The organism is Klebsiella sp. JN_Kp121 (assembly GCF_040062145.1).
Lineage (GTDB): Bacteria > Pseudomonadota > Gammaproteobacteria > Enterobacterales > Enterobacteriaceae > Klebsiella > Klebsiella aerogenes.
In genome coordinates this window covers 1-57,671 of record NZ_JBEAHX010000010.1, presented here as the reverse complement: position 1 = coordinate 57,671, position 57,671 = coordinate 1, and the positions used below count along the sequence as shown (strand labels likewise).

The window sequence follows — 57,671 nt, the reverse complement described above, 5'->3', positions numbered from 1 at the left end:
AGCAAAGTCCATTTTGGGCATCAGGCTGCGATGGACTCCATGCCCTTTCAGCTCGATCCCACGCGCATGGCACTGGCACAGCCGCGCCAGCGGATATTAATTGCTGATGCGGTAGGGCTGGGTAAAACGCTGGAAGCTGGTATCCTGGTTTCAGAGCTGATTCGCCGTGGACGTGGCAAACGCATTCTAGTGCTGGCGGTTAAATCCATGCTCACGCAATTCCAGAAAGAGTTCTGGAGCCGTTTTGCTATTCCGTTGACGCGACTTGACTCCGCTGGTTTACAAAAGGTGCGTAACCGCATCCCAACCAACCACAACCCGTTCCACTATTTCGATAAGACCATTATCTCCATCGATACTCTGAAACAAGACATCGAATATCGCCACCACCTGGAAAACGCCTGGTGGGATATTATTGTTATCGATGAAGCACATAACGTCGCTCAACGTGGGACCAGTTCCTTACGCAGCAAACTGGCAAAATTGCTCTCCGGGCGTAGCGATACGCTGATTATGCTCTCGGCCACGCCGCATGACGGTAAGGCTGAAAGTTTTGCTAGCCTGATGAACATGCTCGACCCGACGGCCATTGCTAATCCTAAAGAGTATGAATACGCCGATTTTGCCGATAAAAATCTGGTTGTGCGTCGCTTCAAAAAAGACGTAAAAGATCAGATGGCTGGTGAGTTTCCGGAACGTAATATCGTCAAATTGATGCGCCCGGCAACCGGAGCTGAAGAGGAAGCCTACCGCCGATTGGTTGAGAGTCAGTTCCGTGACGATGATGATGAAGACTCGCTGTCAAATAAAGGCCACCTGTTCAAAATTACGCTCGAAAAAGCGTTGTTCTCCAGTCCAATGGCATGTGCCAGCGTGGTGGCTAACCGCCTGAAGCGGCTTGAGAACCGCAAAGAAATAAACAGTCAGAGCCAGATTAACGAATTAGAGTCACTGCTGCTGGCGCTCAATAATATTGATGCCAGCCAGTTCAGCAAGTATCAGTTGTTGCTGGAGACCATCCGTAACGATCTCTGCTGGAAAGCGAATAACACGGAAGATCGTCTGGTGATCTTTACCGAGGGTATCAAAACGCTCGAGTTCCTTGAGCAGCAACTGCGCTCCGATCTCAAGCTGAAAGACGATCAAATTGCCACGTTGCGAGGCGATCAGGGCGATACAGTTCTGATGGAAACCGTCGAAGCGTTTGGCAAAACCCAGTCTCCGCTACGCCTGCTCATCTGCTCGGATGTGGCGTCTGAAGGTATCAACCTGCATCACCTCAGCCATAAAATGATTCACTTCGATATTCCGTGGTCGCTGATGGTATTCCAGCAGCGTAACGGACGTATTGACCGCTATGGGCAAAAACACCAACCACAGATCCGCTACTTGCTGACTGAAGCCAGCGAACCGCAGATCAATGGTGATATGCGTGTGCTGGAAGTGCTGATCAATAAAGACGAACAGGCACAGAAGAATATTGGCGACAGTTCCGAATTTACCGGCAAATTTACCCAAGAAGAGGAAGAGGAGCAGGTTGCTGAATTCATGATGCAGGACGATGGCGCCAGCCTGTTCGACGACCTGTTGAATAGCAATGTCACTGAAAATTCTGAACACGACCTGTTTGGCGAAATCTGCAGCGCAGTGTCCAGCGATGCTTCGATCGTGACCGAAAGCGACATTAGTCTGTTTGATAATGAGCAGGCATACTGCGAAAAAGCGCTAGGCTATCTGAAGGCCTGCGGCCAGACCGTGCAATACAATACCTTGCCTGATAACACCTTATCGCTGGTCGCACCGGAGGAGTTACGCCGTCGCTTTAACCAGTTACCGCCGGAAATTGCGCCGGAAAACTGGCAGCTTTATCTAAGCCAGGACAAAACCGTTATCACGGAAGCCATTTCGCGTGCGCGCGGTGAGCAACATGCCTGGCCCGATGTGCAGTATCTCTGGCAAATTAACCCGGTCGTGCAGTGGTTAGACGACAAAATTCAGTCTGCCTTTGGTCGCCACCAGGCTCCGGTGATGCGCCTGCCGCACCTGTTTGAACCTGATGAGGATCATTTCATCCTTTCCGGGTTGTTCCCGAACCGTAAGTCGCACCCGATGGTGAACCCGTGGCTGGTGGTGAGCTTTAACCGCGAAACGTTAAGCGGTAGCCTGCCTTTTGCTGAGTTCCTGAAACGACATCCGCAACTGAGAAGCAAACTGACTAACAGTGGTGGTAAAGATCGTAACCACCAGCGCCAGCAGGATCTGCTGGAAGCGGCAATCTCCCATGCGCGGGATGTGTTTGTTCACGATCGAAATGCTTTTGAGGAGCATATCAATCAGCAGCTCAATGAACATCTACAAAAGCTGGAGGTTCTGCGTGGGCGTCAGCTGAGTCAACTGGAGCTGGATTTTGCCGATAATAAACAGCTGCTTTCAGTGAAACAGAACCGCAAAGAACAACGTCAGCGCGAAATCGAACACAATTTTGACAGCTATATCCAATGGATTGAGGACACCATGACCACCGAAAAAGAGCCCTACATCCAGGTTATTGCAGTAATCACCGGAGCGGAGGGCTAATTATGGCGCTGGTCGGTATTAATAACGAAAACGAATTTTACTCTAACCACTATTTGGGCGAAGTCTTTACCAGCGATATTCGCGATGTCCTGGAATCCTGGATTGAGCAGGAAAATGCCGCTCGTGAAGCTGAACGCGCTGCCCGTGAACAGGGCAAAGAGGTTGAGGCGGGCTACCGCGCGCCGTGGAACCAGCTTAACAGCCTGGCGACAGAGTTTTTCCGCAAACTCACTGATCATGAAAAACAGCGCCAGATCCCGCAGCGTCTTGCCGATCAGCGCACTCGCTGGCAGCCGCTGTTAAAGGCATTGGGTTATGAACTCAATCCGCACATTCAGATGCTGGATGACGATACGCCTTTGCCGGTACTGGCTCGTTACAACAGTACCGACGGCAGCCCGTGGCTGTGGATTGTTGAAGCACATGATCAGGATGAAGGAACGCTGGATCCGCTGGCGCTGTCGCTGCTGACCGCGCAGTTCCCGGCAGATACCGATAAACATAAGCGCGACAGTCTGCGTAAAAAAGCGAACGGCGAATACCGTAGCTGGCAGGATCTGCTCTCCACGGTGGTCTTCACGCAAAATGAACCGCCGCGTTTTGTACTGCTGCTTGGCAATCGCCAGCTGTTATTGCTGGATCGTACTAAGTGGGCGCAAAACCGTCTGCTGCGTTTTGATTTTGAAGAAATTTTAAGCCGTCGTGAAACGGATACGTTGAAAGCGACGTCGGTGTTGTTACACAAAGACTCGCTGTTACCCGGCAGCGGTGCGCCATATCTCGATTCGCTGGATGACAATTCGCACAAACATGCGTTTGGCGTGTCGGAAGATCTGAAATATGCCCTGCGTGAGAGCATTGAGCTGTTGGGCAATGAAGCGATGCGTTATCTCATCAACAACGAGCTGGCCTATTACACCGGGAAACGAGCTATTAACCCGGATGAGTTGAGCCGCGAATGCCTGCGGTATATGTATCGTCTGTTGTTCCTGTTCTATATCGAAGCGCGCCCGGAGCTGGGCTATGCGCCGATGACCGCCAAAACCTATCTGCAGGGCTACAGTCTGGAAACGCTGCGCGATCTTGAGATGATTCCGCTGACCAGCGAAGAAGATCGTAACGGGCGCTACTTCCACGATAGCCTGAATATGCTGTTCAAGCTGGTACGTGACGGCTATAGCGGAGGCGTGAAAATGCAGAGCGACCTGGAGAGCGGCGACCGGATCACTATTCACAGCCATCAGTTCAGCGTGCCGCGTCTGGAAAGCCATCTGTTTGACGCGAATAACACCCGCATTCTTAACCGCGTGGTGTTTCGCAACGAAACCCTGCAACAAATTATTCAGGCGATGTCGTTAAGCCGCCCGGGTAAAGGACGTTTTAACCGTCGGGGGCGTATATCCTATCGCCAGCTGGGTATTAACCAGTTAGGTGCAGTGTATGAAGCGCTGCTCTCTTATCGAGGTTTCTTTGCCAGTCATGACCTCTACGAGGTGAAAAAAGCTGGAGAAGAGTTTAACGAGCTGGAGACGGGCTATTTCGTCAGCAAAGACGAGATCGGTAAATACCACGACGACGAGAAGGTCTACGAAAAAGACGGCAGCCTGCGTATTCACCGTAAAGGCAGTTTTATCTATCGCATGGCCGGGCGCGACCGCGAAAAATCCGCCTCTTACTACACCCCGGAAGTGTTGACTCGCTCATTAGTCAAATATGCCCTGAAAGAGCTGTTTAAAGAGCAGATTGATCCGATTACCGATCTGCACGCCAAAGCCGACGCAATATTAAACCTCACCGTGTGCGAACCGGCGATGGGCAGCGCAGCGTTCCTTAACGAAGCCATCAACCAGCTGGCGGAAGCTTACCTGTTCCACAAACAGCAGGCGGAAGGTCGCCGCATTCCTCAGGATCGCTACACCCAGGAGCTGCAACGGGTGAAAATGTACATTGCCGACAACAACGTATTCGGCGTGGACTTAAACCCCGTGGCGGTGGAGCTGGCGGAAGTGTCGCTGTGGCTGAACGCCATCAGTGGCGATGCATTTGTACCGTGGTTTGGCTACCAGCTGCACTGCGGCAACTCGCTGGTTGGCGCACGTCGTCAGGTGTTCAACAAGAGCGAGCTGACCTACAAAAAAGCGAAAGATCCGAGCTGGCTTAACAGCGAACCGGCCGAGCTGGCGATGAATATTCCACGCGAAGATAAGCAGATTTTCCACTTCCTGCTCCCGGACAGCGGCATGGCCAACTACAGCGACAAAACCGTTAAGCAGCGCTATCCGGATGATTTCAAAGCGTTGGACAGCTGGCGCAAAGAGTTTACCAAAAGCTTTGCACCGCATGAGATTGTTGATGTGCAGCGCATCAGCGGCAAAGTGGAAGCGCTCTGGAACACATTCCGTCAGCAGCTGAAAGCCGAGCGCCAGAAAACCGCCGACAATTATCCGGTTTGGCCTGCGGAAAATACGACCCAAGCCCGCTCTTCTTTAAGCAGTAAAGATGAAACCTTCAGCGGCCGCCTCGAAGATAACAGTACCTATCAGAAACTGCGCTGGGTGATGGACTACTGGTGTGCGCTATGGTTCTGGCCAATCGACAAAGTGGATGAACTGCCGGATCGCGGTATGTGGCTGATGGAGATGGAGACTCTGCTCGATGGTATTGTCGTCACGGAAAGAGTCACTGAAGTTGCAGAGCAGGCCACCGGCAATCTGTTTGCCGACGAGGATATTGTGCGTGAAGAATCTTCGCTGTTTTCCGGTGCAGGCCGCCTGAAAACTGAAGTACTGTTCCGTCATTTGCCGCGTTTGGCGATTGTTGATGCGCTGAAGAAGCAACATCGTTTCTTCCATTGGGATCTGGAGTTTTGTGATTTGTTTGCCGAACGCGGCGGCTTTGACCTGATGCTCGGAAACCCGCCGTGGCTGAAAGTTGAATGGCAGGAAGCGGGCGTGCTGGGCGACTATGAGCCGGAGTTTGTTCTAGGCCGATTGAGTGCTTCGAAGTTGGCGACATTGCGTCATGAAACCTTCAATCGAATTCCGCTGCTCGAAAATGCTTGGCGCAGCGAGTATGAAGGCTGTGAGGGGATGCAGAACTTCCTGAATGCGCAGCAGAACTACCCTGTACTGCGCGGTGTGCAGACTAATCTGTATAAATGCTTCCTGCCGCAGGCATGGCGCTTAGGGGCGCAGAAAGGTGTGGCAGGTTTCCTGCATCCGGAGGGTATCTATGACGATCCTAAAGGCGGGCAGTTGCGTGCGTCGGTGTATCCGAGGTTGAGGGCGCATTTTCAGTTTGCGAATGCTTATTTATTATTCAATGAAGTACATGATCAAACTCGGTTTGGTATAAATGTTTATGGGCCTTACCAACAAAGTATTAGCTTTGTTTCGATGGCTAATGTGTTTCTTCCTCAAACTATAGATGCATCATTTGCGCACAAAAATTACTCTGAGCAGGTTCCGGGGATTAAGTTTGATAGCGCTCTTGAGGCAGGCTCATCGGTTCTATGGAATAATAATGGCCATAATTCTAGACTTATAAATGTTGGTTCGAAAGAACTTACGTTATTTGCTCGTCTGTATGACAGCGAAGGAACTCCTGCATGGCGGGCTCGTTTACCAGCTTTGCACGCAGAACAGCTTGTTGCTGTGCTGGAAAAGTTTGCTAATCAGCCGAAGAGATTGGGTGATTTACAGGGGCAATATTTATCCCTGGAAATGTGGCATGAAACAAACCAGCAGAAAGACGGCACTATTGAACGTAAGACACAGTTCCCTGAGGATGCATCACAATGGGTATTGTCTGGCCCGCACTTCTTTGTTGGAACACCGTTCTACAAGACGCCACGCCAAAACTGTACGTTAAACAGCGATTATGACTGCCTGGACCTGCTAACATTGCCCGACGATTACCTGCCGCGTACTAACTATATGCCAGCATGTGATGTGCAGGAGTATGCCAAACGTACTCCACGAGTGACTTGGACTGAACCAGGTGAAGACGAGCCGAGGAAGGTGACGGATTATTATCGTTACGTTGCCAGAAAAATGCTGAGCCAGTCTGGTGAAAGAACTCTAATTCCAACGCTTATACCACCTGCAGTAGGGCATATAGACGGTTGTTTCTCGGCGGTTTTCAGCGATGCTCATCGCCTGACATTATTTACAACGGCATCACTGTCCATCGCATTTGATTTTTGGGTTAAAAGTACAGGTAAATCAAACTTTAGAGATGAACTACTAAAACTGATGCCTTTGGTTTGCGAAGCTGAAAGGCAATTAGTCGCACGCGGCTTAACATTGATGGGTGTAGGTACCGCTTATACTAATCTCTGGAAATCTTGTTATAACCCAGATTTCAACACCCAGCGCTGGAGCCGCAATCTCCCGCAACTTCCACAAGATTTCTTCGCCAATCTGACCCCTGAGTGGCAGCGTGATTGCGCCTTACGCTCTGACTACAGTCGCCGTCAGGCGCTGGTGGAAATCGACGTGCTGGTAGCACAGGCGCTGGGTTTAACCCTCGAAGAGCTGCTGACTTTATATCGCGTCCAGTTCCCGGTAATGCGTCAGTACGAAGCCGATACCTGGTACGATCAAAACGGCCGCATTATTTTTACCCCAAGCAAAGGGCTGGTGGGCGTCGGCCTGCCGCGTACCGCGCGTAAAGCGGACCTGAAAAACGGTTTTGTCTTTGATGTCGACAGCCCTGAATGGACCAGCGGCGACTGCACCGATCAAGCCATCGGCTGGGATGATGTCAAGCATCTGCAAACCGGTACCGTTAGCGTCACTTTTGATGACTATACCCGAAGCGACGAAGGCGAGCGCCGAACCGTCACTTGGCAGGCTCCGTTTATCAAACCCGACCGCGAAGATGATTACAAAGTGGCCTGGGCATTTTTTGCACAAGATAAGGAGAGCGCCTGATGCTGCCTTCTGTTGTCAGTCGGCAGGTTGCCGACAGCGTTGCTTCCTTTTTACGGGCAGCCTTCCCGCTTAACAGCCCACTGTTTAATGGTGAAGAAAACAATAACGTCTCGATGCTGGAGCAATTTCTGGCCCAGCCGGAAACGCTGCTGAAAGGGCCGTATCTTTCCGCTCAGCTGCCGTTTCGCAAAAGTGACTTACCGCTGAACTTCTTCCCTAACCTGACGCTGCCGTTCCCACCGCACGCTCATCAGGCACAGGCGTTCCAGCGCCTGGGTATCGAGGTGCCTCTGCCGACGCTGGTGGCGACCGGGACGGGTTCCGGTAAAACGGAATGTTTCATGTTCCCGCTGCTTAACCATTGTGCTGGGGCATCAGAGGCCGGTGTTAAAGCGATCATCATTTATCCAATGAACGCCTTGGCAACCGATCAGGCCAGCCGTTTCGCTAAAACCATCTCCAGCGATCCGCAACTACATGGCAAAGTGACTGTCGGCCTGTTTGTCGGCGACAGTGAAATTGAGCCCAGCAAAAAGATGTCTGCAGATAAAGTCATCACCTGCAAACATACCCTGCGTGAGAACCCGCCGGATATCCTGCTGACCAACTATAAGATGCTGGATTACCTGCTGATGCGCCCCGGCGATCAAAAGCTCTGGCGCTACAACCAGCTAGGGTCGCTACGTTATCTGGTGGTGGATGAACTGCATACGTTTGATGGTGCGCAGGGGTCGGATCTGGCCTGTCTGGTGCGCCGCTTAAAGCATCATATCGGTGTCGATGACAAGCGTTTTGCCTGCGTGGGGACGTCGGCTACCGTAGGTGACGAACTGGGACAACTACTCGATTACGCGAAAACGATCTTTGATCAGCCATTTGGTGATGACGCGGTTATTCGAGAAGATCGCTATACGGCGGCAGAGTATCTGCAAGGTTATACCATCGAGTACAGTCAGTATCCGGGCCAGGAGGCCAGCGCTGTGCTGGATCCGCAAGCGTACGCCAGCCCGGTAGACTATCTGAACGGACAAATTCCGCTGTGGTTCCCGGATAGTTCACTGCAATTACCTGCCGATCTGGACAGCGATCTCGGACGTGAAAAGCGTATTGAGTTGGGCTCATTGTTACGCCGCCACAGCATCCTGCACGTGCTGCTGGAGGATTTGCAGGGCGGTATTTTGTCGGAACAGCAGTGCCTGGAAAATCTCCAGGTGATGCTGGCGGAAAGCGCCGGGCATGCAACCCGCGTGCTGCAAAGCATTCTGGCACTAATTGCCCAGGCACGCCTGGAGGTTCCAGAAAAACAGGAAGATCGGGAAAAGCGCCTACAGGCGAATAAAGCACGTCCCGTTCTGCCCTTTGTGCAACTTCGTTCTCAGCTGTGGTTGCGCGAGATGCGCCGCCTGGTCGCCAGCGTGTCAAAAATACCTGAGCTTGTTTTTGCTGATGATGTCGCGGTGGAAGACCGCGAACATTACCTTCCCGTTATTCACTGTCGTGACTGCCATGCTACCGGTTGGGCGAGCCTGCGCCATGGTCAGAGTGTTCAACTCGAAACCGACCTGGACGGTATTTATCGTCAGTTCTTCGAAAAAGGCCGTTCTATTGTGCTTGCCTTCCCGGATAACAACGATAAACCGGTCAGCGGTGTTCACCAGAAACTGTGCCCTTCCTGTTTAAAGCTCAACAAGCAGACTAACGTACAGTGCGGGCATTGTGGCCATACTGATCTGCTACAAGTACTTATCCCGGATATGCTCAAAGAGCGTAAGGATGAGCTGGAATTTGCTAACGAATGTCCGTACTGCAACAGCAAACAGGGTATTTCGATTCTTGGGTCGCAGGCAGCCAGCTTGTCGGCGGTGATGATCCATCAGCTTTATGGCAGCCAGTTCAACGAACATAAAAAGCTGATTACGTTTTCTGACTCGGTACAGGATGCCGCACACCGCGCCAGTTTCTTTACCGCCCGAACCTGGCCGTTGATGGTACGCGGACAAATCGCCAGCGTGTTGGGTGAAAAAGAAACGTTACCGTTGGATACCTTTGCGGCACGCGTCTGCCGGCAGACGCGTGAGCGTTCACCGGATGATGCTCATTTTGCCGCGAGCTTCATCGCGCCCAACATGCAGTGGATGAACGATTACCAGACGCTGAAGAACGAAGGCCTGCTGGCAGAGAGTTCCGATTTACCGGAGCTGGTTTCTCTTCGTCTCGACTGGGAGGTATACAGCGAATTTACCCTACGCGCACGAATTGGACGTACGCTTGAGGCCACAGGTTACGCAGCTGCAGGAATTGATATTGCGCGTTTCAATTCAGCGATAACGGTGCTTCACCAACAGCTTGTCGAAGAGCTGGGTGATGAAATGGCTGGGGTCAGCGTTGAGCAGGTGGCACACCTGGTGATTGGCGTTCTTTGGCATCAGCGGCAGGCGGGAGCTGTTCTGCATCCGGCGTTCGAAAGTTATCGGCGTGAGGGTAAGACCTTTATGATGACGCAGAAGGAGCGAACTTCACGCTATATGCCGTCTATTGGCCCGAAAACGCGTAAACCGGCCTATGCCTCGTTTGAAAAAATAAATGGCTTCCATCGACTGATTGGTGCGAAATCCAACCCCAGCTGGTATCAGCATTGGATCAACCGAACGCTCAGCAACGGCAATAATCTGTTTATCAGCAGCCTGGCAGAGACGGTTTTACGACGTCTGTTTGCGACACTAAAAATGGCCGGGTTGGTAAAAGACTTTGACACAAAAGGCAAAGAAGCTTGGGGGCTAGTACCTTCAGCGCTGGTAGTGAGCCGAGATGTTGTTCAGCTAAACTGCTCTTGCTGTCGTGAGGTTGTTCGGGCACCGGCCGATCAGGGGTGGCACTGGCGAAACGCGCCATGTCTTTCTCTGCGCTGTGAAGGCCGCTATCAGGAAACTGAAAATACAGTGACCTGGCACTGGGATAATATGGACATCGCTCGTGTTCAGGGGGCAGAGCATACCGGATTACTGAGCCGTGAAGATCGTGAGGCTACGGAACAATCGTTCTACCGCGGTAATCAGCCATGGAATATAAACCTGCTTTCGGCAACACCGACGCTGGAGATGGGTATCGATGTGGGTGACCTTTCTACGGTATTACTCTGTTCTGTTCCACCCGCGCAGGCTAATTACTTACAGCGTATTGGTCGTGCCGGGCGTAAAGACGGCAATGCACTTAACATCACGGTGGCTGAGGGGAACCCGCACGATCAGTTCTTCTTTGAAGAGCCTCTGGAGATGATGCAAGGGCAGGTACAGGCCCCTGGTGTGTTCCTGAACGCAACGGCTATCCTGGAGCGTCAGCTGGCCGCATTCTGCATGGACAACTGGGTGAAAACCGGCGTCCCGGCATCTGCTATCAGCAAAAACGTGAAGCAGATGCTGGACGAGCTGGAGTTTGGACACAAGTCTGGGTTCCCTTATAACTTCCTGCGTTATGTTGAACAACATCATGCGGATATTGCTCAGCAGTTTTCGTCCATCTTCCCGGATCTTACGGAAGACACTCGTCTACAGTTACTGTCATATTTGCAAGGGGCATCAGGGCAGCGTTCTCTGGTTCAACGTATCGAACAAGCATTAAAACTGCTGGTGGAAGATCGCAAATCGTTGCGTTCCCGGATTGATAAACTCAAGCGCAGTATCGACAAGCTGGAGAGCGATCCGCACGATCAAAACTTTGACAGCGATATGCGCGAGTTGACTTCGGAACGTCAGACGCTGATGGCCCTGGTGAACCAGATCAATAACAAGCAAACGCTTAATTTCCTCACCGATGAAGGATTACTTCCCAACTATGCCTTCCCGGAGGCCGGTATTACGCTGCGTTCTGTGCTGTGGCGGCGTAAAGACGGTGGGGAGACGCGTGAGTATCAGAACACGACCTACGAATACGAACGTCCGGCATCAACGGCGCTGGCTGAACTGGCCCCGTTGAATAACTTCTATGCGGGCGGGCATAAAGTTGAAATCGAACAGATTGATCTTAAATTGTCTGAGCCTGAAAACTGGCGTATTTGCAGCCACTGTAACTACAGCGAGAATATCGATCAGACCGGCGATCAGCATAAATACTGCCCTAAATGCGGCACACCAGGTTGGGCTGATGCCGGACAAAAAACGACGTTACTGAAGCTTCGCCAGGTTTATGCCCGCTCAAGCGCCCGGGACAGCCAGATCAGTGATGAGAGCGATAGCCGAGAACCGGCATTCTTCCAGCGACAGCTGCTGGTCAGCTTCGAAAAAGAGGATGTATCGGCCGCTTATGCCATTGATGAAGGAGAAATCCCGTTTGGCTTTGAGTTTTTGAGCAAAGTGACTCTGCGAGATATCAACTTTGGCAAAATGGCGGATGATGCCAATGAACTGATGATCGCAGGAGAGGCAAAGAAACGCACCGGGTTTAAAGTTTGCCTCGGCTGCGGCATGGTGCAGCGCCCTCGCGATCATGAACCTCGTCATGACCTGAGCTGTAAATATCGCGCTGAACCCGAAAAAGCGAAGTTTGAAGATTATCTCTACCTTTATCGCCAACTGGAATCTGAGGCATTGCGTATCCTGCTGCCAGTGACCAGCTACAGCAACGATCGCGTGGTGGAAGCCTCCCTGGGTGCAGCCATTCAGCTTGGGCTTAAACATTACTTCAAAGGTAACGTGGATCATCTGAAAGGCGTGGTGTATCGCGAGCCGGAAAATGAGGGCGAATCCTGGCGTCAGTATCTGGTGATTTACGACACCGTACCAGGGGGGACTGGCTCACTCAAAGAATTGATGCGTACACCTGACAACCTTCTGAAATTACTTGAGCTGGCCTACAAGGCGCTAGTGGAATGCAGCTGCAACCATGATACGCATAAAGACGGCTGCTATCGCTGTGTTTACGCTTACCGTGACCGCGGGCGTATGAAGTATGTATCAAGAGATCAGGCGCGTCTCTTACTGGCGAAAATCCTGAAGGCCAGTGCTTCTATACGCGTTATTGATTCCATCAAAAACATTTCGCTTGATGCCATGATGGGGAGTGAACTGGAAAAACGGTTCATTCACTGCCTGCAGGATAACAAAAATCTTCTCGTGAGCCGGAGTTATGCCCATCAGAATGCAGGCTGGATTATTAATACCCGTACAGAACCGGCGATGAGCTGGCATCTCAAAGCACAGATTGATTTAGGGGTTAAAGAAGGGGTTGGCATCCTTAGCCGACCAGATTATGTGCTCTACCCTCTGATGCAGTCAGAAAAGATAAAACCGGTAGCAATTTTCCTGGATGGTTTTGCTTTTCATAAAGATAGCGTGTCGGATGATGTCCAAAAACGGCAGGCGATTAAAGACAGCGGTAATTTTTGGGTATGGACACTGACCTGGGCTGACCTTCAAGAACAAGGCATTAAACATGTACAGAATGTTATGGGGCTTGGCCATAATCCGGATATGAAACAGCCTAAGTTTTATAACCTGTTCCATGATACAAACTTTGCTACGCTTGAAGGTTCATTCCGGGAGAGAAACAGTTTTGCACTGCTACTCGATTATCTCTCTGATCCCGGTAATAAAACTATGCTATGGCAGAAAATGGCCGCTGCCTTTGCCTGGGTGTGGCTGGATCCTAAAAAGTCGCAGGATACTGGAGCCAAACAAAAGTACGCCTATGAAATGCAGGAGAACGCTCCCGCTTATCGGTTGAATGCACTTTTGCCTGATGAACCTTTTGTATTTGGTGGTTTACTGGATAGCTGTAGTTCATCACAACAGTTCATTGAGCTGGCAGCTGTTGTACCGCAACAAGCCATTAAATCAACGACAAGCATTGAACAAATGCGAAATTGGTTGAGGCTGCATATTTGCTTTGACGATCGTTATTCCCAGGATGATGGCTATGAAGCCGGATTTAACGGTTTCTGGTGGATGGTGAATTTACTGCAGTTCCTGCCAGATATGACATTTACCAGCCGTAAAGCGGTTCATTTACCGCTGGAGGCTGAAACGGTAAAAATGCAGACTTCGGTTGTAGTGGATATTCAGCCTGACGAGAGCTGGGCAGAAATACTTGAGTTTGGCTTATTGGGCGCAGAAGAAATCGCTTTGCTTCAGTCGTTATCACTACCGGCACCGACGGTTGGATATGAATTGCAGGATGACGATGGCGAAATTATTGCAGAAGCCGATCTCGCCTGGCCATTACAAAAGCAAGCCTTGATTATTGATAATCAGGAGTTTACTGCTTTATTCGCAAGTAAGGGTTGGCACGTTGCATTCGGGCCAATTGACGAAAATACATTGCAGCATCTGTCCGGAGGTGACAAATGACGATTCCAACGCCAAAGGTGGCACTTTCTGATGGTTTTCTGGGGGCTTTTGCGCGGATTCCTAAAGCGCAGCAAAAAAAGGTCCAGGAATTCATCTCTAAGTTCCGCCAGGATCCGACGAGTAATGGGCTGAACTACGAAAAGATCCACGATGCACGCAGCAATAATGTGCATTCCGTGCGTATAGACCAAACCTACCGGGGGATCGTCCTGAAACCTGAGCAGGGTGCTCTGTATATGCTGATGTGGGTGGATAAGCACGACGAAGCCTACGACTGGGCGCGGCGACACGAATGTGCGATTCACCCGGTAACCGGTGCGATTCAGGTGATTGATACCAGCTATATCAAACCTACCCCCGAGCCGACTGTTGTCGATAAACCCAAACTCTTTGCTGCGTATACGGCAGAGCAGATCCTCGCGCTGGGTGTTCCTCCTGTGTTTATTGAGCAGGTGATGGCTCTTGTGGATACCACAGGGCTGAATCAGCTGGAAAGCGTGATGCCAGCAGAAGCCTGGGAGCCCCTACACTGGCTGGCAGAAGGTCTGGATTACCAGGAAGTGCTGGAGGAGTTTAACGATCACCGTGATGAGCCTGTTGATACCAACGACTTTATTGAGGCAATTGAGAGAAGTAAACGTCGTTTCCATGTCGTTGAAAATGAACAGGAGCTACTGCAAATGCTCAATGCGCCACTGGAAAAATGGCGTGTATTCCTGCACCCGAGCCAGCGAAAACTGGTGGAGTCTCCGGCAAATGGTCCGGTGCGAGTGTTAGGTGGTGCAGGCACGGGTAAAACAGTTGTTGCGATGCATCGTGCACGTTGGTTATCCCAACGCCTGGCCGATAAACCCGGTAAAAAAGTTCTGTTCACAACCTTCACCCGTAACCTGGCGGCGGATATTCGCGCCAACCTCCAGCGTTTGTGTAGCCGTGAGGAGATGGCGCGTATTGAAGTTGTTAACATTGATGCCTGGATGAGCGAGCAGCTTAAACGCCATGGATATGATTTCCGCGTGGTCTATGATAGCGATGAAGGGCGACGTAAATGCTGGAACTATGCCTTGCAGCAAGTTCCTGCTGAATTGGGATTACCGGATAACTTTTATTCTGAAGAGTGGCAACGTGTTGTTCAGCCGAATGCGGTTTACAGCCGTGAAGAATATCTGAAGGTGAGTCGTATTGGTCGTGGCACGGCGTTATCCCGTATTCAGCGTGCGAAAATCTGGCCTGTGTTCGAAGAGTTCCGGGCACAAATGGCGCGAGCCAAACTGCGAGAGATGGGAGATGCCATGCATGAGGCTATCATTCTGTTTAAAGAAAAACAGGTGCAATTGCCTTATAGCAGTATCGTAGTCGATGAAGCTCAGGATATAGGCGCACCGGCCTTTACCCTTATTCGTAGCCTGGTTCCAGAGTCTCCTAACGATCTCTTTATCGTGGGTGATGGACATCAGCGTATTTACCGCAATAAAGTCGTTCTAGGTCAGTGTGGGATTAACGTTCGTGGGCGCCGTAGTAAAAAACTGAAAATTAACTACCGGACTACAGAAGAGACGCGACAGTTTGCTGTCGGGTTGTTAACCGGCGTTAAGGTTGACAACCTGGATGGTGAAACTGATGCCAGCAACGATTATTTATCATTGCTTCATGGTGAAAAACCCATGATCACTCATGCTTCAGATTTTAAAGAAGAGGCTGCGACGATTATCAAGCAAATTCAGGCGTTGTTAGCCAATGATGTCCGTTCCCAGGATATCTGCATTACCGCTCGTACGAAGCATGCTTACGAGCGTTATGCTTCTGCTCTGAATGATGCTGGAATCGAGACCTATAATTTAGGTCAGGATAGTGGTGATAGTGATCAACGCCCTGGTGTGCGTATGGCAACGATGCACCGCATTAAGGGGTTGGAGTTCCAGTATGTGTTTCTTGCGGGCATCAACGATGGTGTTGTGCCGGAAGTCAAAGCAATTGCATCTGATGACCCTGTAGAACAGCGCGATGCATTATTTAATGAACGAGCGTTGCTCCATGTGGCTGCAACGCGCGCGGTAAAAGGATTGTTTGTTTCGTCTTACGGTAAACCTAGTTTTTTACTGGAGCCTGAAAGCGAGTAATCCAGCCAGATAACCAGAAGCTACAGCTTCTGGTTATCTGCATTTTAGCACTCATCAATATCGGCCACTGATTTGCTGATTTGGTAAGTGCCAGGAAAGAAAGTGGAACATGGAAGGGCTTTCGCAGTGCACTGATTGCGTGTTGTTAGCCCTGTGGGCATAAGCGACTGACGCAACGAAATGTACATCGAGAAATTTCTGACTGAATACGATGACTCGCTAACGGGTGAGTTGAATGTGGATCCGCTTGGGCAATTAGTCATCTGGTCGTCCTGGGGGCAGGACATCTTTCATAGCCGTATTACTTCTATCGCAAATGATGTACGGCAATATACGCTGAATCTGCTGCATCACAGCGTATTGCGCCAGATACTGGTCGATGAAAAGCTGCAAACTTCAGGCGTGATGAAAGGTCTGTATCCCAAAAAGCAATTACATGAGTTTAGAGTTGCCTGTCTGATCCATTTGGAAAATATTTATATCTACTCCATGCTGGCGGCTGAAAAAAGAGGTGTCACTCTCACTGGTGTGCAGGGTATTAATAAAGCCAGATCTAAATGGAACGCTGCAAATAAAAATCCTCAGATATTTTTTGGTCATGAGAAAAGTAGTGAGTTACTGACTAATCAGATCGCTCTTGGTACCAATGGGCGCTATAAATCGCCAATGATGAAAATGCATTTTTTCTCTACTGATTATCGCTATGATCTGCCGGAAAGCAAGCCAGTGTGGCAGGCAGCAGAGGCATTTATTCGGAATGTACCAGAGCTGAAAAAATTACATGCAGCGGCATTGACTTACATGCAATTGAAAATGCAGGCCTCACATAAGCGCGACCTCAACCCATTTTTCGAAGATATTCCTGTCGGCCTAAAAAAGGCGTATGTAAAGGCATTCCGCGACCCGAAAATGGTCGGGGATTATTCGCGAATATTCTGGCTACAAAGAACGGGGTTAGATAAATATGCAGCGGGTGCTATTTATCGGGTACTCAAGCAGGAACGTTTGGACGAGTTAGAGCTTACAGATGCTGAAGTTTTCAAACGTGCCATGCATCAGGCGAAAAGTATGCCTGAAATGAATGAAAGTGACCTCAGGGCGTTACAACATATCAGTCAGGCGGAGCCATTTTTATCCCTGATCGACCTGATGTTTTCAGGCTTACGCCGACAGAGTAGTCAGACTTTGGCAGAATTTCGTCAATTCTGGCAGTCGCGCGGTCTTACGGAACTTGATCTGCCACAAAAGGCGGCTCAGCTTCTGGAAAATGATGTGCTCCTTTCCTCGCTTTCCGGTACGCCCGCCAGACGTTTTCAGCAACTATTAGCACTGGCCTGTATGCCGTCGCTGGAAGATCAGGTTCGAGGCTTGCTGGATTATCATCACAAGATAATGGAGTCAAGGGGGCAGTTCCCGTGGCTCCTGCTTGAAGGTGATGATATTTTGCTGCAGGTACCACCATGTTCGCTACGCGAAGATCGTCAGAATAGCGACTGGGTAAACCGTTATTATCTACCACAGTTCAGACATTTGCTGAACGGTTTATGGGGGCATTCTGCATGAAGCTGTTAGATGTCTTCAAAAAGCAAATTGCTGATATGGGTATGTTGAAACGTGTCTGGCTCACCACCTTTAATCTGGATATCTCTTTTGTTGAAACGTGGGTACTTCCTGCTGTGTTGGGTATGGACCCGCCCGTTAGTCGTATGGATTACGAAGGTCTGCAGCGTGCGCTGAATGAGAGTGGTATTGATTTCCGCATCTACTGCGATCCGCGCATGTTTGCGAAAGAAAAGCCGAAACGTACCTCCATTGCGGTATATCCGGTGTCGGTGCGTAAGCTGGCTCAAAGCGAAGAGTCTTATCTGGATAAAGAGCGCGGGCTGTTTCACCCAAAAGTATTTTATCTCGAAGATCACTACAGAAAGATTATTGTGGGTGCGGGCAGTGCCAACCTTACGCTTAGTGGGTGGGGGCGAAATCAAGAAACTGTGGATTTTCGTTGTGTTGCAAGTAATGCCCAATACCAGCAGGTAAAACGATTTTTTACCACAATTGATAACAGTCTGAATGATGAAGAATTTTTCCCAACCCGTCGCAAGTTTCTCGGTGATGATCCTGATTGGTCATTTATTCACAGTCTGGCTGGTTGCACACTGCTAGATGCATTAAAAAACGGCGGTGAGATTCATACACTCAGTGTTTGGTCGCCTTATCTTGCTGAGGATTTAGCAGGGTTTATCGACAATATTGGGCATGAAGTGCTCGTAGAACTGGTTCCGGATTTGGTTGAGGGACGTTATATCCGCACTCGATGGAGTGACAGTATTCAGGCAATGATTACAAATAAAAAGCTTACCGTGTATCGCTCTCCAGTGCCCAAGGACGATAGGGCATTGATGACCCATGCCAAGCTCTGGCTGGCGAAAAGCAATACCGGTACGCAACTTGCCGTGGGGTCCTGGAATTTCACCAACCCGGGTTGCAGCAGCTTACCTGAGGCAAACTGGAATGTAGAAGCGGGAATTGTGCATCCGGTCTCTCGTAACATCACGATTTGCGGCAAAGAATGGGGTGATGTTAATGAAGAGAATTTCGCCAGTGAAGCATTGTTGGAGGAAGAGGCGCTGGAGCCTGATGAACTTCAACCTTTCGATCTGAGCGTTATTTTTGACTGGACTCGATGTGAGTATCAGATTTCCGGGCAATGGTTCGGTGGTAAGCCTGCGTCAGGTTATCAACTGATATTGCCCGGTATCAACGGGGCAAATGAATTGGTATGGAAAGCTACCGGTATAGGTCTGAAATCGCCCCGGCAATTGACGGTATTAAAAAGCAATGCCGTATTGGATAACCCTTTTTATACCCTTCGTAGAACTGGAATAACCGACTGGCAGGGCATGATCGTTGAAAGCGGTATTGAACACCGGCGTGCGTTGAGCTTTAAGTCGCTAGATGACTTACTTAACAGCTATCTGAATTCAGTGGATCCCGCATTGAGTGATCGCCTTATGCTGCGCTGTGCTGGCGCGCAGGATGAAGAGCAAAGTGAGGGGATGGCGCAAGCCATGAATTTAGATGCCACTAGCTATTTCCGCCTCTTTCAGGCTATCCAACAACGGCGCAACTGGCTAGCAGACGCGGACGATGGCACTCAGCTGTATCGTCGTTTGTTCAGTGAACCAGGTTGCTTACAGGAATTGGCTGAAATAGCCAGGGAGCGTATAAATCAACCGACTCAGCTAGTATTTAACTGGTTTCTGGCCCAAGAAGTTAACACTCTGGCCGCTCTGGCAAGAAAGCGTGTTAAAAGCATACGTCACAAACAAGGGGCTGAAGCCATATCTGTGGCTGTGCACTTGTGGGAGTCTCTACAGGTTGCAATTCCCCCCCTAACTAGCGATGCCACTAGCCTACGTTATCTCGCTGCTATCATGGAAGACTGTAGTTATGGCGAATAAGTTAAAACAGATCATTACCCCGGTTGAGGTTTCAGCCGTGATGAATTTCGATGCAACTGATACGCACTGGCAGTATCAATCCGGTGCTTCCAGCATGGCGGCGAAGCAGGCAGAGGGGGTGGCTGGGTTGTGGAATTTGCTGAATAAACAACGACTGGCACTCCTTGCTGATGAAGTCGGCATGGGGAAAACTTATCAGGCGATGGGAGTAATGTTGTTGTTATGGCAGGCAAAACCTGATGCACGCATTCTGGTTATGGCACCTAACAGGACGCTCTGTGATAACTGGGAGAGAGAATTTAGCATTTTCACAGAGATACACTATCGGGCTGAACATAATGCCTTTACCACTTTAGAGGGTAAGACAAAATATGCCCCACAAATTTATGGCAGACTGGCGGAGCTGGCGGCCGCTGTGGAAAAAAAATCTCACCATTTTTACCTTACTACTATCCATTCACTAAGCGGTCTGGTCCCTCCAGATGAAAAAAAAGATGCTTTAAATGCTGCCGCGTCTTATGGCGTGTTATATCGTCAGCAGATTAAGCAAGCTCTTGGAAAAGGAGGGTTTGACTTAATTATAATCGATGAGGCTCATTACTTTCGTAACCGAAGCGGATCACAGCGTGCCGCCGCCGCTCAGGCCTTCTTTGGTGATGCGCAGGACCGGCTGGGGAGCAATGTACTGTTGTTGACGGCAACTCCAAATCACTCAGCATCGCGAAATGTTTATGACATATTTAGCTACTTCAGTGACATGCCAAAACGTTATGCAGAGGATGATGTCCGTGCGCTGATGAATGATTTTGCCATCCGCCGACTGCGCAAAATGCAGGGCAGAGAGAGCAGCCACAGCAAATATGAATATCGTCATGAGCGCGCTAGCATTTCCAGTTTTACTAATAAGATGGATGCTGAGTTGTTTTTTGCTCTATATCAGAAACAACTCGTGGTTCAACTGGACAAAGAGAAAAAGGCAGGTGGCGGCAGGCGCATGCTATATGGCTATCTTGAAGGGTTTGAATCAACGGGCAGTACCGCAAGTGAGCGGGATAATAGTAGTGATGAAGAGGGGCAAATCCATAATGACTTCAACCACGCGCCGGATTCTGCTCTGCTCAATAGCTTGACCCGGCAGTTTCACGATATCTATAACCGCTTTCCAGATCATCCCAAATACGACACTCTGGTAGAGGCCTGCTTTACCAGTGATCCGTTCAAGCAGTCTCAGCCGCTACATTGTAGTAAGCATTTGGTTTTTGTTCGTCGAATACCATCTGTACGCGAAATTACTCAGCGCATCAACGCACGTTATGATGAAATAATGGCTGAGCGATTGATGAATGTCTGGCAGCTACCTGCAAAGGCGCTGGCAGAATGGCGAGAGTCGGGTTGGTCCCGAGATATTTTTGTTAAGCTTTTATCGGAAAAATCCAATGAAAAGTCCGATTTTGATGAGCATATGCTGGAGGACGGGGAGACAGATGAGCCTGAAACGGATAACGAGCTAAAGCTTTCAAGTAAAATTGCCGAGCTATTTGTTATGAAGAAAACGGGCCTGCGCAGTACCGACTGCGCCAACGTTAGTTTGCGTTTCCGTCGCCCTGAAAGCCTCTTTTCATTATTTCTTGAGCCTGCATTGGATGGTACGACCGGGACCTATCATTATCATTACCGCAAAGAGTCTGGTGAACGTCAACGTGACAGCTATGGTGATGCCGCGAGAGATGCCCGGCTGCAGCAGTCGACAACAGCTCAGAAAATCAAATATATCACTGCTTTGCCCACTGCCTGGGGATTGATGTTTCATGAGCTGCCGCAGCCAGCAAAAGAGCAATTGATTAAGTGGCGTGACCAGCCTAACGGTATGGCAATTATTGAGAACTTTGCCAACTATCTTCGCACGGGTTACCTGTTTGCCAGCCCTGTGATCATTGAGCTCTATTGCTGGTTTACAGAGTTCAACCGTCGACCTCAAACAGGTGAGGTCCAGCAGCGATATCAGCATTTTGTAGAATGGGTCACCCCAAAATTGAATGGATCACTGATGCTACGTTATTTTGTGGCTGCCATTGAAACTTTCGAAACGCTATGTGTGAAAATTGTTGGCCAGAAACTAGATAATACTCAATATACTTGGCGCGAGTTCACTAGCTTGAGTAGTCCAAGTTGGTATGCCAGCGGGCAGTCAAAAAATCGCGAACGTTTAATTCGTGGATTTAATTCACCTTTCTTCCCTAATGTGCTGGTAGCAACCTCTGTGTTGCAGGAAGGCGTGAATCTTCATCTTCAATGCAATCAAGTTCATCATTATGGCATCGCCTGGACTCCTGGTGATAACGAGCAGAGGAATGGACGGGTTGATCGCCTCTTTGGTCGAATCAATACAATGCTTCAAGTCCAGGGGGCGGCTGAGATGATTATCAATTATCCCTACCTTGCAGGTACCTTCGACCAGGATCAGTTGGCATCATTTATACGCCATAAACACAGTGTTGAAGAGAAGTTAGATAGTTGCGAGCTGGAGGATTTTGACAGCGAAATTGATATTCAGGAGGATCCTCAAGGTTGGCAAAAATGGCTACGGCATCCTTGTAAGGATAAAGATAAAGAAGATCCTTACCCAGCCAAGTTTGATCAGTAGTGTTTATCATTTATGCGGTAATAATATATCAGGTGGTTACGAGCAGTTTTTTGCAGGAAACTATTTTAAATAGAAACTGGGGTCACAACACCACAGGTCAGGCAGTATTTTTTTCCATCGCAATCATTTTTACATAAAACGCAGTGCCAGAAAAAACAGTGGTGCAGACACTAGTTCTGCCAGCATAAATCTCAGTTTTCTTTGTCGGCAATTATCCTGACCCTGAGGGGGCCAGAGCGTTATCGTCAAAAGCAATCAAGGAGTTGGCAAAAATAGTATTGGTTCCTACCAGACAATTCGCAGGTCTAACCGTCCCAGCAGGACTGACAGACACCGTGCGGTTGGATGGTTTAAAGGTGTTATGAGGGTGGGAGTAGTGTGGTTCTCACACGATGAGATGCTGGCGTAAAAAATTGCCTTACTTAGAAGACATTCTTACGTGGCCGTCTGCTTGAAGGTCGTTCGGGGACCTCATTGCAACCGAACAGTAACAGCCCATATTTCTGCTGGGTTTTGGTCATATACACCAGTACAAACCGGCTTGCTGTGCCCAGGGATAGGTATTCTGAGTTTTACTACCATCCAGCCAGAACACGACATGAGCATGGTAGTGGTGGTCTTCTGTCCATTCGATAACCCAGAAGAAACCGACCACCGCTTCGAGTTGCATCATACGGTTCATCAGCTTTCGGATATCTCATTCGAGTTGCCGATGATCCCGCAGGAAAAACTTAGCGGTATGATCCTGGTAAAACAGATCTGTTCGGAGTGCCAGCAGGCAGGAATAGCGCTCTATCAGTTTGTCGATATGGTTGTTCAGAAGTGACTGTCGAAACCAGTCTGGCTCCCATCGTTGTTTGTTTTGCATAGGATGAATTTCTTTAGTGCTGGCGAGGGCCAGTCAATGGAATGCACCTGGCCTTAAGGAAGAGCCATGGCTGGGGTAACCGCATGGATCAAGAGGATGGTTGTAAAAAGGGATTGCCTATTAATTATATTAATTAACCTAAATTAATTTTCACTCCCCAATAACCCTCAAATCCCTTGCATGACTATGGATGAAGCCTGATTCAGTGGCTCCGCTGTCGTCCGCCATGCAAAGCAGACATACTCGTCCATCAGACTGGTCAGCGCAGGGTTTTCAGCCTGCCGGTCATTGATCCAGATATCCATCTCCTTGTCTTTTTTGAACCTGAGGTTGTCGGTCCAGTCATCAAGGCAATTACCCAGCATCAAATCGTACCAGCACAGCCAGACCAGCTTCAGACGCAGCTCGCTACCGCCGAACTGGCGGAACAGACTGATGAGCTTATTTGCCAGAGGGCGTTGTTTTAAACGCACGCACTCAGACAGCAAAACCCCCTCCAGCATTGGATGGTGAGCCAGCAGATGCTCCTGGGTAAATAAACTGACACTCAGGTCATCATTAACAGTCAGTGGGGCTGCTGCTCTGCCATAAATAATCCGGTGCAGGCACTGGGGGACAATAGCAATAACCTCTTCCTCTCCCGGAAACTTAAGGCTGCCAATCGTCAGGGTATGATGGTGGTAGATATTCTGGTGACACATACCCGATCTGACCGTCAGTTTCGTAAAATCAGTCAACCAGACCTGATAATATTTATAAAGTTCTTCGTAACGTGGTTTGTAATCTTTCATTGTTCATATTCCTTCTGGCTTTAATGACAGACAGCAGAAAACCTCCGAACGAGTCGGATAGTTATTTTCTTGCCGGGGGTTAGGTCAGAGTGGTGTTATTTATGGGACTGGTTAATGCGTTCCTGAAGCCAGTTTTCTACTTCGCTCTTTAACCAGCGAGAACTGCGCCCCAGTTTGACTGGTTTGGGGAAGTCACCATCTTTAATCAGCTTATAGAACCATTTATCCGTAAGTCCCGTTAGCTTCGTGAGGAACCGCATATCCACCAGTTGGTCATCAAGCAAAGAAATTTGTTCTGTCATAATGCTGTCTTCCATTGTGGGATTATTCTGAGCTGGTGGTTGATTGCTCGTTACTACCAGCCCTTCCACATCAATGGATTGATACGTAAAAAAGTGCAGAACGTAAGTTACAACGTGCGAGGACGCCCCAGTCCACTGGGGGGCGGTACCTCACTGGCTCCGTAGTGATAGTGACCGTGCTTTTGCTCTTCTTTGGCGAGATAGCTGATAATGTAGCGCAGGTTATCAATGGCTTCGGTATCATCGTAGTTCACCGGTCTATCAATACTGACTTCATAAGAGGGTTTGTATTCGCAGCGGTTGTAATAGCCTTCTCGTCGCGTTATTTCCCGCCATATTGTTCCTACTCTCTCAGCTATTGGGTAGGTAGCTTGGTTAAGGTGCCTGTCGAGATAGAACACGATATGGGCATGGCAGCCGTGGTCTACAGAATTCTCTAGTACCCAGAAATACCCAGCCAGATTTGTGTGCTGCATGGTGCGTTCAACCAGCATGCGTACCTCTCGCTCGGTTTCATACCATGAATGACGTTTATAACGCTCTGTACCTTTCTGATAGAACAGGTCGAGTCTGAGTGCCTGTATTCGGGAGTATCGGTTCAGTAGCTGATTCAGGTGGTCATTGAGTAGAGACAGTAGAAACCAGTTCATCGTGTATCTGGAATTGAAAGGGTAAGGTGTGTGCATTGATTTATCCTTTGTCAGGTGGAGTACAAAGGATTGGGATGAGATGTAATTTTTAAGAGAAGCGGAGATATGGCAGATACAGGGAACTGTGTATCCAGGGGATGACAGGCAGGGTTAATGATTGGGGGAAGGCGTTGTGAACAGGGTGGTATAGAAACAGGAAGTGCCCCTTAATTATACTAAAAACCCAAATGTTCATATCTGCTGTTGAACGATTCTAATGAGGTGAAAAGAGGAGATTCGTAGAGTAAAAACCACAGGAATAACGCAGTAATAAGTCAGAGTATTATCACAATAAAATCAGCAGGATATCAGTTAAAAATCAGTCATTCTTCAGGTCTGTGACTAGACTCCACCACACAAAAAGGTACTCATGCTAATCTGTTTTTGGGAGTCAGAAGCAGAGGGAAGAGACGATGTTGCATTACGATATGATCCGCAGCGAGATAATGTACCTAAAAGCGCTGGATAGTTTTTTCAATACAGATCACTCGTTACTGTGCAGTACTTATGATACGCCGGATGATTTTCGACGTTTGATCTCTCAGATACTTGAACGACATTTTCTTGGCGATCAGGACAGAATCAAAGCTGCGCGGAAAACACTTAAAGAATGGGCCGACCTGCAACTGATTGATAAAGATTATTTTGATTGTTTCAAAGGTTCACCAAGAGCATCGTGGTTTGCTCACCATTATATTTTCGAATACCCAGTAAAATCTGCAGGGTTGACACTTGGTGGATTGGGGAATGACGTCGGTTGTTCAGGTGGTTTTAATTCTCTTTTAATGAACGATAATATCCTCACAGAGCTTGATTTCTCTAAATTTAATTTCGACCTGGACGATATTGATTGGGACCTGATAACAAATCCACAGGCTACTGCTTCGAAAAAACCGAAACGTGTTTTCTCCCGATTTTATCTGAACGCGGGAGCAAGTACCGATCTGTACAACCCCACTCCGGTAACTGAGCGTGAACTCATCAATGGTGTGATGAGGTACATTGATGAAGCTACATGCTCACTTGGAGATAAGATCTCTTATTTCAGAAAACTGCATGAGCGTTGGCTTGAGCAATATGATTTTTTTCTGACAGATTTTGACTGGATGTCACGAGATGATGAAACTCAGTTAGTATATCTCTGGGACTATCTCAAAGGAAAAGGACGAATAGCGGGCTATCTTCGCCCTTATAATACGTCTATGCGTTATGACATGATTATTGCGGCTATAGATGTGTGGAACGTCCAACCTGAAGAGAAGTTGGAGTTTATTGAGAAGATGAAACATGCCTGGCAAGCATCAAAATCTTATCGACGATCTGCTAAATAGCGTTGTGACCCCAATGGTTTTTTCGTCTGATTTCTCAATGTAGTGATGAATCTGAGTAGACCCTGGGTCCTCTATCTATCTCCCTCTTTGTCCCGTTACGTACAGAGCACATACTTGTGAACGATTACCATAGCGAGGTTGAACGATTGCCAGGTTATTGGCGCGTCTATCTCAGGTACCAAGCGAACAACCTGCTGGATCTGAAGGTCAGCAATGAGCGAGTAGCGGAAGCTCGCAATTGTTATTACCGCGTAGGATGCATTACTAACGTTGCTATGTGTTAACGAACGGGGAGCGGGTCAAGCTAATCGTAAATGCAGGTCGAACCGATTTCAAATGCAGGTCACTACATTTATGCTTACGGCAATTGTTGACAGAAATAAGTTGGCAAGGTCGATCTCGAAGGGGTGGACTGGAAAAAAGCTGGTTGAGGTGGATTAAAATGGCTATGGAAGTTCACGGGTTTATTATTTCGTCTCCGTTCGTGTTCGTCTGCGATGGTAAGGTTTATCGCAGCCAATCGGGGAAAAACTGGACGGTCATATTTAGCCGTTACGGTACGCAAGCCTGGGGGAATGATACCTATGCTTCCCAGCGCGTTGACCGTGCTTGCCCGCCAAATCGTAACGAAGAAGTTCGTTTGGCTTTCCGTGGCGCAGTTATGCGCCACTTCAAGCTGAACTACACCCAAATTGAGGCATTCTTCCAGCGTCAGATCGACGAGGACAAGCAAATCCTGGTCGAAGGAAATTCGGTTAAACGCCATGTGGGTGGCCGCAGCAGCTACAGCACAGGCAGTAGCAGCACGACGTTATCTGCTCCCGCGCCCGCTCCAGTCAAAAAGGAATCCCCCCATCCAGCGCTTAAACATGGTTGTCCAGCAAGTCGTTTGGAAGAATTCCTAGCCTGGGAAAAAGCGCACCTTGGGATTTTGAATCGTGTCAAAATGCCCCAGCGCGTTGCCATGTTCCTGGGAACCTGGGAAGAACCGAATGCGGTCAAACCTGAACCCGTGGTGGCCGAAGAACCCCAGGCTGAAGAACCTCGAGCCGAACGGTCGCTGGCTGAAGAACGCGAACATAAAGAAGATGTACCCTTCTATGGCCGTCGCCGTCGTGATCAGGGGAAATTCCGTGAAGATGTGATGCTTAACTGCGGTGGCCGTTGCGTCTACACGAATGCCATTGCGGTACGCTGCGAAGCCGCACACCTTAAAGCCCACGCTCGCAAAGGTGGCGCGAGCTTTAAAAACGGTCTGCTGCTGCGCGCTGATATCCACAAGCTCTTTGACGCGGGACTATGTGCCATCGATCCGCACACGCTTAAACTCTGGTTCGCGCCAGACCTGGTAAAAAAAGACGCAGATCTCGCGGCCATTGATGGGGTAACGATGCGCAAAACGCTGCTCCCTATCAACAAAGACAACATCGAAGACCGCTGGGATGCCTTCGTTAAGATCTTGCTGGCATGATTAACTGGTCATAAATGTCCGCTCCTGGCACATAGCGGTCGGCTCGTTACAGAGCTAAATAAAAGATTAGTTGCGATGTGCCCTTAACAATGAGTGCCGCCTCGGAGATTGTCAGGCTGATTGCGCCAATTGTCGCTGCAGGACCTGTAGGCTCGTTCCCGCCCCTGCCCATGCAGCAGCCGAGCCGACCACATACAGGTTTTGCTTGGCGCGTGAGACGGCTACATTGATAATGTTTGGCGGGCTTGCCGCCCACTGACGGGCTCTTTGCTGACTCGCTTTCGGAGCACCCAGCAGCAGGATGACCGTGTCCGCCTCTCGGCCCTGGAACGTGTGGATCGTGCCTACACGATCACGGCTCCACTCATTCCACTTTACTCCCAGCGCTTGCAGCAGATCGGTCTCACTGTCGAGACGCCGACGCATGTTCTGCTCTACGATCTTGAATGGTGTGATGATAAAGACGTCCGGATTTGTAATGCCCGATGCGGCCAGCTCTTTAAGCATTCGTACAACCGCATCACCCTCCTCGGGGCACCACTTCGTCTCAGCATTGCCATTGACGTCGAACCAGCGAGATCGCCCCAAAGCCGAGCCGATAGATCCTAGTCTTTTAGGCCCGACAGCATGGACCATCTGCCCGGCATAGGCGATGGAGTTAGAAACATCGAACATTGGGTTCTGGCAACGCCTGTGAACGAGGAGTGGCAGCCCGACTTCTCGATCACCTACATCCATGACGAAGGTGGATTTGAAGCGCGATGCCTGATCAGCAAGGGTCTGCGTAGATGCTGCGGGCGCAGACCATTCGCTCTGATCAATGTCGAAGAATTTGCAGATTTCGACGTTCAGCTTTTCAGGAAGTGAAACTACAGGTGGGATTTGCAACGGGTCACCTACCACGATGGAGCGCTTTGCCCGCATGATAGCTCCAACTGCTGCCTGAGGAACGGCCTGGCCCGCTTCATCTACCAGAAGCCAGCCAATGCTCTCTGGTGGCAGATCCCCGAACATCGTCCGAACAGAGGCGAATGTCGTGGACACGGTCGGCACCACCATGAAAAGGCTTGACCAAAGGTCGGGGAGAAGTTCACGGTGAGCGGAAGACTGGAAGGCACCAGCCACCATGCCCGACATCAATAGCCCAAGGTTGTGTTGCAAGCGGCTGGCCGAAGCATCGATGAACGTTTTATGCACAGTCAGGGCAGCGGCGAATAGATCCTCCCGCAGGCGATGAACCTCATCGGGAAGCCATGGCGCAGTCAGGTGGATAGCCTCGTGCTCGCGCTCGAAGAATCTCTCATCAACGACCCTGTCTCCCATGCGGTTTCGTGCCTCTGCCTCGGTTGCTTTCAATTTCGAGACAGCCTGACACTTGCTGGAAATTTCCTGGTCGAGTTGCTGTAACTGGGACTCAGTATTGCTCCACTCAGCCCTTGCAAGCTCCAGGGCACCGTCTGTCTCCAGCGCCCGTAAGACTGATTGCTGCAAGGTCGCCGAGAGCATCTGCAGTGTCGATCTCCACGACTTCCAGGCCGCAGTCGCGAACAAACGGGAGAAGAAACCTGGACGGCCAGCAAGATGGCTGTCGAGCATGATCTTATCCTGCTCGATCTGCGATTTTGCCTTCTCATGCTCCCGTTGGCAGGATTCAGCAATCTGGTGTGCCTCTTCTACGGCTTCATCCAGACTCGGTCGACGCTCTTCAGCCCTTTGAAGTTCGGTGATCGCTCCCTTGAGCGCCTGGATATCCCGTCGCATCTCTTCGATGCTGGCGATTTCGGCGTCTACCGTTGCCTTGAGTTTAAGAAATGCGGTTCGCGCTTTCAGCCAGGCCGCAGCAGCATCCGCTTCGTTGGTGCTGGGCCGCTCATTGACAACCACGCTGGGCATTACGCGATCGATGATTTCGCCTGTTCGTTCGTCCTTGATCTCACGCATGACATTTATGCCGCGAGCTGCTTTCAGGTAGGTAAGGAAACCACCGTCTTCATTCCACCAGAAACCTTGCTGGAACGCGCCTCGGTTGCTGCTCTTGCCGAGAGCAGCGGCGATCAGCCCCCAGGTTTCGACTGGGTCGGAGGGGATGTCCCCCTCGGCCTCGGCTTCGAAATAGCCGACGCGTTTGGGGTTCGCAATCAGGTCGCTGATGGACCGAAAATAGGCGATTTGTTCATGACGACCATTGGCTTCCTTGAGAGGAAGCTCTTTACTAACGTTCTCGACCGCTTTGTTATTGGAGGACGCTACAACGATCTCATGGCCCTTTAAGGATGCATGTAACTTGTAGAAGTGCAGGAATGCATTGGAGCCGAATGCCAGCTTCTCGCCTGTTGTGGAAAAGGCATCCTGCGGTTTATTGAAGCCGCACATCGCCGTGGCCCGATCAAGAATGCACCCGACGACAATATCTCGCAGAAGAGTGGTCTTTCCGGTTCCCGGAGGCCCATTGACGCCGATGATACCTGGAGCATCATTCAGCTCAGCACGCGCCGCATTCACGGCAGCCTGTTGAAGCAGTACCAGTGGATGGCCGCCTTTCGAAGGCCAACGAGCCTGCGGCATGAGCGAGGGTGCGACGAATGGCTCAACTGCGGAAATGGGCGATAGCACGTCGATTTTCTGTTCAGGCCTGCCAATTCCCATGTAGCGGCGCAAACCGGCTCCGGCTTTGCCCGTCTCGAGCAATTTGGTTGCTTCACCGAGATCTTCAAGATAGAAGGAATTCAGTAACGAAGGTTCAGGCGGCGCCTTGGCCTTGAAATGATGAAACACCTTAATCGCGAATGTGGGTGGCTCAACCAAATGTTCGGGTACACCGAACTGAGACACAAGCCATCTATAAGCGTTAAGAACGACATCCAAATCGATCGGTATGGGTTCTCCATCCTCGTTGTGGCGGCGAACCATTCGATCCAGATGCTCGATAATGCGCGGCTCAACATTCGGCCAATTCCCTAAGCTCCCAAGCTTCAGGTCGAGAGCCGGCTTGAGTGCCCAGGCAAAACTGGACACGGCAACGCCTTTGTCCTCAAGCACATAACCTTCTTTGTCGATCAGGAGCGAGCCGATGGCCGCCTTCTTACCGTCCGGGCGTGAACGCTCCTCATCCTCGCCAAAAACCTTGACCAGCTCGTCCGTCGCCTTGTCGAGAGCGATGGAGCCGAGGACGACCTCGAAATAAAGCTTATGGCTGGGCTTGCTGCGGGCATTTGGTCCCCATGGTACACCTCGCTCCAATAGGGCAACCCTAGAGCGGTCGCCGGTTGCCATATCCTCTGGGCGTTTATAACCTTGAGGCGACAGTGCTTCGAGGGCTGTCCATGCTGCCAGTATTGCTCGCGCATCATTCGACTTACCTGTCGGAGAGAAAGATGGGAGTGGACCTAGGTCGATCTGGTCTTCGCCGAATTGCTGTTGCATGACAGGAGCTGGATTAGCCTTGGGTTGCTGTTGCACTACCGCTGCAGGCACATCACGGGGCGGAACTTGGGAGGATTGTGTGGACGACGAGCCCGGATGACGCGCTGATGGACTGGAATCCGACATTGAGATCACGCAGTGACCACTAAGTACAGTTCGGGCTTGCTCGATTTTAGTCCTCAACGTTCGGGCCTTGGCAGTATTGCGGAAGGTCAGTTCGTTCAACAGCCGTTCAAGTTCACTAGCATTGTTCCGTGACCGCTCGAAAATTTCCTCCAGATCGAAGATTGATTTTTGCGCATACTGCCTTGTAGTCATTTTTTCTGCAACTCCAGACCCCATCAGTTGAGAGATTTTATGCTAATTAGCATGATTTCTAAAACGGTAAACTTCCGCTCCTTGCACGGAGCAGACCTAAAGCAAGTCCGTTAGGCCCGCTGTGAGCGAAGAGCGGATCCAACTCAATATAATTTGTTAAAATTTTCGAGTTGATCACTAGTATCTTTCATGAAACCCAACTTACTGATACTCTGGTAAAAAAGAATTCTTAACTTGTGTGAATGTAGATAATAGCAGGAATTAAAGCTTAATAACTTAGGAAGCTTGATATGTCTGGTAGCCACAATGATAGTAACATTAGTGCACACTCTGGAAATGCGCAGAACAAAGCTGAAGTTGTTAAAGCATCTTTAGACATAGGTAGTGCGCTATTGGTCGCAATAATCGCAGCTTTAGGGGGAATGGCCGGCTCATATCTCACGGGTTCAAAGTTAGTTGAAAGCACAAGAGTCCCAGCACTCATCAATGCCAGAACGATTTGTACTACTGCTGTTAACGAAGATGAATACAAATTTCGTGAAAAAGCCTCTGATTTTTTGGCTGCGGTAGCTGCATTTGATGCTGATAAATCTCTTTTATATAAAGCTAATCATAATCAACTTTACCAACCAGCGAAATCAGCCATAACTAAAGCAATGTCGATAAGTTCTTATTCTTCTGAACGTCTATCAGTACTGGCAGTAAATATTGCATCATCTATAAAACAACTTGCAATTTCTGATATGGATTATGTTATTTCAGATAGTGGCGCTTATAAAAAACTATCTTCCTCAATGGAGGAATGGCCAGAGGCATATAATGAATATATGAAAACCTTCGATGTCAAACGTGCTTCTTGCAACTCCGATGCTATAAGCTATAAATCAGAAAAATAAGGAATGAAATGACTTCAAGACAGTTGGCCAACTTCTAAAGAATCAGCATTATAGAATGCTGATATCATCTGCTTCAGGCATGAAGCAGACATAGTTCAATCCTATATTGCACAAGGTCCTTTACGTGTTAATCTAAAATTCCAAATTATTTCAGACAGATATTATCTCAGTGAATCCCCGCCTTCCTGACTGAAACGCGGGGTTTTTAATTTTTCACGCTGAGACTACTGTATGAATAAACCTGATGGCCTTCAGGCCTTTGAACAACCGCTTGCGTCGCTTCCCTCTACGCTTCGCGAGCTTATTCTTGAACGTATCCAGAACCTGACCCACTACGAGCCGGTTATTGGCATCATGGGCAAAAGTGGTGCAGGTAAATCCTCTCTTTGCAACGAACTTTTCCGGGGCGAGGTGTCCCCGGTGAGTGACGTGAATGCCTGTACTCGCGACGTGCTGCGTTTCCGGTTACGCAGTGGGCGTCACAGCCTGGTGATTGTTGATTTACCGGGCGTGGGCGAAAACGGGCAGCGGGATCAAGAATACCGTGCCCTGTACCGTCGAATCCTGCCGGAGCTGGACCTGGTGCTGTGGGTCATTAAGGCCGATGATCGGGCACTAACCGTGGACGAGCAGTTCTGGCACGGTGTGATGCAACCTTACAGGCAAAAGGTACTGTTCGTGATTAACCAGGCCGACAAAATCGAACCCTGTCATGAATGGGATACCCTCACCAGCAAACCTTCACCGCACCAACAGGGAAATCTTAAAGCGAAGCAGGCTGCGATTATGGCGATGTTTAAACCGCATCATCCGGTCTGTGCGGTGTCCGCCAGCACTGGATGGGGCAGTGAGGATATGGTGGCAACCATGATGCGCTGTCTGCCTGACCGCGCCACCAGCCCGGTGGTGACACAACTGCACGGGAGACTCTGCACAGAGCCGGTAAAGTCGCAGGCCCGTGACAGTTTCGGTGACGCAGTGGGCCGTGTTTTCGATACGGCTGAGTCATCGTCATTGCTGCCTGCGCCATTGAAAACGGTGATTCGTACCGTGCGTGATGCGGTGGTGTCGGTCGCACGGGCCGTCTGGGACTGGATATTCTTCTGATATCGCAATTTTCTCTGCGAATGATGAACTGGTTGTTAATGATGTGTTGATTGTGGACACGTCCTTTCCACTGCGTTTTATCATCAATTAAATCAGGCGAAGCATCATTATCTGTCAGACGAGCGCCCACAAGGCTGGACTGCTCATAAAAAATAGTTCCGATGTTGTCCATACCCTGTCCACTCCTTCCTTTAAAGTAATCATTATTAATTCATAGAGTTAACTTCTCAGGAGAAATCTTTCATGACGCTTCAGGAGCGGCGACATGACCGGCTTGCCGTCAGGTTGTCGTTGATTATCAGCCGTCTGGTGTCCGGTGAAACTCTGTTTATTCGCAAACTGGCAACTGAATTCGGGGTGTCAGAGCGCACGTTACGTCGTGACTTTCGGGAACGTCTGATGTATCTCGACCTGGATTATTACCAGGGGCAGTGCAGTCTGCGCTCAGATATTCACAGTACGCGGCAGGAAATAGATATTCTGACCTTTGCTCACCGCACGGGGTTGGCCGGGGCTTTCCCTGGCTTTGACCGGCGACTGATCAGCAGCCTGCTGGACTGTGATGATCGACCCTGTCTGGTATGGCATCAGGACAGACCTCATCCCCCGGCAGGAAAGCTCTGCTTCTACAGGCTGGTCAGAGCTATTTCGGGATGTCAGCGCATCACCGTTCTGACTGAAGGGGAGCGTCATGAGGCCATCGCACCTTACCGGCTAATCGCTCTTGACGGTTACTGGTATCTTGTCGCTGAACATAACAGACAATTACGTGTCTTCCGGCTGGATGAGATTCATCTGGTAAGGTCATCGCGGGAAACATTTATTCGCAGTGAGCTTCTCTATCAGCTGTCGGAGGACAAACATTTTATCTCTGCCTTACCTCATTTCCGTTTTATTCAGCAGTCGCTGAATTCATTTTCTCCATCAGAAAGTCGGGGGCAATCCGGACAAACTGATTAGAGATGGTCTCCACAATTGAATGTAAGGTTAATCTAATGAAAAAATTGAAATTATTGTCTTTACTGCCAGTCATGTTTTTTCCCTTACTTATCGCAGGTAATGCTCACGCAGCACGTCCTTATAGCGGGTTCCTGCCTGCGGCAGTGAATAATAAAAGTGGGAATATATTCTGGTGTGATGCCCACCGACAGGTCAGAAAACTGTGTACAGCGACGGAAGTGGATTCAATGGGATGGTTTATTGTTGTTCGCTCGAAACCTTCCAGAGATTGTCCGGGGGGAATATGGGGGTGGATCACTCCCAGTAAAGACGATGTGGCAACAGGGTATACCATTACGCCAGGTAAAGAATTCAATCTCACCATGAAGGATATGTGCAGTCCCGATATGAAAGTAACGTTCCGCCCGAATAAAAAGGACCCTCGTTATGACGATCTTGTCGGGATTTATGCCGGGAAAGAAGCGTTTCGCTACAAACAAATAAAATAATCCAACTGTTTTTTCATTACTTTATTGTTTTAAACAACAAAAGCTTTATTACATGATTTGAGGACAACATTATGCGACTGCCTTACGTAATATTTACATTAGCTATGCTGGCTTCTGTATCAACAGCACAGGCTATTCCCAATATGTGGACGAGTGGTTTTGGGATGGGCGTGACCGAATATATCATTACCAGCCCGGAGAAGGTGGTGTTTAATCTGAACTGTACTGGCAATCCGGATGCGCAGAATATTCTGCAACACGGTGTTGATCTCACTCTGCCTGATGGAACATCAGTAAGTTCTCATGACGACGGGACGGAAATAACGGTCGTCATTGATAACAGTCAGTTCTCATTACCTTCATCCCTCGGCTGGAGGAATGGCGATAATGCCTGGGTGTCATTTATTGACGCACTGGGGCAGGCAGCAAATTTCGATGTTTATGTCAGCGATAAAAAAGTAGGCACTTTCAGTCCGGGTCTGAAGAATACGCAAAAAGAGCTGTCTGACCTCAGTGAGTGCCGGACCACACACTACAGCGATTAGTTACTTACAATTCAGTCCTCTCCACCTCGCAACACACCAGCACCAGATAGCAACAGGCCATGCTCCTTCGGGAACATGGCCTTTTTGTTTTTATTTCATTATCAGATAAGGAGTTAGCTATGCGATTAGCCAGCCGCTTTGGTCGTATAAACCAGATACGCCGTGACCGGCCTCTGACCCACGAAGAGCTGATGAGTCATGTCCCCAGTGTGTTCGGGAGTGACAAGCATGAATCTCGTTCAGACAGGTACACCTACATCCCGACCATTACCATCCTCGAAAGCCTGCAGCGCGAAGGTTTTGAGCCGTTCTTTGCCTGCCAGACAAAGGTTCGCGACCAGAGCAAGCGGGAACACACCAAACACATGCTTCGCCTGCGTCGTGCTGGTCAACTGACCGGACATCAGGTGCCGGAAATCATTTTGCTCAACAGCCATGACGGCTCATCAAGCTACCAGATGCTGCCGGGGCTGTTTCGAGGCGTCTGTACCAACGGCCTGGTCTGCGGTCAGTCGTTCGGAGAGGTACGGGTGCCACATAAAGGCAATGTCGTTGAGAAGGTGATTGAAGGGGCTTACGAAGTGCTCGGGGTGTTTGACCGAGTGGAGGAGAAGCGCGATGCAATGCAGTCACTGGCACTGCCAGAACCAGCCCGGAACGCCCTGGCGAATGCCGCGCTGAAGTATCGCTTTGGTGAAGACCACCAGCCGGTCACGGTATCGCAGTTGCTGACCCCACGTCGCCGGGAGGACTACAGCGATGACCTGTGGACCGTATACCAGCGCGTGCAGGAGAACCTGATGAAAGGAGGTCTGTCAGGGCGAACCGCTCAGGGGAAAAGCAGCCGCACCCGTGCTGTTACCGGTATTGATGGCGATGTGAAACTCAATCGCGCCCTGTGGGTTATGGCAGAAAACATGCTCGAATTTTTCGGGCGTTAAACAACCGTTCCGGCATAAGGAGATAGTTTAATGGATACCCACAACCCTGAGTTTGCTGAGCAGGCAGCAATTACTGCCTCGGTAGTCGCTGACGAGTTACGTATCGGCTTCTGGCCAAAGCGCTTTGGATCTATCCCACAATGGATAACCCTTGAGCCCCAAATATTTGGCTGGATGGATCGTCTGTGCGCTGATTACAGCGGCGGCGTCTGGAGCTTTTACACACTCAGCAACGGCGGCGCATTTATGGCTCCGGAGCCCGACGGTGAGAAGTGGACGTTGTTCAACCCGATGAATGGCAACGATGCGGAGATGAGCGGAGAGGCTGCCGGTATAGCGGCCTGCCTGATGGCATACAGCCACCACGCTTGTCGCACCGAATGTGACGCGATGACTGAGCACTATTATCGCTTACGTGACTACGCGCTAAACCATCCGGAATGCAGCGCCATTATGCATCTAATCGACTGAGGAATACCTGACATGAATATCGCATTATCCCCGGTATCATCACAGCCTGAACTTTTTCCGCTGGCGGTTATGGCTCAACATGATTACCTGCTTACCGCGACATCCGGATTAACACCCTATGCTCAACGGACCATCCGACGCGCTACCAATCTGCTGGATAAATATCTGCGCCAGCCCGGTATATCCTTTACCTCAAGTACTGCTGCCCGTGACTGGCTTCGGTTACAGCTGGCAGAACAAGAACGGGAAGTGTTTATGGTGCTCTATCTCGATAACCAGAATCGTTTACTGGAGAGTGAAACGCTATTTGCCGGTTCGATTAACCATGTGCAGGTCCATCCCCGTGAGGTAGTGAAATCAGCGCTTCGTTTCAATGCTGCGGCCGTTGTGTTGGCGCATAACCATCCATCCGGTGATCCGGAGCCCAGCCAATGTGACCGCAACATTACGGGCAGGCTTAAAGAAGCGCTGACACTGGTTGATGTGAACACACTCGATCATCTGGTTATCGGTTCAGATGGAATTGTGTCGTTTGCAGAGCGAGGCTGGATATGAAAATCATCAGTAAACGCCAGGCAATGACCCTATACCGGCAACATCCTGGCTCCCGACTGTTTCGCTTCAGTACGAGCAAATATAAATGGTCAGGTAGTATCTGCCATTATGCTGGCCGCGAGATGGAGGACATACGCGGCGTTCTGGCCGTGTTTGCTGAACGGCGTCAGGACCGCAATGGTCCCTATGTCATTCTTCGAAGCGTTACTCTCAATTAATCCTTCCCTTTAATCAGGAACAATAATGAACAATCACTCAGAATCCGGTACAAAGCCGGAGAATCCCGCCTGCCAGCAGTGGGGGCTACAGAGTACGATAACACCCTGTTTTGGCGCTCGTCTGGTGCAGGAAGGCAACCGACTGCATTTTCTCGCTGACCGCGCCGGATTTAACAGTGCTTTCAGCGACGATGACGCGTTGCGTCTCGACCAGACATTTCCCCTGATACTCAAACAACTTGAACTAATGCTCACCAGCGGAGAACTCTCTCCCCGGCATCAGCACTGCGTCACGTTTTACCACAACGGACTCACCTGCGAAGCCGATACGCTTGGTAGTTGTGGCTACATATACATCGCTGTTTATCCCACTCAACGTTAATGACTTTCACGAGAGCCATAATGAAATTTCTACCTGCAACAACTCTGCGTGCAGCGAAGACATCCCGTCACCTGTCGCTATCTGGTAAATGTTACTTACTTATCTGCTATCGGCATAGTCTTTACTAGGATGACTGTAAACGATGACTTAGAGTCCGCTTCGTTCCAGAAGCGGACATATTGATTAATTAATGTTCAGCATGTTTAAAGTTATGTCACACGCAAAATGATAACTTAATATATTTAGAAGATTACTAATACAAAAATAGCGTTGTAATTCAATGAACTCTACCTATAATCTAACATAAAAAATCATATGTCATTGAAAGGATAAGGCTTTGAACATTTACATTGATGAGTCGGTACACGAGGAGTTTGGGTTTATGATCATGGCTTATGTAGTTTGTGATCAAGATCCTCAGTCTGATATAAACAAAATTCTTTCAGAGCATTCAGTTGATGAACATCACTCATGCGCAAGAATGGATCAATCTGAATCTTTAAGAGATTTGAGGTGTAAACTTATTTCTTACTTGAACTCAAATTGTCGATGGGGATCATTTATTATGCCAAGTGAGTATCGCCATCGTTGTTATTCGGATGTGTCATTTTTATTAAGCTTATTGATTAAGAACTTTCCAGATGGGAAAGGGAATGTTTTTTTCGATGAAGGTATCATAAACTCTACAGAAGCTCTCAGTCTATGTTCTGATGAAGTAAAAGTTATAACATGCTCATCTCATGAAGTTTGTGGGATACAACTTGCTGATTTGGTGGCATCTTTTAGTGGTGTTAGGTTTAGAGAAACAATAACTGGAAAAGCAAAAATCTTAACTTACGGTTACGACTGCGGCTATGAGCCCCCAATAGAAGCCCCTCTTGGATTTGAGCTTTTTGCTACGCTTCGACAGTCTATGCTCAGGGAAAATGAACCTCTCGGGGATGAGATGCCTGAGTTTGCCACATTTAAAACTATCAACAAAGGGTTGGTTTTGTCGAAAAACTTAACAACTGAATTTAGTCAGTTGGCATTAAAAACCTTTGGGGAAGTGTACTTAGGTTGCATCCATTAAATGTAATATCACTATCAATTAATAGCAAAATAAAGCGAGGTGTACCTACGAATACAGGAGACGATGATACAACTGACTTTCGCTTCTCGTTCATATCGAACCTTAGGCTTCGTAAGCTTGTTCGCTTAGTGCCAGAAGCGGACTTTCTGTTATTATGTTGCGACAACTAGCACACAGACTAGTAAGACAATCCGTTTCTGGGATAATAAAAAGCTAGGTTGCTTATAACCTTCCTGCGCGCACAAAAGTTATGCATAACTCCGTAGGAATAATTACACTTTTCCATGCCCCATTGTTCTTTCCCAACCCAGCATTAACTAGACTATCTAAAAAGGCCTCATCCATTTCCACTGGTTGGTCAGGGTCGATGGCAACAAAGGCCGCCAGTTCACTGATATCAAATGAGGGAATACGTTCAAGAGCAACGAGCAAACGCCGAAGAACATTAAAATCTATCTCTTCTCGTGCGAATGACTTGAGAAATTCTGCCGCAACTTCAGGCTTGCTTTCGCTTTCCATCCGGTCAATGATTTCAATCAGTCTTGCACCTGCCTGGCCAGCAAACTTATCGTTTTCATTCAACCTTTCAGTCATTTTAATCCGTTCAGAGTCGGGTAGGTCTGAGAAGTGAGTGAGGAAACGAAAAATCTTTTCAGTAAATAGCTGACTCCTGACAGAACTGGCAACTTTGTATACTCCAACCACAGTGCTAACAAAAGGGATAGATTCAAGCGTTTTTGATTCAATCAAAGCGTCAATGCTAAGCTCAGTGTATTCCTTGCTCAACTCGACTACCTCGTCAGATTTTAAAGCGCAGATTAATGCGCTACCGCGTTTGGAGTCTTCTGTCATGATTCCTCAATTACACATTTCTATGGATAGTTTAGGTTGAGACTATTGAATCAAACGCAGGAAGAGTATGCGACTTTTTTTATAAAAAATAGGTGAAGTATTTTATTCATTCATCGTTACCAATAAGATGTTGTTACTTACAATCTGATAGTAGCTATTATTTCGGATAGATTGATCTACTCTTCGCTTAAGTCTGTCTGTCATGCTGCTTAAGAAATAGGCGTAGCATAATTCTCTAAACGATCCCCATTTAGCACGTATGCGCAAAAAAACTACGGTAGATATGAGTGCATAATGCAACACACACATTTAAAGAGGGCTTTTTATGCCTGTTATTGAGAGTATTTTACGCATACAGCTAGACAGAGATGTATTTCATGGAGAAGAACAAATGGTTAGCGGTATAGCCCAACTAGCTGTAGATCGGGGATTTAACGCGTTATCCCCTCGCCAAAAAATAGTATTAGAGCCGTTCTTAACACAACACTGTTCAGGCGTAATCGATCCAGGTGGTCACCATAACAACTGTACTACAGTTCTGACTGGTGAGGCATTATTAGATGCGTATGAGAATTGTGATGATACGGAAAGCCTGGAGTGTGAAAGCTGCCGTGAGGAAAGTTCTTTTCACGCCCACCAGTGGGCAAGAATAGAGCGAGAATAGGAATAAGTATCCTCCGGCTTAACCGGAGGTTTTTCAGATGCTCTTATAAGGCTCTGTTACCAGTCGTGCCCTAACAGGAGTATATGAACTGGCATTTACATCTGAATTCGTTACTTACGGCCCATTGTTCCTGAATCTTCGTGGTGTTCTTGCCTACAATATTATCTAGTATGACCGCCCCTGTTGATAAACGCACGGCAATGTCAGTATTTCTCGCCAAGACATGGGGGCAATTTCGTCGGTCTGCTCTTCGCTCATAGCAGACTACAAGCGCTTAGATTCTGCCCACCTTGTACCAGAAGCTGTCAATGCTAGTATTGCGATGTATCGATCAACGAGTGAAGGTAAGGATAAATGATTGTAACTAGGGAAAGCATGAAACAATGGATCATTGAGTGTCTTCGTGAACGTGGAGGTAGTGCTTGGCCACGCGAAGTTTCAAAGTATGTATGGAACAGCTACGAGACTGAGCTTAGAGATTCGGGCGATATGTTGTATACGTGGCAATATGACATTCGTTGGGCCGCTCAACAATTGAGAAACGAGGGCACTCTAAAACCAGTAAATAGACGCAGAGATTTGCCTTGGGAACTAGCATAGCAAAGCAAGGATTAACGTTCATTTCGCGGCCATATCTGACTTTGTTCTGAGTGGATGAGAATTGATACCTCTGAAGAAAACTTTCCTGCCTGCCTGAATCTTGCTTTGCTGGCCATATCGGTGTTCTACTGGTATGGCTTTATACCCACTCGCAATGTCTATTTTTTGTACGGATTTTAACTTGTGGGTACAAGTGCGGGTATAACTATTTATTCCTGCCAATAAAATATATTGATATCAGTCTATTGGGTGTGAAATTCGAGTCCGGCCTTCGAACCCAATCGACAACCAATTCACCCGAAGACATCTTTTTTGTGCCGGAAATTCAGTATCTCTTTAAACACTACGTGTAACGAATGCGAATACTGCATTCCCACTAAATACGCTAAGTCGGCTGCAAATTTTTTCGGATAAAAATCTTTCCCTTGTCGATTGCATTGGCGTACGATAAACACACAATAACATTGCAATTCAAAGGGATTTTGAATGCCTGTAAACGAGAGGATTAACGCGACATCCGGGACACGTATTAAGCCCGGTGGAACGAGGCTTATAACCACTGGTGAGATTGGGTTAGCAAGAACGCTATACAGCTACGGTCTCCGGTACAATACAGTGTGGATTCATCGGGAAAGTTATTTGCCATTCAATCTACAGCCTACTGATATTGCTATGAGCCCTAATGGCGAAATGTGGTTTAGGGAAGACACCTACTCCCATGATTTTTCAATGGAAGTTGATGTGCAGAAAAAACATAGATTCATGCATGAGTTAATGCATGTATGGCAAGCGCAGCACGGAATGTTTGTCAGAACCAGAGGGTTGTTCTCCCGATTTGCTGATTACAGTTATAGTTTAGACAAGGAAAACATACGACATTATAGCTTAGAACAGCAGGCTTCATTAGTTAGTGATTACTGGTTGTTGCAAGCTTACGGTTTTAAAAATTATCTGTATCTGCCTGCATTACGAGATTATGATCATAAAGAATCTGACTATACATTGCTTCAAAAATATAAATTAGTTATGAAGGGATTTCCACAATGAAGAGATTCGCTATCTTATCTTTAACTTTTCTTATTTCCGGTTGTCCTGGTGGTAATCCTGCGCCACACCCAAGAGATACCATTATTAATGGAGAGCATCTTTGCTTTAGTTTGGATAAAAGGGATGTATTGAATTACTACACTATTGACTCAGGCGAAAACGGTAAGACGCAAACGGTAATGAGTTCTGGTTATGACAAGTTAATGTCATCATATCCTGACAATTGCATCGATATTGAATGGAAGAAGAACCATACTTATGTCATTAACTACGGTTTAAATAATAAAAAATATGTTCATGAATTCTTTATTGATAGTACCGGAACGCTGACGAAGTAGAGGTGAGGCGATTCCGTGCCATATATTCGCGTGCCTTACCTCAGCTCCTAAATACCTCTCTTCTGTGCCACTCCACAAATCCCTCTTTCGGGTAACAATCCTTCCCCTGAGGCAATCCGATTTGCTTACCATCAAAATCCCAGAACAGCTTTCCGACAATCCCGCCGCCGTTAACCGCGGGAGAAATCTGTACCCGCATATGCTCATCCAGGCCAATCGAACCTTTATCAAATGCTTTGTGGTGAATGGCGCATAGCGCCAGGCCGTTGGGAATTTCACATGGGCCACCGTGCTGCTTCCATTTGATATGCGCAGCCTCCAGCGCGACGGAGGTATTGTCATGGCGCATATTAAAGCCGCAGATAGCGCATTCATAGTTATAAGCGCGTAGCACCTGCTGGCGGAACAGCGGGTCGCGTTCTTTGCGAATTTGCTGGATATCAAACCCCATCTCGTCGGCGATCTCTTCCTGAATACTCTCCGGGAAATGGGCCTGCAGGATCTGATGCGCCAGGGTGTTAATCAGCCTCTTATTCTTGCCCAGCAGCGCGAAGTGCTCTTCGTCAAAGCCGCCCGCGACGTGATAGGTTTCCAGTTCTTTAGAGGGGGGCTGTCTGCTGCCTTCAGTTGAGCATTGCTCAGCGTTGCGTAATTCCCAGAAGCCGTCGCCTTTTAGACGCCAGAAAGGCATATCGGGGCGGTATTGCGCGCGCTGTGGGCCAAAACGCTCCAGCAGGCTATGTAACTCATCACGGACCTCTGAGGCGTAATCGAACATCCGCGGATGTCCGTGCTGGTAATGCGACAGCACGTGCAACAACAGCAGAGGTTTATGCGGCGCGCGCTCTTCGCCTTTGCGCCAGATAGTGATATTGGCGATCGCTTGTTGCAGAGTTTTACTGGAAGGCATCGCGTTACGTATTTTGCTAAATAATTGCGATGATGCTCGCAAAACTGCTGTCGATCAAGCCACCGGGATTCGATATCCAACCCAGGTCTCTTTTCAACTATCACCATGATTTATCTATTCGAAATTTATTCCGCTTTCTATCTATAATGAGGTCACTCATCATCAAATAGCTCAGCCATATGAAACGGTTGCCAGATCATCTATCGCGAGAATGCATCATCGAAGCCATCCGCGCATACGACGAGGGTATAGCGCATCAGTTTAAAGACGCGCGTCTGTATGAAGTCGAATTCGAAGGACGTCGTTATCCCTCTAAAGCTATCGTTGGGATAGCGGCCACCATGGCGACGAAAACGGAGTTCACGCCGGCGGATTTCAGCGGTGGGATCAAATCCAAATGCGTCCGTCTGTTGCTGGAGCAAGGGTTCAACATCGTTCATGAGCGAGTAGATGATGCCAGCATTACCCTTTTCCCCGACGAGCTACAGACGAAAAGTGAGTTTGTGGAAGGGGCTGCGGTTCAGGTTATGGTTAACCGCTATGAGCGCGATCGCCAGGCCCGCGAGGCCGCGTTGCGCTATCACGGTACTCGGTGTCAGGTGTGCAGACTTGATATGGCTAAGCGCTATGGTGATATCGGCCAGGGCTTTATCCACATTCATCATCTGGTACCGCTATCGGAGATTAAACAGGACTATCGTCTGGATCCGAAAACTGACCTGATCCCTGTTTGCCCCAACTGTCACGCGATGCTGCATCGGCGAAACCCGCCATATACGCCGGAAGAGCTTAAAGCGCAGATGCTGGCAGAGTGAGGTAGCGACTGAATGGCGTTGTTATACAGAGAGACCACTATCTATTTGTTTGATGAGATATTTTTTTCTGCAGCCGGTTAGCCTTCCAGGCCAGGAATGGTGAGAATGTACCCCAGGTAATAGCCAGTACTACAACATTACCCAGACCTCCAGAGATGAGATATTTCTGGGGGCCGCATAAGGTGGTGACGAACATAACCACAACCAGGGCAACGGTAACCCAGAATGCTACCCAGAATCGGCGGGATAGCACTGAAATCAGTTCATCCAAATTTCCTTCTGCTGCTGCAAGCCTGCGATGCAGACTCTCGACATCGCTCTCAGTGAATCCGGCATCGAATAGATCTCTTTCTTTGATAGTCATTATAATTGCCCTTTTTTGTATAATAAATATGAGTCTATTATTCCCCTACGATTGCAGATAAAAGTTACTGTTAACTAATCTGCTAATAGTTCTGTGATGTGGTTGATTAATAATTTATATAAAATGATCCGTTAATTATCATCTTTGATAGCTTGTTTTTGATAAGAGCAAGGGAAAATAAAGCATGAAATCATAACTATTAATCAGTTAGTATGGTGTTTATGTTCTATCATAGTGTTCTCTCTGAATGGAATAGAGCTGAAATTATAACTTAACCCAGGGGTCTAAATGGATGTTTTGCGCATGGATTTGCAAGCAAAGTTACAGATTGTCCTAACAAAAACAGCTAATCACCTACCTGTCGATATTGGAAACTATCTTTTAACGATGTTAACTCCGCAGGCATTAGCGACAATGTCTGGAGTATTAATAGTTTGGGGAAGTGCTCATTTTTTTGGAGTTGGTGAAATCGCTGATGTGATACTCCTCTGTGCAGGATGGGTTGCAATAGGTGGAGTTGCTCTTAATGCAGGGAAGTTATTGTATACCTTTGCAATAAAAACCATCAATGCTAAAACAGAAGATGAGCTTGAGGATGCGGCAAGAGATCTTTCAGAAGCAATCATGTTGGTTGGAGTGAATACTATTTTTGTCATTTTACTTAAAGCGAAACCAGCCGATACGTTTAAAAGGCCTTTCAGGGGGGCTTCGATGCCCCAATATAGTAACGAAATAGCTAAACGCATGAGTCTTCCGAGAAATGGAGGTTGGCGTTATACACCCACTATAAAAATAACCAAATATAAGGATGTGGGGCAGGGGGCGACGAAAATTTGGGGGGATGCAACTATTGGGCGTAACTATTATCCTAACGTAATGTCAAAGGATGAAGCCTATCTGAAAATGCTGACGACGTTGTATCATGAACGAGTTCATATGGCGATCGCACCTAAGTTTTATTTATTACGTGAGTTGCGTGTATTCATGAGGCAGTCGGCTTATTCTAAATCCTATATATTACGTTATCTTGAAGAGGCTCTTGCTGAAACCATTGGTTTGTTAAGAGCCAGAGGTATGAGTAGAGAGTACATCATTCAGGGATTTAAATTTCCGCTAGGGAATACTTATGAGATAACATTCTCCTTATTGAGGCATGAAGCTGCTGGCATGCTTTTAGGGCCAATCACGGTGGGAGGAATAATGTATAGTGTTTGGTACGGAGTCCAACGATGATTTCCCGCGAACAGGCTATTGCTATAGCTAAAGCCTATGCTGATACGAGTGGTCGCGGTTGGGATGAACATTATCATGAAGCCCAGCCGATGATGCTGGATGGCGAGCCGGTGTGGTGGATTGCTACCACTGATTGCGAATATTCAACTGAGCTGCCGTGGCTGATGGAACAACTTCCTAATCCTTCTCATTATTACATCAGTATGGTGAGCGCATGCTGTGTGGCCGTGGGATCAAGGGAGAACGATTATCAGCGGGTGGGCTAAAAGTAGTAACTGTCCCAGCCCTCATCTTCACTTAGTTACGATTCTTGCCAATCATCCAATAAACCTCGCGATCTACTTCTGCTTTCTCGTTAATAGTTTGCTTAGCCAAGATTCAACTAACCAACCCTACACCCCATATCCCCGATACAGCCAATATCCGCCAACCAGCACCACAACATTCAGCACGATGCTAATAATGAAATACGTTCTGAATGGCTGCTTCTGGGTTTTGTGGCGAAAACACTGCTGCCCGGCAATCGCGCCCGGCCATCCGCCAAGCAGGCCGAAGGCCAGCAGGGTGGATTCCGGGATCCGGCTCCAGGCTTTACGGGCGGCTAATTTGTCGATGCCGTAGATAAGCCAGGTCAGCACGTTCGCCAGCAGGAACCACATGGCGATGGAATAGGGCAGCAACAGGCTGCCGACGGCGGCAAGGGCCAGCAGGAAGTAACAAAAATAACCGAGCTTCATACGATATCAACAGCGCTTAGCAGTGGCAGAGACGGTAACTATATATGGTTTGCTGGCTGGCGGTAAGACGCCGATTGTTAATCGCGACAGGTCGACAACTTTACTCCTCCGTTCCCTACCTGCAACCCATTTCCCGCGCCAACCTGCCCGGCTGCGTTTTTAGCGTTGCGGCAGCGGCCGCCGGCAATGCTGACCACAGCGTCAAATGCGGACTGGTGCGGCGCTCAATCTCCGCCACCGTCACCTGATGGTCGCAAAAATTAGCATCGCGCGGCGTTGCCTGGTCCAGCACAAATGCTGCGTACTGGCCGCTCTGCGGGCCGCTATCGAGGAAAATAATCTTCCAGTAACCGCTGGGGATCTCCACGCCCGGCGCGGCGGGCAGGGTGGCGATATGCCGCTCGAACAGTGGCCCGGTAACCGAATAAACCGCTGTCACCTCCGGGCGCTCGGCCAACGCGCGCTCCGCGTCTTCCAGCCGCGCCCATGCTCCCTGATTCAGCGCCGCTTCCTGCGGGGTGATATTCGACAGATAGTTCAGCGCAGGCCAGTCCTCCGCGCCGCCGAGGCTCGCCAGCGGTGCCTGATGGCCGCGATCGACCGCCAGTAAGGTGTTGGCCCGGCGATAGTCGGCGGGCGCCAGGGTATCGGCTGCGGGTAAATCGGGGTCCTGCTTCCACACTCTTGCCCGGTTGCTGGCCTCGCTGGCACGGGTGATTTTATACGCTACCCAGTTGGCCAGTTTACGACTGGGGTTATTGTTCAGAGTGTAGGCCGCGCGGAAAAGCGTCTGTTGGCTGCCGCCGGTTGGGCAGCCAACTTCGCAATTATCCACCTTTACTGTCGCGGCATGGCAGGGGGATATCGTGCTCAGGGTGGAAAGTAATAACAGCAAAAATAAACAGGGTGGAGAAGGATTAAGGTTCATCGATAGCGCTCATTAATTTAAGGCCCACCTTTTCTCCGCGTGATAAATACGCAGCCTGGGTGAGCAGGAAAATCAATGAAGCTAAAGGGAATAACGTGGGGTGAAGGCCGATTGGCGCAGAGGATGAGATAATATGAGTGTGGATGTTGGTTAAATGAGGGAATGACTTGTGGGTCTAATAATTAAAAGGCCCGCCGGTGAAATACCAACGGGCTTGCCATTATTTATTCCCCGGCTTGCCCCGATGCCGATACAGCCACATCAGCTTATATGCCGCCGGAATGATAAACAGCGACAGCAGCGGCGCGGTGATCATCCCGCCAATCATCGGTGCGGCGATACGGCTCATCACTTCCGACCCGGCGCCGGTGCCCCATAAAATCGGCAGCAGGCCGGCGATAATCACCGCCACGGTCATCGCCTTTGGCCGCACGCGCAGCACCGCGCCCTGATACAGCGCCTCGTCGAGTTTATCGGCGCTGAAGGTCTGCGGGTTCTCCAGCGATGGCTCCGCCTCGATGGCGTGGCGCAGGTACATCAGCATCACCACGCCAAATTCTGCCGCCACCCCGGCGAGGGCGATAAAGCCGGTACCGGTGGCCACCGACAGATGGAATCCCATCCAGTAGAGGAACCAGATCCCGCCGACGAGGGCGAACGGCACGCTGGTGATAATCAGCAGCGCCTCGCCGAAGCGGCGGAACGCCAGGTACAGCAGCACGAAGATAATCATCAGCGTCATCGGTACCATCAGCTTCAGCTTCTGATTGGCGCGTTCCAGCAGCTCAAACTGCCCGGAGTAGGAGACGCTGATGCCCGGCTTCAGCTTTACTTCTTTGCCGATGGCATGCTGCAGATCGCGCACCACCGAGACCATATCGCGGTCGCGGGCGTCGATGTAGATCCAACTGGTCGGGCGGGCGTTCTCGGTCTTCAGCATCGATGGCCCGGTAACGACTTTAACCTCGGCGACGTCGCCGAGCACGATCTGCTGCTTCAGCGGCGTGAGGATCGGCAACTGGCGGAGGGTCTCCGGGCTATCGCGATAGCTCTGCGGGTAGCGGATGTTGATCGGATAGCGCTCGACGCCCTCTACCGTTTCGCCGACCATCGCGCCGCCGATGGCGGACGAAACAAACAACTGCACGTCGCCGACGGTCATGCCGTAGCGGGCCGCCTTCTCACGCTGAATATCAATGTTGAGGTAGCGCCCGCCGACCAGCCGCTCGGCTAACGCTGACGTGACCCCCGGCACGGTGCGAGCCACCACTTCAATTTGTTCGGCGATGGCGTCGATATCGGCCAGGTTGGTGCCGGAAACTTTAATGCCGATCGGGCTCTTGATGCCGGTGGAGAGCATGTCGATGCGGTTGCGGATCGGCGGCACCCACAGATTCGCCAGCCCGGGTAGACGTACGGTTTTATCCAGCTCCTCGACGATCTTCTCCATGGTCATCCCCGGCCGCCATTGATCCTGTGGCTTGAGCTGAATCGTGGTCTCTACCATCTCCAGCGGCGCCGAGTCGGTGGCGGTTTCGGCCTTGCCGGTTTTGCCGAACACCCTTGCCACTTCCGGCACCGTCATGATCAGCTTATCGGTCTTCTGCAGCATATCCGCCGCCTGCGCAGCGGAGATCCCCGGCAGCGTTGACGGCATATACAGCAGATCGCCCTCGTTGATCTGCGGCAGAAACTCTCCGCCGACCCGGTTAAGCGGCCAGGCAATCGTCAGGATCGACAGAAGCGCAATCAGCAGGGTAGTCTTCGGCCAGTGCAGTACCTTCAGCAGCAGTGGGTGATAAATGCGGATCAAAAAGCGGTTCAGCGGATTGCTGTTTTCCGCCGGGATCTTGCCGCGGATCCAGAAGCCCATCAGGATCGGGATCACCACGATCGCCAGCAGCGCCGCCCCGGCCATCGACCAGGTTTTGGTGAAGGCTAGCGGGCCGAACAGTTTGCCCTCCTGGCCTTCGAGGGTGAAAATCGGGATAAACGACAGAGTAATGATCAGCAGGCTGATAAACAGCGCCGGGCCGACCTCCACCGACGCATCGGTAATGATTTTCCAGCGGATGTCGTTGCTTAGCTTCTCTCCCGGGTGCTGATGTTCCCACTCCTCCAGCCGCTTATGGGCGTTCTCAATCATCACGATGGCGGCATCGACCATCGCCCCCACCGCAATGGCGATCCCGCCCAGCGACATGATGTTGGCGTTAAGCCCCTGGAAATGCATCATAATAAAAGCGAAGCACAGGCCGAGCGGCAGCGAGATAATCGCCACCAGCGCCGAGCGCACGTGCCACAGGAAAAGGGCGCAGACCAGCGCAACGACGATAAACTCTTCCAGCAGCTTGTAGCTGAGGTTGTCGATGGCGCGGTCGATAAGCTGGCTGCGGTCGTAGGTGGTAACCACTTCAACCCCATCCGGCAGGCTGCTTTGCAGCGACGCCAGCTTCTCTTTGACCGCCGAGATCACCTCGCGGGCGTTCTTGCCGGAGCGCAGGATCACCACGCCGCCGGCCACTTCGCCTTCGCCGTTAAGCTCGGCGATACCGCGCCGCATCTCCGGGCCAATCTGCACCCGCGCGACGTCGCCGAGATAGACCGGTACGCCGTTGTCACCGGTTTTCAGCACGATATTTTTGAAGTCGTCGAGCGTTTGCAAATAGCCGCTGGCGCGCACCATATATTCGGCTTCCGCCAGTTCGACGGAAGAACCGCCGGCTTCCTGGTTAGACGCATCCAGTGCCGATTTCACCTCGCCGAGGCTGATGCCGTACTGGGTCAGCTTCATCGGGTCGACGACAATCTGATACTCCTTGACCACGCCGCCTACCGACGCCACTTCCGAGACGTTAGGAATGGTTTTCAGCTCATATTTTAAGAACCAGTCCTGCAACGAGCGCAGTTCGGCGAGGTCATGTTTGCCGCTGCGGTCGACCAGCGCGTACTCGAAGACCCAGCCAACGCCGGTGGCGTCAGGGCCCATTTCGGCGCTGACCCCGGCGGGCAGTTTGCCCTGCACCTGGTTGAGATACTCCAGCACCCGCGAGCGCGCCCAGTAAGGATCGGTGCCGTCTTCAAAAATCACATACACGTAGGAGTCGCCAAACTGCGAGAAGCCGCGCACCGTTTTGGCGCCGGGGACTGACAGCATGGTGGTGGTCAGCGGCCAGGTGACCTGGTTTTCGACGATCTGCGGCGCCTGCCCCGGATAGCTGGTTTTGACGATCACCTGTACGTCGGAGAGGTCCGGCAGGGCGTCTACCGGGGTATGGACGATGGTCCAGGTCCCCCAGATGCTGAGAAACAGCGCCCCCATCATCACCAGAAAACGGTTGGCCACCGAGCGGCGGATAATCCATTCAATCATTGTTCCGTTCCTCAGTGCGCATGGGCGGCAGGGGTTGTGACATCAGGAGCCTGCGCGCGCATGCGCTCCAGCGCGCCGGAGATATTGGCTTCCGAGTCGATCAGGAACAGGCCGCTGGCGACGACTTTTTCGCCCTCCTGCAGACCGCTGCGAATGGCCGTAACGCCATTGGATTCATGGAATACCTGCACGATTTTCGGCACGAAGCGGCCCTCGTTATCCACGGTAATCACTCGCTGCTCGCTGCCGCTGTCGATCAACGCTTTTGATGGGATTAGCAGCATCGGCGCGCTTTCGCTGGTCAGTTTCAGATAGGCGTTCATCCCCGGCTTCAGCGCTTCATCCGGGTTGTTGACCTGCAGGCGTAGCTGCAGCGTACGGGTGGCGCTATCGACGCTGGGGAGAATGGTCCATTTGTTGATGCTGAAGGTTTTTCCCGGCCAGGCGGGAACCTGAATGGCGAACTGCGAGGCGTCTTTAATTAGCCAGGCGATGGATTCCGGCACCGCCACGGTGACCCACACCGGGTCCATGCCCTGAATTTTCGCCACCACATTATCTTTGGCGATATTCATTCCTGCGCGCAGATCGAAGGCGGTAATAACGCCATCGATCGGTGCTTTGAGAGTAAAGCGGGTCTGGATTTTGCGCGTGGTTTTCAGGCGGCGGATATCGTCATCCGGCATTCCGGCAAGGCGCAGACGCTCAAGGATCCCCTCGACCTGCGTGGCGGTGCCCCCGGTCTCCTGCAACAACAGATATTCGCTCTGCGCTTCCACCCAGTCCGGGATGGTCAGCTCGAGCAACGGCGTGCCTTGCTTGACTTTGTCGCCGACGGTCAGCGGATAGACTTTATTAATAAAGCCCGCCGCCCGCGCCTGCATAATCACGTACTGGTACTCGTTATAGCTGATGTTGGCCGGAAAGGTCTGGGCGTAGCGCAGCGGCCCGCGGGTGACCGCGGCGGTTTTTACGCCGAGGTTTTGGGTCTGCGTCGGGTCGATACGCACCCCCGGCGCACCGGCGGCGGCACTCTCCTCATCAGCGTATTTTGGCACCAGGTCCATATCCATAAACGGCGATTTACCCGGTTTATCAAAGCGAGTATTCGGGTACATCGGGTCGTACCAGAACAGCACTTTACGCTGCTGCTCGGCCGCCGGATCGCTATCCATTGTCGGCGTCAGTCGGGTATACAGCGCCGCGGTAAGCGCGCCGCCAACCAGCATGCTGCCGAGGATCAGCGCCGTATTTTTCAGTGTCAGGGATGCCATGTGTCGTCCATTCAGTTGTTGAGGGGGCTACCGTCGCCGGGCCGTTATTGGGCGCGGATATCCTGTAACAGCGACAGATTGCCCTGCTGAACGAAGGTGAAGTCCACGCTGTCGCCATCCTTCACATTGTTGAGCTGCGTCTGCGGGGTGATGGTGAAGCGCATGGTCATCGGCGGCCAGTTCACCGCCGGGATGGCGTCGTGGGCGATAGTGATTTTTTTGCTATCCATATCAATGGCTTTAATGACGCCTTTGCCAGTGATGCTTTGCGTCTGCGCGGCAGCGGGCTGCTCGTGCATTGTCATACCGGCGTGCGGTTCGGCGGCCTGGGCCGCGAACACTGCGCCAGAGAACAGGGTGAACAGGGCGATTTTAGACAGTGAATTCATAATCAAGACTCCTCGGGTTATTCCATCCAGCCGCCGCCGAGAGCGGTGAACAGGGTGATTTCATTCGCCTGACGGGAATAGTTGAGTTCCAGCAGGGTTTGTCGGGTGGTGAAAATGTCGCGCTGGGCGCTCAGGACTTCGATGTAGCTGACCGCGCCGTGACGATAGAGCGCAGTAGCGCGCTGCAGGGTGATATTTAGTGAATCGAGATAGCGCTGCTGGGCGGCAATCTGATCGGCCAGGCTCTGGCGCAGGGCGAGCGCGTCGGCCACCTCTTTAAAGGCGGACTGTATTTTTTGCTCATAGTTGACCACCTGCTGCTGCTGGCGGATTTCCGCCAGATCGAGGTTGGCCTGATTACGCCCGGCGTTGAAAATCGGCAGTTCGATTTTGGGGATGAAGTTCCACATCGCGCTGCCGGCGTTAAACAGGCTGGAGAGCTCGCTGCTGCTGCCAGAAAGCGAGCTGGTCAGGGTAATCGACGGGAAGAAGGCCGCCCGTGCGGCGCCGATGTTGGCGTTGGCCGCCAGCAGGCTATGTTCGGCTTCCAGAATATCCGGCCGCTGCAGCAGGATCTCTGAGGAGAGCGACGGCGGCAGGGTTACGCCTTTCAGGTCCACGGCGCTGCTGGCGCTATCGTCCGGCAGGCGCTGATAGCTGCCGAGCAGTAGCTGCAGGGCGTTATTGGCCTGCGCCAGCTGGCCTTGCCGTTTGGCGATATCGGCGCGGGTGCTTTCGATCATCCCGCGCGCCTGTTCCAGCGCCAGCACGGTGGTGCTGCCGGTCAGCAGCTGTTTTTCAACGAAGGCGTAAGACTGCTGATAGTTCTGCAAGGTGTCGTTCGCCACCTGTAACTGCGCCGCCGCCAGCCGCTGGTTGAAGTAGCTTTGTGAAACGTTAGCAATCAACAGGATATGCACCGTGCGCCGCGCCTCTTCGCTGGCGAAGAAGTTCTGTCGGTCGGCCTCGCTAAGGTTTTTCAACCGGCCAAAGAAGTCGAGGTCGTAGCTGAGATTCAAGCCGGCGGCATAATCGCTGCTGGTGGTGGTGTCGCCTTTGAGCTTGCCGCCATAGGTGGTGCTGCCGTCGCCGTTAAGCTGCGGGTAGCGGTCGGCGTCGGTCACCCGGTACTGGGCGCGGGCTTCCTGCACTTTCAGCGTCGCCATCCGTAGATCGCGGTTGTTGGTCAGCGCGGTGCTAATCAGGCTTTTCACCTGCGGGTCGACGAAAAAGGTGCGCCAACCGGTCTCCTGGTAGCCCGCCGTCGCGGTAACCAGTTTGTTCTGGCTGAGAGAGAACTGCTGCGGTACCGGCGCGGCGGGGCGCTGGTAGTCCGGAGCAAGTGACAAACAGCCGGTTAAGGCGAATATCACGCTGAGAGTAAGAAGCTTTATTGGGCGCATGGCGACAGACGGTTTTCGGCGATTTATCAATGTCGGATACTTTACGCAGCGGGCTCTGTTCAACGCGTGACAGGAAAATGACAAAACTGTCATTTTCCTGATATTTCATTGCTATCCGGAGGGGCTACTCTAAAATTGAATACCCGCACAGAGCGCGCGTGAAGGAGCCAACCGTGAAGATTTTGATTGTCGAAGATGAGAAGAAAACCGGGGAGTACCTGACCAAAGGGCTTACCGAAGCCGGATTCGTCGTCGACCTGGCCGACAACGGCCTTAACGGTTATCACCTGGCGATGACCAGCGACTACGATCTGCTGATCCTCGACATCATGCTGCCGGACGTCAACGGCTGGGATATCGTGCGCATGCTGCGCGCCGCCAATAAAGGGATGCCGATCCTGCTGCTCACCGCGCTTGGCACTATCGAGCATCGGGTGAAGGGGCTGGAGCTGGGCGCCGACGACTATCTGGTGAAGCCCTTTGCTTTTGCGGAACTGCTGGCGCGGGTGCGCACTCTGCTGCGTCGCGGGGCGGCGGTAATAGTAGAAAGCCAGTTTCAGGCGGCCGATCTCAGCGTTGATTTGGTGAGCCGTAAGGTGACGCGTGGCGCGACTCGTATCACCCTGACCAGCAAAGAGTTTACCCTGCTGGAATTCTTCTTGCGCCATCAGGGCGAGGTGCTACCCCGTTCGCTGATCGCGTCGCAGGTGTGGGATATGAATTTCGACAGCGACACTAACGCTATCGACGTGGCGGTGAAGCGGCTGCGCGCCAAAATCGATAACGACTTCGAGCCGAAGCTTATCCAGACCGTGCGCGGCGTCGGCTATATGCTTGAGGTGCCGGATGGCCGCTAAGCGCCCCTTTTCGTTGGCCACCCGGCTGACCTTCTTTATCAGCCTCGCCACCATCATTGCATTCTTTGCCTTCACCTGGATCATGATCCATTCGGTGAAGGCTCACTTTGAAGAGCGCGACGTTCACGACCTCAAGCAGCTCAGTACCACGCTTGAGACGGTGCTCAACCACGCCGACTATCCGCAGGAGCGGCGGCTGGAGATCTTAAAAAACGTGATTGGCGGCTACGCTAACGTCTTTATCTGTCTGGATGATGCCGAGGGCAATATTCTGTTTCAGTCGCCAGACGGCCCGGAACTCAGCCATATTATGAGCACGCCGGGGCTGGCGATGAAGTTGCGCGACGGTAATGTGATTTCATGGACCGACCCGCAGCCGCGGGAAATGGTTCATGATAATCATCAAATGGAGACCCGCTCCTGGCGGCTAATCATGTTGCCGCTGGGCAAGCAGGCAGATGGCAAACCGGCCTGGCATCTGCTGATGGCCTTATCGATCGACTTTCACCTGCACTATATTAATGAGCTCAAAGCAAAGCTGATTTCCGCGGCGTCGATAATCAGCCTGCTGATCATCGCCATCGTGCTGTTTGTGGTCTATCAGGGGCATAAGCCGATTCGCCAGATCAGCCGCCAGATCCAGAATATTACCTCCCGGGATCTCGATGTGCGCCTCGACCCGCAGGCGGTGCCCATCGAGCTGGAACGGCTGGCGCTGTCGTTTAACCATATGCTGGAGCGCATAGAGGATGTCTTTACCCGCCAGTCGAACTTTTCCGCCGATATCGCCCATGAAATCCGTACGCCGATTACCAACCTGGTCACGCAAACTGAAATCGCCTTAAGCCAGAGCCGCAGCCAGCAGGAGCTGGAAGAGGTGCTCTATTCCAATCTCGAAGAGTTCTCGCGCATGTCGCGGATGGTCAGCGATATGCTGTTCCTTGCCCAGGCGGATAATAACCAACTGATCCCCGAACAACGGGCGCTGGACCTGGCCGAGGAAGTGAATAAGGTGTTTGAGTTCTTTGAAGCGTGGGCGGAAGAAAAAGAGGTGGCGCTGCGTTTTGTCGGTAGCCATTGCCGGGTGATTGGCGACCCGCTGATGCTGCGGCGGGCAATCAGCAACCTGCTGTCGAACGCGATTCGCTATACGCCGGCCGGGCAGGCGGTGACCATTCAGTTGAGCGAAAGCGCCGAGAAGATTCGCCTGGTGGTGGAGAACCCCGGCGCACCGATTGCCGCCGCGCATCTGCCACGCCTGTTTGATCGTTTCTATCGCGTCGACCCCTCGCGCCAGCGCAAAGGCGAGGGCAGCGGCATCGGTCTGGCGATTGTAAAATCGATTGTCAGCGCTCACCACGGCAGCGTAGCGGTGCAGTCCGATCTGCGCTCCACTCGCTTTATTATCGTGTTGCCGAAATATGCGCAATAACGGCTGAAAGCAAGCGGGCAGCGCCAGGCGACTGCCCGCAGTATTGCCGTTCTCTTACTCTTCGAAATACCAGTAGCCCTGATTAATCAGCCGCGTCAGTTCGCTAACGAACGCCGGATTTTGCAGGCCGCTGCCGAGCTCTTCTTGACCTAACGAGGTATAGCGACACAGCGCATCGAGCGCGCTGGCATCGGTGGTGTCGAGTTGTTCGCTATGCACGAAGAAGCTGTCGCCGATATGCAGAACGCGCAGGCCGCTCAGGCGAGAAAGCTTTTCGCCGCCCAGCAGCGCATCGACCACTTCCTCTTCTTCATATGCCGGTTCCGCCGGAGCAATATCCAGTTCGTGACGCGGCGTGGTGACGAAACTGCCGAACCACTGCTTGAAGTCTTCTGGTTGGCGAATCATGTCGATCATCATGTTGCGCAGACGTTCGAGTTCATACTCTTCAACCCGGCCCGGATGGTCGCGGCAGGTGAGGTCCGGATCGCTGTAGTGTTCGCCGCCGAGGTCGTTTTCCAGCACATAGTCGGCGAAGCTGCTGATCAGGTCGCGGCCGTTTGGCCCACGGAAGCCGACGGAGTAGTTCAGTGCCGTTTCGTGGGTCACTCCGTCGTGTGGGAATCCAGGCGGAATATAGAGGATGTCGCCCGGCTCCAGATCTTCATCAATAATCGGCGGGAACGGATCAACGTGCAGCAGCGCCGGATGCGGACAGAACTGACGCATCGGCAGCTTGTCACCCACGCGCCAGCGGCGGCTCCCCATGCCCTGAATAATAAAGACGTCATACTGATCGATATGTGGGCCAACGCCGCCGCCAGGAACGGAGAAGGAGATCATCAGATCGTCTAAACGCCAGTCCGGCAGTACGCGGAATGGGCGCACCAGTTCGGCGGCAGGCATATGCCAGTGGTTTACCGCCTGGGCCAGCAATGACCAGCCGTTTTCACCCAGCCCATCGAAATGTTCAAAAGGACCGTTGCTGGCCTGCCATTTACCGTTGACCAGGCTGACCAGCCGGCTATCGACTTCCGGTTCCATGGCTAACCCGGCCAGCTCGTCTGGCGTAATGGGGTCGATGAAGTTAGGGAACGCCTTCTTTAATACGACCGGCTGCTTTTGCCAGTACTTCTCTAAGAACTCGGGCCAGTTAATGTTGAGTTGATAAGCCATAGATTATTACCAGTAGGAAGAAACGGCTCTGATTATAGAAAGGAGGGAAAGCGTGGCGCTTTGTCATGGGTCAAGAGTGATGCTTAATTCACCATTAGCGTTGTGAGGGCGTCGGCAGAGCGAGAAAAATCACTTTTTCGCCAAAAACGATTTTGACTGTAACTACGCTACAAGCCGCATGAACACTGGGTTTTCGCATTTATATATCAAGAAGGATAAACGTGAAAAGTGTAATTAATGAGCGCTTGATAAGTTTTTTGTATTTTAAGGCTTGCTATATCTCAGCAGCTCCCTATAATGCGCACCCACTGACACGGCAGATGTGAATCACTTCACACAAACAGCCGGTTCGGTTGAAGAGAAAAATTCTGAAA

Annotated in this window: 41 protein-coding genes and 1 pseudogene (1 of these 42 running past the window's edge); 27 read left to right on the top strand and 15 right to left on the bottom strand. The window is 50.5% G+C overall.

Translation table 11 applies throughout. The features are described from left to right. The 7 genes from ABLU86_RS15400 to ABLU86_RS15370 all read left to right on the top strand — a co-directional run. Positions 1-2,577, top strand: the 3' portion of a protein-coding gene (locus tag ABLU86_RS15400) for a DEAD/DEAH box helicase (protein WP_192986726.1). 282 nt of this gene lie to the left of the window's left edge; only the last 2,577 of its 2,859 coding nucleotides appear in the window; its start codon lies beyond the left edge, outside the window; the stop codon is at positions 2,575-2,577. Between the two features lie 2 nt (positions 2,578-2,579). After that, positions 2,580-7,511, top strand: a complete 4,932-nt coding sequence (locus tag ABLU86_RS15395; RefSeq protein ID WP_192986728.1) for a class I SAM-dependent DNA methyltransferase — start codon at positions 2,580-2,582, stop codon at positions 7,509-7,511. Next, positions 7,511-13,852 (top strand): DEAD/DEAH box helicase, encoded by a 6,342-nt coding sequence (locus ABLU86_RS15390; RefSeq protein WP_348796221.1) that lies wholly within the window; start codon positions 7,511-7,513, stop codon positions 13,850-13,852. Before ABLU86_RS15395 ends, ABLU86_RS15390 begins: the two co-directional genes overlap by 1 nt. Next, positions 13,849-15,972 (top strand): ATP-dependent helicase, encoded by a 2,124-nt coding sequence (locus ABLU86_RS15385; protein ID WP_023343028.1) that lies wholly within the window; start codon positions 13,849-13,851, stop codon positions 15,970-15,972. Before ABLU86_RS15390 ends, ABLU86_RS15385 begins: the two co-directional genes overlap by 4 nt. A 180-nt stretch (positions 15,973-16,152) precedes the next feature. Further along, complete coding sequence (locus ABLU86_RS15380) at positions 16,153-17,535, top strand: hypothetical protein (protein WP_031518863.1); 1,383 nt, start codon at positions 16,153-16,155, stop codon at positions 17,533-17,535. Further along, positions 17,532-19,433, top strand: a complete 1,902-nt coding sequence (locus tag ABLU86_RS15375) for a hypothetical protein (protein ID WP_348796222.1) — start codon at positions 17,532-17,534, stop codon at positions 19,431-19,433. Before ABLU86_RS15380 ends, ABLU86_RS15375 begins: the two co-directional genes overlap by 4 nt. Beyond that, a complete protein-coding gene (locus ABLU86_RS15370; RefSeq protein ID WP_058771413.1) occupies positions 19,423-22,077 on the top strand; it encodes a DEAD/DEAH box helicase family protein in 2,655 nt (884 codons plus the stop codon). Before ABLU86_RS15375 ends, ABLU86_RS15370 begins: the two co-directional genes overlap by 11 nt. A 422-nt stretch (positions 22,078-22,499) precedes the next feature. On the opposite strand, the pseudogene ABLU86_RS15365 reads toward ABLU86_RS15370, so the two are convergent. From ABLU86_RS15365 to ABLU86_RS15350, 4 genes and pseudogenes are all read right to left on the bottom strand, one after another. Next, positions 22,500-22,945: pseudogene (locus ABLU86_RS15365) on the bottom strand (inovirus-type Gp2 protein). A gap of 167 nt (positions 22,946-23,112) precedes the next feature. Then, positions 23,113-23,736 (bottom strand): hypothetical protein, encoded by a 624-nt coding sequence (locus ABLU86_RS15360; protein ID WP_048328396.1) that lies wholly within the window; start codon positions 23,734-23,736, stop codon positions 23,113-23,115. Positions 23,737-23,831: 95 nt separating this feature from the next. After that, positions 23,832-24,038: an AlpA family transcriptional regulator gene (locus tag ABLU86_RS15355; protein WP_072065341.1), complete on the bottom strand. Its 207-nt coding sequence runs from the start codon at positions 24,036-24,038 to the stop codon at positions 23,832-23,834. Between the two features lie 107 nt (positions 24,039-24,145). Beyond that, positions 24,146-24,724 (bottom strand): inovirus-type Gp2 protein, encoded by a 579-nt coding sequence (locus tag ABLU86_RS15350; protein ID WP_048291786.1) that lies wholly within the window; start codon positions 24,722-24,724, stop codon positions 24,146-24,148. A gap of 416 nt (positions 24,725-25,140) precedes the next feature. Here ABLU86_RS15350 and ABLU86_RS15345 point away from each other — a divergent pair, with 416 nt between their 5' ends. Next, on the top strand, positions 25,141-26,058 hold the full coding sequence (locus ABLU86_RS15345) for a hypothetical protein (protein ID WP_192986734.1): 918 nt from the start codon (positions 25,141-25,143) through the stop codon (positions 26,056-26,058). A gap of 442 nt (positions 26,059-26,500) precedes the next feature. Next, positions 26,501-27,529: an HNH endonuclease signature motif containing protein gene (locus tag ABLU86_RS15340; protein ID WP_226840322.1), complete on the top strand. Its 1,029-nt coding sequence runs from the start codon at positions 26,501-26,503 to the stop codon at positions 27,527-27,529. Between the two features lie 111 nt (positions 27,530-27,640). Here the strand turns inward: ABLU86_RS15340 and ABLU86_RS15335 are convergent, their stop codons facing one another. Next, positions 27,641-31,270 (bottom strand): AAA domain-containing protein, encoded by a 3,630-nt coding sequence (locus ABLU86_RS15335; protein WP_048328403.1) that lies wholly within the window; start codon positions 31,268-31,270, stop codon positions 27,641-27,643. 290 nt (positions 31,271-31,560) lie between these two features. On the opposite strand from ABLU86_RS15335, the gene ABLU86_RS15330 reads away from it, so the two are divergent. The 11 genes from ABLU86_RS15330 to ABLU86_RS15280 all read left to right on the top strand — a co-directional run bounded on the left by ABLU86_RS15330 (position 31,561) and on the right by ABLU86_RS15280 (position 38,905). After that, on the top strand, positions 31,561-32,166 hold the full coding sequence (locus ABLU86_RS15330; RefSeq protein ID WP_064373968.1) for a hypothetical protein: 606 nt from the start codon (positions 31,561-31,563) through the stop codon (positions 32,164-32,166). Positions 32,167-32,397: 231 nt separating this feature from the next. Continuing rightward, complete coding sequence (locus ABLU86_RS15325; protein ID WP_192986736.1) at positions 32,398-33,273, top strand: GTPase family protein; 876 nt, start codon at positions 32,398-32,400, stop codon at positions 33,271-33,273. Between the two features lie 243 nt (positions 33,274-33,516). Further along, positions 33,517-34,233 (top strand): WYL domain-containing protein, encoded by a 717-nt coding sequence (locus ABLU86_RS15320; RefSeq protein WP_192986738.1) that lies wholly within the window; start codon positions 33,517-33,519, stop codon positions 34,231-34,233. A 35-nt stretch (positions 34,234-34,268) separates the two neighbouring features. Continuing rightward, positions 34,269-34,721, top strand: coding sequence for a hypothetical protein (locus tag ABLU86_RS15315; protein ID WP_000734321.1), 453 nt, complete (start codon positions 34,269-34,271; stop codon positions 34,719-34,721). A gap of 71 nt (positions 34,722-34,792) precedes the next feature. Further along, complete coding sequence (locus ABLU86_RS15310; RefSeq protein WP_060175535.1) at positions 34,793-35,266, top strand: hypothetical protein; 474 nt, start codon at positions 34,793-34,795, stop codon at positions 35,264-35,266. Positions 35,267-35,385: 119 nt separating this feature from the next. Further along, on the top strand, positions 35,386-36,207 hold the full coding sequence (locus tag ABLU86_RS15305) for a DUF932 domain-containing protein (protein WP_064360222.1): 822 nt from the start codon (positions 35,386-35,388) through the stop codon (positions 36,205-36,207). Positions 36,208-36,237: 30 nt separating this feature from the next. Beyond that, positions 36,238-36,678: an antirestriction protein gene (locus ABLU86_RS15300; RefSeq protein WP_060175537.1), complete on the top strand. Its 441-nt coding sequence runs from the start codon at positions 36,238-36,240 to the stop codon at positions 36,676-36,678. Between the two features lie 12 nt (positions 36,679-36,690). Further along, entirely contained in the window at positions 36,691-37,233 is a 543-nt protein-coding gene (gene radC / locus ABLU86_RS15295; RefSeq protein ID WP_348796223.1) for a DNA repair protein RadC, read from the top strand. Continuing rightward, on the top strand, positions 37,230-37,451 hold the full coding sequence (locus tag ABLU86_RS15290) for a DUF987 family protein (RefSeq protein WP_192986742.1): 222 nt from the start codon (positions 37,230-37,232) through the stop codon (positions 37,449-37,451). Before radC ends, ABLU86_RS15290 begins: the two co-directional genes overlap by 4 nt. A 25-nt stretch (positions 37,452-37,476) precedes the next feature. Beyond that, positions 37,477-37,833, top strand: a complete 357-nt coding sequence (locus ABLU86_RS15285) for a type IV toxin-antitoxin system YeeU family antitoxin (RefSeq protein ID WP_049010462.1) — start codon at positions 37,477-37,479, stop codon at positions 37,831-37,833. Between the two features lie 337 nt (positions 37,834-38,170). After that, positions 38,171-38,905: a DUF3800 domain-containing protein gene (locus ABLU86_RS15280; protein WP_097404727.1), complete on the top strand. Its 735-nt coding sequence runs from the start codon at positions 38,171-38,173 to the stop codon at positions 38,903-38,905. A gap of 222 nt (positions 38,906-39,127) precedes the next feature. Here the strand turns inward: ABLU86_RS15280 and ABLU86_RS15275 are convergent, their stop codons facing one another. Continuing rightward, a complete protein-coding gene (locus tag ABLU86_RS15275; protein WP_192986744.1) occupies positions 39,128-39,757 on the bottom strand; it encodes a hypothetical protein in 630 nt (209 codons plus the stop codon). Positions 39,758-41,507: 1,750 nt separating this feature from the next. Between ABLU86_RS15275 and ABLU86_RS15270 the strand changes: the two genes are divergently transcribed. After that, the gene (locus ABLU86_RS15270; protein ID WP_045364741.1) at positions 41,508-42,068 is read left to right on the top strand and encodes a hypothetical protein; all 561 of its coding nucleotides are present in this window, start codon (positions 41,508-41,510) and stop codon (positions 42,066-42,068) included. Then, positions 42,065-42,406 (top strand): putative T6SS immunity periplasmic lipoprotein, encoded by a 342-nt coding sequence (locus ABLU86_RS15265; protein WP_045364739.1) that lies wholly within the window; start codon positions 42,065-42,067, stop codon positions 42,404-42,406. Before ABLU86_RS15270 ends, ABLU86_RS15265 begins: the two co-directional genes overlap by 4 nt. Before the next feature lie 40 nt (positions 42,407-42,446). Here the strand turns inward: ABLU86_RS15265 and ABLU86_RS15260 are convergent, their stop codons facing one another. Then, positions 42,447-43,316 (bottom strand): phosphorothioated DNA-binding restriction endonuclease, encoded by an 870-nt coding sequence (locus tag ABLU86_RS15260; protein WP_348796224.1) that lies wholly within the window; start codon positions 43,314-43,316, stop codon positions 42,447-42,449. Positions 43,317-43,495: 179 nt separating this feature from the next. Between ABLU86_RS15260 and ABLU86_RS15255 the strand changes: the two genes are divergently transcribed. Next, entirely contained in the window at positions 43,496-44,131 is a 636-nt protein-coding gene (locus tag ABLU86_RS15255) for an HNH endonuclease (protein ID WP_042894164.1), read from the top strand. Positions 44,132-44,168: 37 nt separating this feature from the next. Here ABLU86_RS15255 and ABLU86_RS15250 read toward each other — a convergent pair whose 3' ends face one another. Next, positions 44,169-44,495 (bottom strand): hypothetical protein, encoded by a 327-nt coding sequence (locus ABLU86_RS15250; RefSeq protein WP_042894163.1) that lies wholly within the window; start codon positions 44,493-44,495, stop codon positions 44,169-44,171. A gap of 288 nt (positions 44,496-44,783) precedes the next feature. Here ABLU86_RS15250 and ABLU86_RS15245 point away from each other — a divergent pair, with 288 nt between their 5' ends. Further along, positions 44,784-45,728 (top strand): hypothetical protein, encoded by a 945-nt coding sequence (locus ABLU86_RS15245; protein ID WP_348796225.1) that lies wholly within the window; start codon positions 44,784-44,786, stop codon positions 45,726-45,728. Continuing rightward, a complete protein-coding gene (locus ABLU86_RS15240) occupies positions 45,725-45,994 on the top strand; it encodes a hypothetical protein (protein ID WP_110916678.1) in 270 nt (89 codons plus the stop codon). Before ABLU86_RS15245 ends, ABLU86_RS15240 begins: the two co-directional genes overlap by 4 nt. Before the next feature lie 126 nt (positions 45,995-46,120). Here ABLU86_RS15240 and ABLU86_RS15235 read toward each other — a convergent pair whose 3' ends face one another. The 6 genes from ABLU86_RS15235 to ABLU86_RS15210 form a co-directional block, all read right to left on the bottom strand. Further along, positions 46,121-46,465: a DUF1294 domain-containing protein gene (locus ABLU86_RS15235; protein ID WP_047041142.1), complete on the bottom strand. Its 345-nt coding sequence runs from the start codon at positions 46,463-46,465 to the stop codon at positions 46,121-46,123. Between the two features lie 115 nt (positions 46,466-46,580). Further along, positions 46,581-47,300 (bottom strand): DNA/RNA non-specific endonuclease, encoded by a 720-nt coding sequence (locus ABLU86_RS15230; protein WP_348796226.1) that lies wholly within the window; start codon positions 47,298-47,300, stop codon positions 46,581-46,583. Between the two features lie 313 nt (positions 47,301-47,613). Beyond that, positions 47,614-50,766 (bottom strand): CusA/CzcA family heavy metal efflux RND transporter, encoded by a 3,153-nt coding sequence (locus tag ABLU86_RS15225; RefSeq protein WP_348796227.1) that lies wholly within the window; start codon positions 50,764-50,766, stop codon positions 47,614-47,616. Between the two features lie 11 nt (positions 50,767-50,777). Further along, positions 50,778-52,040, bottom strand: coding sequence for an efflux RND transporter periplasmic adaptor subunit (locus tag ABLU86_RS15220; RefSeq protein ID WP_047075940.1), 1,263 nt, complete (start codon positions 52,038-52,040; stop codon positions 50,778-50,780). A 44-nt stretch (positions 52,041-52,084) separates the two neighbouring features. Continuing rightward, complete coding sequence (gene cusF / locus ABLU86_RS15215; protein WP_020079739.1) at positions 52,085-52,429, bottom strand: cation efflux system protein CusF; 345 nt, start codon at positions 52,427-52,429, stop codon at positions 52,085-52,087. 17 nt (positions 52,430-52,446) lie between these two features. After that, the gene (locus ABLU86_RS15210) at positions 52,447-53,832 is read right to left on the bottom strand and encodes an efflux transporter outer membrane subunit (protein WP_348796228.1); all 1,386 of its coding nucleotides are present in this window, start codon (positions 53,830-53,832) and stop codon (positions 52,447-52,449) included. A 173-nt stretch (positions 53,833-54,005) separates the two neighbouring features. Here ABLU86_RS15210 and cusR point away from each other — a divergent pair, with 173 nt between their 5' ends. After that, positions 54,006-54,689: a copper response regulator transcription factor CusR gene (gene cusR / locus ABLU86_RS15205; protein ID WP_008807068.1), complete on the top strand. Its 684-nt coding sequence runs from the start codon at positions 54,006-54,008 to the stop codon at positions 54,687-54,689. Next, positions 54,679-56,121: a Cu(+)/Ag(+) sensor histidine kinase gene (locus ABLU86_RS15200; protein WP_045386894.1), complete on the top strand. Its 1,443-nt coding sequence runs from the start codon at positions 54,679-54,681 to the stop codon at positions 56,119-56,121. The genes cusR and ABLU86_RS15200 overlap by 11 nt, the downstream gene beginning before the upstream one ends. A gap of 54 nt (positions 56,122-56,175) precedes the next feature. Here the strand turns inward: ABLU86_RS15200 and ABLU86_RS15195 are convergent, their stop codons facing one another. Beyond that, a complete protein-coding gene (locus ABLU86_RS15195; RefSeq protein ID WP_047045565.1) occupies positions 56,176-57,297 on the bottom strand; it encodes a cupin domain-containing protein in 1,122 nt (373 codons plus the stop codon). Positions 57,298-57,671 lie beyond the last annotated feature (374 nt).

Excerpts from the sequence above, each read along its gene's own strand:
- ABLU86_RS15235 (WP_047041142.1), bottom strand. The coding sequence starts at position 46,465 with ATGAAGCTCGGTTATTTTTGTTACTTCCTGCTGGCCCTTGCCGCCGTC.
- ABLU86_RS15360 (WP_048328396.1), bottom strand. The coding sequence starts at position 23,736 with ATGAAAGATTACAAACCACGTTACGAAGAACTTTATAAATATTATCAG.
- ABLU86_RS15385 (WP_023343028.1), top strand. The coding sequence starts at position 13,849 with ATGACGATTCCAACGCCAAAGGTGGCACTTTCTGATGGTTTTCTGGGG.
- ABLU86_RS15245 (WP_348796225.1), top strand. The coding sequence starts at position 44,784 with ATGGATGTTTTGCGCATGGATTTGCAAGCAAAGTTACAGATTGTCCTA.
- ABLU86_RS15330 (WP_064373968.1), top strand. The coding sequence starts at position 31,561 with ATGTCTGGTAGCCACAATGATAGTAACATTAGTGCACACTCTGGAAAT.
- cusF (WP_020079739.1), bottom strand. The coding sequence starts at position 52,429 with ATGAATTCACTGTCTAAAATCGCCCTGTTCACCCTGTTCTCTGGCGCA.
- ABLU86_RS15200 (WP_045386894.1), top strand. The coding sequence starts at position 54,679 with ATGGCCGCTAAGCGCCCCTTTTCGTTGGCCACCCGGCTGACCTTCTTT.
- ABLU86_RS15290 (WP_192986742.1), top strand. The coding sequence starts at position 37,230 with ATGAAAATCATCAGTAAACGCCAGGCAATGACCCTATACCGGCAACAT.
- radC (WP_348796223.1), top strand. The coding sequence starts at position 36,691 with ATGAATATCGCATTATCCCCGGTATCATCACAGCCTGAACTTTTTCCG.
- ABLU86_RS15275 (WP_192986744.1), bottom strand. The coding sequence starts at position 39,757 with ATGACAGAAGACTCCAAACGCGGTAGCGCATTAATCTGCGCTTTAAAA.
- ABLU86_RS15370 (WP_058771413.1), top strand. The coding sequence starts at position 19,423 with ATGGCGAATAAGTTAAAACAGATCATTACCCCGGTTGAGGTTTCAGCC.
- ABLU86_RS15270 (WP_045364741.1), top strand. The coding sequence starts at position 41,508 with ATGCCTGTAAACGAGAGGATTAACGCGACATCCGGGACACGTATTAAG.
- ABLU86_RS15395 (WP_192986728.1), top strand. The coding sequence starts at position 2,580 with ATGGCGCTGGTCGGTATTAATAACGAAAACGAATTTTACTCTAACCAC.
- ABLU86_RS15285 (WP_049010462.1), top strand. The coding sequence starts at position 37,477 with ATGAACAATCACTCAGAATCCGGTACAAAGCCGGAGAATCCCGCCTGC.
- ABLU86_RS15310 (WP_060175535.1), top strand. The coding sequence starts at position 34,793 with ATGCGACTGCCTTACGTAATATTTACATTAGCTATGCTGGCTTCTGTA.
- ABLU86_RS15355 (WP_072065341.1), bottom strand. The coding sequence starts at position 24,038 with ATGACAGAACAAATTTCTTTGCTTGATGACCAACTGGTGGATATGCGG.
- ABLU86_RS15375 (WP_348796222.1), top strand. The coding sequence starts at position 17,532 with ATGAAGCTGTTAGATGTCTTCAAAAAGCAAATTGCTGATATGGGTATG.
- ABLU86_RS15390 (WP_348796221.1), top strand. The coding sequence starts at position 7,511 with ATGCTGCCTTCTGTTGTCAGTCGGCAGGTTGCCGACAGCGTTGCTTCC.
- ABLU86_RS15340 (WP_226840322.1), top strand. The coding sequence starts at position 26,501 with ATGGCTATGGAAGTTCACGGGTTTATTATTTCGTCTCCGTTCGTGTTC.
- ABLU86_RS15320 (WP_192986738.1), top strand. The coding sequence starts at position 33,517 with ATGACGCTTCAGGAGCGGCGACATGACCGGCTTGCCGTCAGGTTGTCG.
- ABLU86_RS15255 (WP_042894164.1), top strand. The coding sequence starts at position 43,496 with ATGAAACGGTTGCCAGATCATCTATCGCGAGAATGCATCATCGAAGCC.
- ABLU86_RS15325 (WP_192986736.1), top strand. The coding sequence starts at position 32,398 with ATGAATAAACCTGATGGCCTTCAGGCCTTTGAACAACCGCTTGCGTCG.
- ABLU86_RS15350 (WP_048291786.1), bottom strand. The coding sequence starts at position 24,724 with ATGCACACACCTTACCCTTTCAATTCCAGATACACGATGAACTGGTTT.
- ABLU86_RS15210 (WP_348796228.1), bottom strand. The coding sequence starts at position 53,832 with ATGCGCCCAATAAAGCTTCTTACTCTCAGCGTGATATTCGCCTTAACC.
- ABLU86_RS15240 (WP_110916678.1), top strand. The coding sequence starts at position 45,725 with ATGATTTCCCGCGAACAGGCTATTGCTATAGCTAAAGCCTATGCTGAT.
- ABLU86_RS15260 (WP_348796224.1), bottom strand. The coding sequence starts at position 43,316 with ATGCCTTCCAGTAAAACTCTGCAACAAGCGATCGCCAATATCACTATC.
- ABLU86_RS15195 (WP_047045565.1), bottom strand. The coding sequence starts at position 57,297 with ATGGCTTATCAACTCAACATTAACTGGCCCGAGTTCTTAGAGAAGTAC.
- ABLU86_RS15305 (WP_064360222.1), top strand. The coding sequence starts at position 35,386 with ATGCGATTAGCCAGCCGCTTTGGTCGTATAAACCAGATACGCCGTGAC.
- ABLU86_RS15380 (WP_031518863.1), top strand. The coding sequence starts at position 16,153 with ATGTACATCGAGAAATTTCTGACTGAATACGATGACTCGCTAACGGGT.
- ABLU86_RS15220 (WP_047075940.1), bottom strand. The coding sequence starts at position 52,040 with ATGGCATCCCTGACACTGAAAAATACGGCGCTGATCCTCGGCAGCATG.
- ABLU86_RS15300 (WP_060175537.1), top strand. The coding sequence starts at position 36,238 with ATGGATACCCACAACCCTGAGTTTGCTGAGCAGGCAGCAATTACTGCC.
- ABLU86_RS15250 (WP_042894163.1), bottom strand. The coding sequence starts at position 44,495 with ATGACTATCAAAGAAAGAGATCTATTCGATGCCGGATTCACTGAGAGC.
- ABLU86_RS15345 (WP_192986734.1), top strand. The coding sequence starts at position 25,141 with ATGTTGCATTACGATATGATCCGCAGCGAGATAATGTACCTAAAAGCG.
- ABLU86_RS15315 (WP_000734321.1), top strand. The coding sequence starts at position 34,269 with ATGAAAAAATTGAAATTATTGTCTTTACTGCCAGTCATGTTTTTTCCC.
- ABLU86_RS15265 (WP_045364739.1), top strand. The coding sequence starts at position 42,065 with ATGAAGAGATTCGCTATCTTATCTTTAACTTTTCTTATTTCCGGTTGT.
- ABLU86_RS15335 (WP_048328403.1), bottom strand. The coding sequence starts at position 31,270 with ATGACTACAAGGCAGTATGCGCAAAAATCAATCTTCGATCTGGAGGAA.
- ABLU86_RS15225 (WP_348796227.1), bottom strand. The coding sequence starts at position 50,766 with ATGATTGAATGGATTATCCGCCGCTCGGTGGCCAACCGTTTTCTGGTG.